The organism is Chitinophaga chungangae (assembly GCF_017742215.1).
Classification (GTDB): Bacteria; Bacteroidota; Bacteroidia; order Chitinophagales; family Chitinophagaceae; genus Chitinophaga; species Chitinophaga chungangae.
This window is the reverse complement of sequence record NZ_JAGHKP010000001.1, coordinates 1267797-1325467: the sequence shown is the minus strand read 5'-3', so window position 1 is coordinate 1325467 and position 57671 is coordinate 1267797. Positions and strand designations below refer to the sequence as shown.

Sequence of the window (57671 nt, the reverse complement as noted above, 5' to 3'; positions counted from 1 at the left end):
TTCCATCACGATGATCCGGCCGCGTTGCTGCGGATCATTTTCCGCAAGCCCGTGCGCCGCTTCCAGCATGGCTTCCAGCTGTACGGGGCATTCCAGCGCGCGCGGCGGCTGTACCGTCAGCGACTTTAACGGGCTGAAACCCGCCACGCCGAATTTATCCGGCTCATAACGATACCCTTTTTTCAATTTACCTTCCGGCACAGGGTTGCTGCCGGTGAGCTTTGCCAGCCGGTTCACCGCCGCCGCTTCCTGTTGCGACGGCAGGTTCAGCACACATTCCCTGCTGCGGAGAATATTTTCCGTGGTTTTGGACAACGACGACAAGCCGATCATACAACGCCAGCCCAGCCAGAAAACGGACGACATCGGCGCGAGATTGGCCGTGCCATTGGCGTTCATGGAGCTGATGAGCGCTACCGGCGTGCCGAAATACAGGATGGCGGGCTCGGAAACCTGGTGCATACGCGATTTTTCGTCAAAACTATCCCCTGCCGCCTGTCCCTAAAACCCGGAACTTGCTGTTTTTGTGCATTACATTAGAAGTATGAAAAAGCTGTTTGTCATAATACTCGGCGGCTCCCTTTTCTCCGGGGCCGCGGCCGCGCAGGACCTCAAAGGCTGGAAGCTGGTCTGGCAGGAAGAATTTAACTACAACGGCCTGCCCGACACCTCGAAATGGAGTTATGAAGTAGGCCACATCCGCAACCGGGAGCAGCAATATTACACGCATGCCCGCCCGGAAAATATCCGCGTGGAAAACGGGCATCTTGCGATACGCGGGCGGAAGGAAAATTATCCCAACGCCGCTTACCGCGCCGGCAGCGAACGCTGGAGCGAGAAAGACAGCCGGGCCGGCTACACCAGCGCCAGCATCAACACGCAAAACAAATTCGCCGCGCGGTACGGCCGCATCGAGGCGCGCGCCAAACTTCCCGCCGGGGCCGGCATCTGGCCCGCCATCTGGATGCTGGGCATAAACCGCGGCGACATCGGCTGGCCGCGTTGCGGGGAGATCGATATCATGGAATTTATCGGCAAAGAACCGAACAACGTACACGGTACCATTCATTACGCCAAAGAAGGCGCGGGCCATGCTTCCAGCGGCAGCCACCTCGCGGTGGAAAACCTGCACGACGGGTATCACATTTACGCGGTGGAATGGGATGAGGAAAAGATCGACGTATATTTCGATACCACGCGCTACCACCGCTTTATGCTCAGCGCGGCGGACAATAAAACCGGCAATCCTTTCCGGAAACCGTTCTACCTGTTGCTAAACCTCGCCATGGGCGGCGACTGGCCAGGGCCGGTGGACGATAAAATTTTACCGCAGGAATTCCTGGTGGATTATGTAAGACTGTACGAAGCGGAATAATTTATTTCAGGTACCACATCAGTGTGGTAAGCCTGTCTTCCCCGAATTGCAGCAATGCTTGCAGATATTGTTCTTCGTTGTAAGCCCGTTCCGTATCCGGGAATATGAACCGTTTTGGTATTTCGGGCAACGTTGCTAACGGCCCCGGCGTGAATTGCGGGAAACCCGTGCGGCGGTGGTCGAACCAGCCTTCGGCGCCTTTCAGGAACAGCGCGATCCATTTTTGGGTGATGAGTTGTTTGGGCGAACCGTCGTACAAAACGCCGGGCTGATCGTAATAATCCATCGCATCGGCTTCGGCTTCCACGCCGTAATACCGCATGCTGGAACGGATGCCCTCATAATAAAGGCTTTCTGCCGTTTCCCCCGGCACCGTTATTTTGCCCGCCTGCACCGCTTCCGCCAGTATAAAACACAGCTCGGTGTACGTCATCAGCGAGGCTTTCACCCGCGGGTGGCTGTTGCTGTTGAACATCGCCGACAGCCGCGAGATATGCTCCGCGCCGCCGTTGTAATCGTAGGGCGCAGGGATGGCGTTGGGCACGCCGACATACTCGGAATTATTGATCCTGCTGCCGGAAGGATCGTCCACCGGCGCGATCCATACTTTCAGGCGCGGATCGTCGCGAACCGAGAGGGCATCGACGATCTCCTGGCTGGCCTTGCGTTTGTCGAACTCGGAAAATGCGTTCGCCAGCGGCCCGCCCGGCCAGCTGTTGATGCCGATATCGCCGAGGTAACGGATCTCCGCGTTGTCTTCATTCCCTTCAAAAACCGGGTATTGCTGCGGGTCGTCTATTATTTCCTGCATTTCCGCGAACGCGGAAGGATAGTGTTTTGAAATACGCAGCAGCATGCGAAGGCGCAGCGAATTGGCCAGTTTCCGCCATTTGCGGCTCACTCCGCCGTACATCGGGTCTGCTTTGGGTACCATGCTTTGAGCGAGTGCGGCCAGTTCGTCATTCGCGTCTTTGAGCGTATTGAGCAGCGCCGGGTAAATGTCCTGCTGGCGGTCGTATTTCGGGTGCGAAATATTTTCGTTCCTCAACCGCAGCGCTTCGCTGTATGGCGCATCGCCGTAGAGGTCGGTGATGTAAGCGAAATTGAACGCTTCCAGCACTTTGCCGGCAGCGACATACTGCGGCTGCTCCATCGCCTGGGCCAGTTCCATCATTTCGCGGTTGGCGGATAAACGTTCGTAATAATTGTCCCAGCTGCGCGGGCCCCAGCTGAAGCGATCATTATCCTCGTTGCGCACCAGCGTGATATAACGCGCCGCGGAAGCAGGCTCTTCCCAATAAGCCTCGCGTTGGTAATCGTACGCGGTATTGATCAGCACGCTGCTGAAAAGGAATTCGGGACTGACCGATTCCGACGCGTTCGGGTTTTCGTTGATCGTTTCCAGATCTTTATCGCAGGCTGAAAGCGCCATCCCGAGCGGCAATACAAAATATTTAATGGATATGCGCGGCATAACCGTATGTTGATATTTTTTTAAAAGTTAAACCCTGCCCTCGCCCCGAACGACCGGGTGTACGGCAGCGACCAGCTGGCGACGCCCGGTGAAAAGCTGCCGTTGGCGATGGTCATCGCCGTTTCCGGATCGAAGCCTTTGTCTGCGGCCGTCCATGTTAAAAGATTGCGCGCAATGAGCGACACGTTGAGGTTCCGGATGAATTTCCCCAGTGTTTTCCGCGGGAAACTGTACGTCAGCGAAGCTTCGCGCAGCTTCACATAAGTGGCGCTGTACGTGGAGCGGCTGTTGAAGCTCCAGTAATATTCGCCGTAATAATTTTCCGGGTCGGTGATACGGTCGTTCAGCACATAATTGCCCGGTGTTTCTTCGATGTACCCGTGCAGCACCATTCCATCCGTGCGGTGATTGCCCACCGCGTCCGTCCAGGAAAGGCCGCCGGTGGCGGGGTCGCGGCCCTGCAAAGTGTTCACGGTGCGGCCGTCGCTGAGCAGGTTTTTCGCGACATAAGAAAAGAACTCGCCGCCCTGCCGCCAGTCCAGCAGTAGGTTGAGCGTAAGATTTTTGTAAGCGAACGTGTTGGAAAAACCGAGCATGAAATCGGGATTGTAATTCCCGATCCTGACATAACCGTTCACCTGCCGGTAACTGCCGTCCTGGTTAAGCAGCGGCTCGCCTTTATGCGGCCCATCCGGAACGGTGGCCCATCCCAGCGCGTAAAAATCGCCCATCTCCGTTCCTTCCCGCACTTCAAAACGCACGCCCTCCGCTCCGCCCAGCAAAAAGCTCGTCAGTCCTTCAGTAAGCTGCAGCACCTTATTGCGGTTGCGCGTGAAATTCGCCTGAACTTCCCAGCGGAAGCCCGCCGCAAGCGGCGTTGCGTTCAACGTTATTTCCACCCCGCGGTTTCGGATGCGCCCTGCGTTGATGAGCTTGCGACCGTAACCGGCAGCCATGGTGGTAGGCACATTGAGTATCTGGTTGCGGTTGACAGTGTTGTAGTATGTAAAATCCAGCCCCAGCCTGCCGTTCAGGAAACGTACATCGGCGCCCAGTTCGTAAGACGTGGCGATGAGCGGCTTGAGCCGGCTGTTTTTCAGTACTTCGTCGAGGTACGCTCTTTTCACGTCGCCCCAATCCTGTCCGAAAGTGTAGGTGTTGTACAGTTCGTACGGCCCGGTGTCTCCACCCACCTGCGCCCAGCTGGCGCGCAGTTTTGCGTAGGAAACTGCACCGGGCTTCAGTTTCAGCAGATCGGACACTACCAGGCTGCCGGAAACCGAAGGATAAAAATAGGAATTGTTCGCAGCGGGAAGCGTGCTGCTCCAGTCGTTACGCGCGGTGATGTCGAGGAAGGCGTAGTGCCGGAAAACCAGCTGCGCCATGCCGTACAGGCTGTTGATGCGTTTGCGGAAGCGGTAGGTATTGTTGTACACCGTTCCTGCGCGCGCGTTGTTGATGTTGTAAACGCCGGGCGAGATCAGGCTTTCCGTGCTTAGCAGCGTACTGCGGCCCTGCTGGTCCATGCGGTTGCCGCCGCCGGAAACGGACACAAAAAAATCCGGCGACAATGATCTTTTATACGTCAGCAGGAAATCGGTATTCTGTTCCCGGAAATATTCGGTCTCTAACGCGTACGCACCAACGGGATTACGAATGGAACTGAAAGGGCGTTTGTTTTCACGTGTTTCGTTGAACATATCCATCGCGGTGCGGCCCATCAGGCCCAGGTCTTTCGTGAGCTGCACGTTCAGCTCAACATTGCCGGTGAGACGGTTGCGGTCGTAGCTGTTGATGAATTCGTACGCCACGAAATACGGGTTGTCCATCGAGCCGGGCACATGCGAAAATTGCTGCCGGCCTTCGCCGCCGGGCGCCCAGTAATCGCGCAGCTGCTTCACGTCTACGTTCGGCGTGGTGGTATACACGATGTTGCTCACGCTGCCCCGGTTGTAAGTGGGGCGGTTGGCGCTGCGGTTTTTCGTATAGCCGATATTGGCGGCCAGTTTTATTTTGGGATGAAGGGCATAATTCACGGCAAGGTTCAGCGTATTCCTGTCCAGGCCGGTATTGGGCACGATGCCGTTGTTGAGAAGGTTGGTGTACGAGAGCCTGAAATTCCCGTCGCTGTTGCCGCCCGTTACGGCCACGTTGTTGGTGAGCGTGTGGCCGGTGTTGAAAAAGTCTTTATGCCGGTGAGGATAAGCCACCCAATCGGTGGGCACCGGGTTGCCGGAAGCGTCTTTGGGGCTGTTCCATTGCACGTGTTTGGTGCCTGCGTTGATGCGCGGGCCCCAGGAGGCTTCAGACACGGTTTCTTCCGTGCCCGGCCTGTCTCCCGCGCCAAATTCGTTTTGAAACTGCGGGAAAAGCCATGGCTGGTCGAACATCAGGCTGGAATTCACGGAAACGCCGGGCCTTTTTTTGACGCCGGGGCCGGCTTTGGTGGTGATGAGGATCACGCCGTTAATGGCCCGGCTACCGTACAGCGCCGAAGCGCTGGCGCCTTTCAGCACGGTAATGGTCGCAACATCGTCCGGGTTGATATCTGAAATCGTGCTGCCGTAATCCACCGCCGATTCGCCCACCGGCTGCACGGGCATGCGGATGGCCGAAGCGAGCGGAATGCCGTCTACCACGTACAACGGCTGGTTATATCCCTGGAAACTGCCCTGCCCGCGGATCGTAACAAGCGTGGTAGCCCCCGGGTCCGCGCTGGCGCTGCGCACACTTACGCCGGCTACCTTGGCAGACAGCGCGTTGGTAATATTCACTTCCTTGACGGTATTCACCTGGTCGCCGCCCAGCGTAGCGATGGAATAACCCAGCGCTTTTTCTTCCCGCCTTATGCCCAGTGCGGTTACCACCACGCTGTTAAGACTGGTAACGTCCTGCTCCAGCTGCACCTGCAACACGCCGCTGCCCGCAGCTATTTCTTTTGTTTGGAAACCGATGGACCTGAATATCAATATGGAAGAGCTGCCGGCCACCGTGAGGGTGAAGCGGCCATAGGCGTCGGTTACAGTGCCGTTAGCCGATCCTTTTTCGCTGACGCTTACCCCGGGAAGGGCTTCCTGGCGGGCATTGGTAACGGTTCCCCGTACCTGGTAATTTGCTTCGCGGGCCAATGCGCAGGGAGGCAGCAAAAAGAAGACCGCCACCGTCAACGACGCAAAAAGCTTCGTAAAGCACTCATGCATAAGTATAATTTTAACCCGGTATATTTTATTAATGATGTGTACCGCCCGATATGGTAAGCCGATAGTTCACTCTCTGCCTGGAATAAGGATCAGGTGCGAAGCTACGGATTGCTTTGTTTCTTCCATAATCCCGGCCGGAAAATAATTGAGAATTAATAAAATACCGCGTCATATTACGGGAAGGCACGCATTATGAATATAATTCACATTCTCTCCAATAAAAAACGGCCGCCAAAACTGACGGCCGTTTCCTATTGAACGCATTTCCGGACATTACTTTCCATACCCGGGATTCTGCTCGAGGTTGTTGTTCCCTGAAATCGCCCGTGTTGGCACAGGGAAGCGGCTTCTGAAGGATTCCGACGCCTGGTGGTCCCACCAGGTATCCGTCGTGAATTTTTTGAAGCGGATCAGGTCCGTTCTGCGGCGGCCTTCACCGAGGAACTCGATGCCCCATTCGTCCAGCATACGGTAATCGTCGAGATTGGCCGCCGTAACCGGGTCCGGATCGGCGCCGCCAACAAAATTACGTTTACGGACGTCGTTGATGAGCGTGGCCGCGCCGCCGGGGTCGCTTGCGCGCATTTTGCATTCGGCCAGCATCAGGTAGATCTCAGACAACCGGATGGCGGGATTGTCCGCACCCCAGCGCAAATTGTTGTCCGTTCTGTTGGGAATGGGCACTTTCACGAGGCGCACGCCTGTATTTTCTTCCCCCTCAGACATGCGGCTGGGCAATTCCGCAACGCTCGCATATTTTTTACCGGGGCCCACTTCGGAAAAACGGCCTACCTGGTCTACAAAAATGAGCGCCTGGTTATTGTACTCCTCGCCCCCCCTGATGATATCGCCTTCGGGCGTGAGATGCGGGCCGATGATGAACATTCCTTCATAATTGCCGCCGCCGGTGTATTTGTAAGGATGTTTACGAAGGTCCGCATCGTTGAATTTTTCGTAAGGCGAGCCCAGTTTGAAACTTGTTTTATACAGTGCGCCGGCAGGCGTGCGGGAAGGCTGAAGATGCGCGCCGTTATTGGCGCCGCCGTCCACATTGAAATACTGGCGCGTGTTGTAATGATAAAAATCCGCGTAGAACCAGTCGTATTGCAGTTTGTTGAACTCGGAAGGAATGTTCCAGATAATCTCGGGCGACAGGTTGTTTTTAAAACCATGTACGCCGTTCCAAACAGGGTCCAGCGAATAGGGACCGTATACGCCGGCAATGATGTCTTCACAGAGTTTTTGCGCTTCGGCGAATTTCTTCGTGCCGATGTAAGCCTCCGCGTTGAAATAAAGCCTTGCCAGCAATGCGGCGGCGCCCGCAGCGCGGAAGGCGCCTTCTTCTTCCTTATCGGCGGCCTGTTTTTTCGGCAGCTTCGTGATCGCTTCTTTCAGCAGTTTTTCGATGTGGTTGAAGGTTTCCTGGTCTGTATTCCTGGGCAGCGAAGAACCTTCCAGCGCCTCAAAAATCGGCAGCCCGCCGAAATAATCCAGGCCATAGAGATAAAACAAAGCGATGAGCGTGTTGAGCTGGTTCACATGATCGTCTTTATCCGCCTGGGTAAGCGCGAACTTGGAATAGTCCAGCTTGCTGAGGTCCGACTTGGCGTCAAGCGCGAGGGCTACGCCCATGAGGGTACCGCGCCAGGTTTCCCAGATCCAGTTGTCTTCGGCCGTCCAGCGGTGGTAATGATACCGTTCGTTTTCGCCGCCGTTGTACCAGTGACGGCCTTTGGTGGTGATAGCAAACTGGTCCGCGGTATATTCCTGGAGCTTCCAGCGGTCGCCCCCCAGGTACCAGCGGGCATGGGTGAAAGGCCGGTACAGCGCCGCTTTAATATCTTTTTCGCTTTTGAAGAAAGTTTCCGGCGTTACCCGGTCGTAAAACTTCTGGTCCAGGTTCGTACATCCCGCCAGTAACACAATCATCAAAGCTGTAATGATCTTTATTTTCATATCGATGAACTTGTAAATGAAAAATAACCTTCTTAGAAATTAACCTGCGCGCCGAGCATGAAAGTGCGCGTTCTCGGGTAAACGTTCCTTTCCTCGAAGCCGGGTTCCAGCCCGTTGATATTCACTTCGGGGTCAAGACCGGTGTATTTGGTGATCACGAACAGGTCGCGTGCGGTGGCATACAGGCGAAGCCCCTCGAAAGGTTTTACCGTGCCGGGTTTGAAGGTATACCCGACAGACAAAGCGTCCAGCTTCACGAAATCGCCTTTTTCCAGCCAGTAATCGCTCAGTTCTTTTTCTTTTTTGATCTGGCTGTTTTTCCCATAAGCGCTGCGAAGCACGTTGCGCTTGCTTCCCTGGGCCACGCCGTAATACATATCGATCATGTTGAACACGTCGTAACCCAGCCAGCTGCGGAAATACACGCCCGCATCGAATTGTTTCCAGCTGATGGTATGGTTCCAGCTGAGAATAAGGCGCGGAATGGCGTTGCCGACGAAATATTTGTCTTCCTGTTTTTTCTGCTGGGTCGCTACGTCGAACGGTTTGCCGTCTTTGTCGTACAGCAGCCAGGAGCCTTCAGGAGAGAACCCGGCGGACTTCCAGATAAAAAACCGGCCGATATCCTCGCCGGGGTAGAGCCTCACGGCGGTGCCGGGGCTTCCGGGCGCGGGGAAACTTTTCCGGTCGATGAACGTGCTTCCGCCGTTGAGCGTGATCAACCTGCTGCGGTTCGAAGCGGCAATAAGGCCCGTCGTATAATTGAAGTTCTCTTTACGCACGACATCCATGTTCAGTTCTATCTCGTAACCCCTGTTCTCCATACTGCCCACGTTCACGGTAGTGGTATTGTGGATGGCGGGGGGCTGCGAAACTTCCACGTTGTAGATCATATCGTCTACCTTGCGTTTGTAAAGGTCGAAGCGGCCGGTAAGACGGTTGTCGAAGAAGGCGAAATCCAGCCCGACGTTGTATTCTTTTTTCACTTCCCAGCGGATGTCTTTATTCTGGTTGTGCAGCACGCCATACGTCTTGATCCAGTCGCCGCCGGTTCTCCACCAGGTATCCGGGCCGTACATGCGGGTAGCCACATTGGCGTCGAAGCCTTCGTTGCCGGTAGCGCCGTAGCCGCCGCGCAGTTTGAGGTTATTGATCACGTTGTTGCCTTTCAGGAACGGCTCTTCGGTGATCCTCCAGGCTGCGGACACACCGGGGAAGGTGCCCCATTGGTTGCCCGGCGCAAATTTGCCTGAACCTTCATGACGGAGCGAACCGGTGAAGATGTATTTATCGCGGTAGGAATAATTCACGCGGCCGAAGAAAGCGATCAGTTTGATGGAAGCGTTTTTCCAGGAACCGATGCCCGCGCGGCCGTCGGACAAGTAAGTGCCTGTGCCCATATCGTTGTCGCGGATGCCATCTACCGGGAAATCGGAGTTGTTCGCGTTAAAACCCTGGCCGTTGAAGTCCTGGTAAGTATAACCGCCCACGGCGTTGATGCTGTGATTGCCGAAAACCTTGTTATAGTTAAGGGTAAGCTCAAGCGTGCGGTCGTCCCAGCGGCTGTAGCTTTGCGATGCATAGCCGTCGTAGCCCTCGGCGCGGGAAATGCGGTGCTGGGAGGAACGGTAGAAATTATTATGCTCCGTATTGTTCTTGATGGCCACCATGCCGGAGGCGAAAAGGTCTTTAGTCAGGTGAAGTTTCAGCGTGGAGCTGGCCAGCAGATATTTGTACTGCGTCTGGTTGCTGCGGAGCCTTACCTCCGCCACGGGGTTGAAGTAGTCGTAACTGGCGTGGGGCACGTTCAGGCCGGTCACGTCGTTGGGGTCGTAGGGCGATTCGGTGGGGTTGAGCAACAGGGCCATGTTAAAAATTTCGTTGTCGCTGAAGTCCGCTTTCGCCTGGGAATAGCTGATGTTGGTGGACAATTCCGCGAAACCGTCGAAGAACCTGAAATTGGTGTTCAGCCTTCCGCTTATTTCTTTCCTCCTCGATTCGATGGCCATGCCTTTTGCGTCGCGGGCCATGAAAGTGGCGTACACCTGTGCATTTTCCGTGCCGCCGTTTACGTTCAGCACATAACGCTGGCTGAGCGGGTTTTTATTGGTCACTTCATCGTACCAATCCGTTCTGGCGCCCTTGTCGGCGTCGATCTTGTGTTCGAGGAATTCTTCGGCGGAAAGGCTTTCCGGCCTTCTGCGCACGGTTTCCATAAACAGTTCGCTGGTGAGGGTGACCCTCGTTTGCCCTGCTTTCGCTTTTTTGGTGGTGATGAGGATTACGCCGCCGGAAGCCCTGGTACCGTAAATAGCAGCGGCCGACGCGTCGCGCAGCACGTTGATCGATTCAATGTCTTCGCGCACCACCGAGTTGATGCTGCCGCCCGGAATGCCGTCTATCACGATCAGCGGTCCCTGCGCGGCATTGATGGAGTTCACCCCGCGCAGCTGGATGGTAACGCCCGCGTTGGGATCGGTGCCGTTGTTGCCGGTGGAAATGGTAAGCCCCGGTACTTTGCCCTGGATGGCCAGCAACGGCGATACCGCGCCCGCGATCAGGTCTTTCTGGCGCAAGTTGGTCACGGCGCTGGTCAGGTCGCGTTTGTTCACGGAGCCGTAACCTACCACCACAATTTCACCCAGCTCTTTGTCCGTGCTTTCCACGAGAACGATGTTGATGGTAGCGCGTTTGTCCACCTTCACAGTTTGCGTGGTATAACCGATGAAACTGAAAGAGAGGCTGCCATCTTCGTCTACCTGGATGGTATATTCGCCATCGGCGTTACAAACGGTACCTTTATTGGGCCCGGCCATCACAGTTACGCCGGGAAGCGGCACGCCCTTGCTGTCCGTCACTTTTCCTTTAACGGTGATAACGCCGGCGGGCAGTTCGGCTTTTTTAATGACCACGAGATCGTTGTCCAGCATGCTGTAGGTAAGCCCGGTGCCGGTAAGCAGCTGCCGCAGCAGGTCGGTCACGGGCATGTTCTTCGCTTCCAGCGTCACTTTCAGTTGCTCGTCCAGCACGAGGTTGCTGAATACGAAGCGGTAAGCGGAACGTTTTTCCACTTCTTTCAGCGCGCGGGTGAGGCGGGTTTCCCTGAAATCCACGCTCACCCTGTCTTGCGAATTGCCTTCGTAGGCCATTACCTGCAAGGTGGTGGTGAGCAGCAATGCAATTGTCAGTTTCATAAGTAGAATCTTTTTAAACGCCCGGCTGCGGGGCAGTTTAATACAGGTGTTTTTCATACCTTAGTGATGCTTTATGTTAGAAATAGGGCGCGGCAATCCGTACCCGTTTTTAGCCGGGGATAGAACAGGTACCAGCTGTTGTATCCCCTTTTTTATCGGGAAAGGTCTTTTGGTTGTTATCAATCTGTTACCGGCTGATCCTGATGCTTCTGCCTTCCTTCTCGAAGGTGAAGCCGTAAGAGGCTTGCAGCGCTTTCATTACCTGGATGATGTTTTCTTTTTCAAATGTGGCTGTGAACCTGTAGGTTTCTATGGTCTTGTCGTCGAATTGGATAGACACGTCGAACCAGCGTTCCAGCTTTTCGCGGATGTCTCCGAAGGTTTCGTTTTCTATCACCAACCTGTTTTCCGACCATGCGGTCTCTACATTCAGTTGGCTGCGGTTGTATACCAGCGGGCGGATGGCGGTTTTAGGCGCCGCGGTCTTCAGGTTGTCTGCCGGTTCGGAAATATCCGCGGGCGCCAGCGGCTCTACGGATTTTACGATCACGAACTTTTCCTTCGGGCGCAGCACTTTAAAACCGCTGGCCTGGTTAGCCAGCTGGATCTCTACTTTACCGCTCAGCAGCGACGTTTCACTGTTTTTATCTCCGGGGTATGATTTTACGTTGAATACCGTGCCCAGTACTTTTACATCGTAGCCGTCCACTTTTACGATGAAGGGATTGGCAGCGTCCGGCTCCACGTCGAACAAGGCTTCGCCTTTGAGGCGCACGCAGCGGTGTTTGGCGCCGAACCCGCTATCCAGCCGCAGTTCCGAGCCTGCGTTGAGGATCACGGTGGAGCTGTCCGGCAAACGGACGGTTTTCTTTTCGGCCAGCAGGGTAATAAAAACATCGGGCATCGCGGCATCGGCCACCAGTGCGGTGGAAGCGGGTTTCAGCAGCCACCAGGCCGCCAAGGCGATCACTGCCACGGAAGCGGCGGCCGCGAGGGCGCGGCGCCACGGGAATACTTTTGTGACGATATCGGTCTGCTGGTTCTCCCAGAGCATTACGGAAATGCCCAGCACCATTTCCCGGGCTTCGGCGATGGTGGCGGCTTCTTCCGGGTATTGGCGCAGATAGGCTTCCCAGCGGACAACATCGGCTTCCTGCCGCCGGAAACAATAGTTAACAAAAGAATCGTCTATGACCAGTTCTTCCAATTCATAACGTTCGGACATACGCTGCCTGTTTCCAATATTGACGGGAATTGAGAGCGTTTTTACCAACTTTTCTTGAAAAAAACCCAAAAAAAGAGGGAAAGCCTTGATAACAAACTATTTAAGGTAAGGGAGAAGCTGAAAAACATGCGCAAACGGCGTTGCAACATGCGCAGCGATACGGTTACAGGATGGGGAGGATGGAGAACACGGCGGCGAACTTGAGCCTGGGATCGGTGCGGTTAAGCTCCGCCCGAAGCGCTTTGATGCCTTCGTAGAGGTTGTTGTAGACGGTGCGGGTATTCCAGCCGGTGCGTTCGGCGATCTGTTCGGTGGTAAGGCCTTCGTAATATTTGAGTTGAATAACCTTGCGGCAGCGTGCCGGCAGGGTGTTGTAGGCATTTTTTATTTTGGCGATCAGTTCTTCGTTGGCCTGGATCTCTACGATATTTTCGAGGATGGAAGGCTCGTAGGTTTTAAGATCGATGAGCCCGGCGGCTTTCTGCTGCTGTTTTTCCCGCCGGTAGTTATCCACCAGCTTGCGGCTGAACGCGCGGGACAGGTAAGCCTGGGGATGTAAAACGCCTTTGTACTCCAGGTCTTTCTGCATGAGATCAAGGAAGAACTGTTGTACAAGGTCACGGCTTTCTTCTTCGCCATACCCCCATCGGAGCGCGATTTTTACCAGGTGGACGTGGAACGAAGCATACCAATGATGAATATGCTCAGTTAATGGTGAACTCATATCACTAATTCGCAACTTTTCTTGTGCGAAAAAGTAGTAAAAATCCGTGGAATAAAAAAAGAGGGCTTTTTTGCCCTCCTTTTTAGGAGAATTTCTCATGGGTACCCGAAGGATGCTCTCAGGGCGGCCCGTTCTTCTTCTTTCTGTTTCAACTCACCGGCATAAATATTCCTGATATGCTCCATGAAGGCTTTTGCGCGTTCTTCGGTTTCCGTCACCTCCTGGATCAGGAACACATCCTCCCAGCTCAGGAATTTGAAATGCCAGGACCCGGTTGATTTGGCAGGTGGCGGTTTCCAGGCATCGCGAGACTTATTGCGGACCCTGGTACCGCGTATTCCGTATAATTCGTGTAAATGTTTTCGAACCTTTTCCGGTTCTGCATTGATGTTCTCCATATCATTTTATTTTTTGGATACGATAAAATAATTGTACATAACATTTTTGTCTGGAGCACCGGATCTCCCAATCAAATATTTGTTGTGCTCCACATCTTCAAAATCAAATGGATCATCCAGTTGATTCTTTCCTGTTCGTAGTATCCTCACATAAAATTTCACTCCCTCCATTTGCATGTAAGCATTCAGGTAAACAAAATGCCGCTGCCATCCCCGGTAATACAGTTCCGCCCTCGAATTGCTCGATCCGTCAATTCCCAGCTTGCAACCGGGGTAAGCACGCAGGTAATTTTCCATGAATAATAATACCGTCGAAAAAACCTTCATCCGGTACCTGTAACGCATTCGCGCATGCGTATTAATTTTTCCCCATCCATCCACCGGCCCGAAAGCGAGGTTGTAAACATTGGGCAATATCTCATGCGGTTCTTCACTTACTTCAAGTTTCATCAATCCCCAACTCCCATCCTCCAATTCCGCCTCAAACTCCCCTACCCGCTTGCCTTCCAGGTGCTCGACGTTATACACGTCCATAAAATTCACTGTCATAAAAATCAGCAGTTAATCAAACAATGGTTTTCAATTTACCGCATTTCAAAACACCGCAACGTTTTTCACCGCCCTATTTTTTCCACAAAAAAAGCCGGCCCAAAAGGCCGGCTTTCATACTGAAAATAATTTTATCAGAACTTGTACCCTATGCTCAAACGCATGTTCCTGCCGGGCTCCGCCTGCCAGTAATAATACGTTTCATAGGAAGAACCGCTGTAAAGATATTTGTCGAGAATGTTGAATACGTTCGCATTGATGCTGATCCTGTCTTTCTGCCAGAACAGGCCGCCGTCCAGCTTGAAATAATCCGGCATCTGCTGCTGGCCCACACCGCCCCAGCTCCAGGTGCTCCTGTCTGCCAGGTATGTAAAGCCGCCTGAAATACCGAAACCTTTCAACGCACCGTTCGCCAGTTTGTAATGCAGCCAGGCATTGGCCGTGTGTTTGGCAAAACCCGGCACCGCGGCGCCTACTTCAGAACCGTGGGGAGGATTTTTATCGGAAGTACGGGTGATCACGGAATTCGTGAACGCATAGTTCGCAACAAGGCTCAGGCCGCTCACGATCTCGCCGCGCACATCGAACTCCACACCTTCGGCTTTTGTTTGCCCCAGCTGCAGCGAGAAGTTTTCGTTGCCCTGGTTGGCCGGGTCGGGCGTCAGTTCGTTGTTTTTGATGATGCGGTAGGCAGACAAAGTGGTGTTCCATTTGCCGTCGAACCAGTCTTTTTTAACGCCGGCTTCCAGGTTGTTGCCCACGATGGGCTTGGGTTTTTCCTGGTTGCGCAGCAGGCCGGTCTGCGGCACGAACGTTTGGTCGTACAACGCATATACGGAAGTGGATTTATCGATGGAATAACTCAGGCCGAAACGCGGCGTAAAACGGTTGTCGTCCACCTTCGTGCCGTAGGAATTTTCTTTCACGTAAGTATAACGACCAGCAAGCGTTACGCGCAATGCGTCGTTGAAGAAGCCCAGCTCGTCCTGCACGTAAACGCCGGTATAAGACTGGTCGATGATCGTTGAGCCTGCTCGTTCGCTGAGGCTTTTGCTACGGTCGAACACCGGCAGGCCGTTTACGGGGGCGCCATACACGGGGTTGTTCACGTCAAACTCAGCGTTGTTGGAATCCAGCGCGTGCGCCTGGCTCCAGTCTGCCATGTAATGTTTGGTACCGAGGTCCAGCCCCGCGAGGATGCGGTGACGGACGCCGCCGGTATGCACTTCGCCGTTGAGGTATACCTGACCGAACCTGGATTCGTTCGCGGCGTCCCAGATCCCTACCGAACGGATCATTTTGCCATCGGGCCTTACTTCGTTCGGCCACAGCGTAGTGCCTTCCTGCCGGTAATTGAAATACGCCGCCTGGGCAGTCAGTTTCCAACTGGGGCTGAAGTTGTGCTGCAGGTTCACCTGCACGCTGTGATCGGTGATCTTGGTGGGGTCGAGGCCAGGTTCCGCCGTGGTGAACTCACGCGGTAGTTTGGCGTAACCATCGGGATGAAATACGTAATAAGAGCCCGCGTCGAACATGTTCACGTGCTGCAGCACGTATTCGAGCGTGAGCGTGGTTTGATCGTCTATTTTATAGCTCACCACCGGCGCGATGCTGAAACGTTTGTTGAACTCGTAATCGCGGAAGGAGTTTTTGCTTTGCCCCATGAGGTTAAAACGATACAGGAGGCTGCCTTCTTTGTTCAGCTTGCCGTCCAGGTCGAGGGTGGCGCGGTACATGTCGTAGCTTCCGAGCGTAAGTACGGCTTCGCCTTTGGTGATGCCGGTAGGTTTTTTGGTCACCACGTTGTAAATGCCGCTGGGCTCGCCGTTGGACATCATAAAACCGGCGGGGCCTTTCACAAATTCCACCTGTTCAACAAAACTCATGTCTTCCGTAAGCGGACCCCAGGTGCTGGTGATGTTCATGCCGTTGCGGAAAGCGGATGCCCTTGCGCCGCGCATGTTGATGCGGGCGTAAAGGTCGCCCCAGTGCTCGAGTTTCGTTACGCCGCTCACGTTGCGGATAATGCCGTCGCTCATGCTGGTGATCTGCTGATCGGCCAGCACTTTGCCGGTAACCACCTGGATGTTCTGAGGCTGCTCGATGAGCAGGCCGTTGAGCCGGAGGCTGCTGGAATTAGCTGCCGTTTTATAAGGATTGCGCACGTCCGTTACGGTGTACTCTTTCAGGTTCACGCTGGATACGTTCAGCGTAACGCTTACTTCCGCGGTTTCGTTGGCGGTCACCGTTACTGCCTGCACCTGGCGGTCGTAGCCGAGGAAAGACACTTCCAGCTCGTAACTGCCCGGCTTGATATGTTTGAGGGAAAATCCGCCGTTTTCCTGCGTAACGCTCATTTTGCGCGTGCCTTTCAGCGATACGCTTACGCCCGCTACGGGCTTGCCGTCTGTCGTCTTTACTTTCCCGGCGATATGGCCGTAATCCGCTTCATCGTCCGTAGCAAACACACCGGCGGAAAGAAAAAGCGCCGTTACGAGCAATAATAAAGTTCTGTATAGCATAAATCATCTATTTCGGCTGCGAAGGTACTGCCGCCCCATTCCCCCTGCCGCTCGGATGCGGAAAACGATTTACGCGATGCGGAAAAACCCGTTTCCCGCGTTTGGCTTATATTCGCGGATATGCTGACCCTTCCAGTCATCCGGCGGCTTTTCCACCCGCGCCAGCCCTCGCTGCGCAATGCAGACAATGGCGTTCGTTACACCGAGCTGCCGCCGCATCCCGCGTTGTCTGCTTTTATTTATTGTTACTGGGAATTGCATACCACCCGCCCGCTGAACGGGCCGTTTTCTTACCGTGTGGTGGCAGACGGCTGCATGGATATTTTCATCAATGTATTTAACCCAGAAGAATCCTGGCTGGCGGGGTTTTCGGCTTCTTATTCCGAGTTCGCGCTGGAAACGGAATTTCATTATACCGGCGTGCGTTTTCTTCCTGCCGCTTTCCCTTTGCTGTTCGGCATTCCCGCGTCTGACATGACGGACCGCGTGGAACCGCTACAGCTCCTGCTGCCCGAAGTAGCCAGGGAACTGGCTTTGCTGCCAGCACCCGAACATTTTGATAATTATTTCCTGCGCGTGCTGGCTAATTCGCAGTTCCGGGTAGATACCCGTTTTTTCGACGCCATGGACCGCATCCTGCAATCGAAAGGCGCCATGCAGGCGGAACAGCTTGCCGAAGGCATCAGCGCCAGACAGCTCCGCCGGCTGTTTGACCGGTACGTTGGCGAAAGCCCGAAAACGTTCAGCAAAGTGGTACGCTTCCAGCAGGTATTACAGGCAAAACCTTCGGCCGAAAGCCTGCGCAAAAACAAGATCTTCTACGATGCCGGGTATTACGACCAGGCGCATTTTATCCGCGAATTCCGCGCGATGTACGGCCTTTCACCCCATGCCGCACTGAAGTGATAATGTCCGATCTGTACAATCCCCGCCCACGCAAAATCCTGAATTTTGTGTCATAAAACATTTAACTTATGAAACTGAACGCAGGTGTCCTCACCGCCAAACTGGCCGAATCCAGAACATTCTACACGGACATACTCGATTTTGGCGTCACTTTCGAAAATGAATTTTACCTGCTGATGCATACGCCCGGCCGCACCGCCGAGCTGAGTTTCCTGCTGCCGGGCCACCCGAGCCAGCAACCGCTCTTCCAGCCCGCATTTGCAGGAAAAGGCATGTACCTCACCATTGAAGTGGAGAATGTGGACGAATGGTACCAAAAGGTCCGGAATAAAGGCGTAAAGATCGAGATCGAAATGAGGGAAGAACCCTGGGGCGACAGGCATTTCGCCATACAGGACCCCAACGGCGTGGGCATCGACATTGTTACTTATGCGCCGGGGGAATCAGCTTAGATCGAGTACATCCCAATCGAATGCGTCTTCATCGATCGCCGCCAGCTCGCCCCTGTGCGCGGTTACGAACCGCTGCAGGCACTCGTTGTGCGTTTTACTGCTGTGAAAACGGAGGTTGTTCAGATTGATAAAGATCGACTGCGGCGTTCTGAGCAGCCCCCAGGGTATGCCCCACCATCCCAGCACAAACGATTTGCCCAATGCGCCGAAAACCGCTTTATTCAGGCAGGACTTGCAACCCACGACCAGCTTGCGTTTGAAACTTGTAAACAAAAGAAAGCTCATTGTTTCGGCACTTTCCGTTCCGTTTAAGCGGCTGTCGTTTTTTCCGCAATGCGGGCAGGATTGTTTGCTGATCAGATCACAATAAGCGGCAATATCGTCTTCCGTCCATTCCCGGTTCTGTACGGCCACTGCCTCCGCCAGCCTGGGGTTCAGGCCTCTCGCCACAATTTCCTTCCTGGCGATCTCGATGGCTTCCGGCGTCATGCCGGCCGCGTTGAGGGTAACCTGGCCGATCAGTTCTTCGTTGCTCATGCGGGCGTAACGTTCAGCCACCATCGTGGTCTCGATACCTGATTTCATAGTAAGGGATTATGGCGGACAATATAAGCGAAATACCGTATTTTAGTCCCGCAATTTTCTCCTCACGCACAAAAAAGGAGGTGTACCATGACAGTTACCAGGCATACAGGCGGCATCGCCGTTTAACCTGCAGCCGCGCCTTCCGCCGCCTTTACCCGGACATTCACACGCATTTTCTCATGTAATCATTCATGATGCATCAACATGTCATCAGGCTGTTTCGTCGCGTACGCCCCTTCGGTTTGGCCCGGACGCACCCGTTGCGGGCCCGGGATTTGCAGTAACTTGAAGTATGGAAAATGTAATTCGGCAACTCGGTGTTTTCGAAGGCGCCTGGCGCACGAAAGGCACCGGCAGGCAGGAACCGGTGATCACGGCGGAAGGCATCGACACTTACCAATGGTTTCCCGGCGGGCATTTCATGGAACACCGGGTAGATGTGAAGATGGATGGAGAACGCATGCAGGCGCTCGAAATGATCGGCTACGATGCGGGGAAACAATTGTTTTTCCTGCAGTTCTGGAACAATACCGGGCAAATGAGCAGCATGCACGGGAAAATGGAAAACGGCAGCTGGACGTTCTTCAGCGATACGGAACGCGGCACATTCACGTTCAGCGAAGACGGCAAACAGCTCACCGGCACCTGGGAAACCAGCAGGGACGGCGGAAAAACCTGGCAACCGTGGATGGATATGGTGCTGACGAAGGAAGAAAACACACCCTGACTATTGCAGGTATTCCAGCAGCTCTATCCTGTTGCCGAACACGTCGCGGAAAAAGAAACGCTCACGGCCGGTGATCACGGACGAATATGCGATCTCGACGCCTTTGTTCTGAAGATAGGTTTTGGCGGCTTCCAGGTCTATGACCTCGAATGCGGGATGACGGCCGGAGATATGGTCGGGCAGACCGTCTTCTTCCACCAGGTGCAGCTGCACGCCGCCCACTTCGAACCAGGTGGCGTTGCGCGGATGCTGCCCCGGGATTTCCTTCAATTGTAAAACTCCCCCGTAAAATGCCCTGGCTTCGGCGGTTTTGCCTCTCGGGATCATTACCGCCACGTGATCCAACCTTTTAAAACTGATCATCTGATTCTGATTTCACGGGGCAAATATCCGCAGATTCGGGGAAATAATTGCTAAACAGTTTTAGCAAAATGACAAACGGGTTACATCAGGTTTTCGTTTATACCTTTCGCAATTCGAAATAAAAAAGACGTGATAAATATCATAGGCCACGACCGCCCGCTTTCCTATTTTTAATAAGTTAAACCTCTTACCTATGACACACGCTGAAATCACCCGCAAAGTAACCTGGCAGGACCTCCGCAAGCTGTCCCTGAAAGAGCTGCTCATCGAGAACAACGTCACGCTTCCCTGGTTATTTGCCTCCTGGGCGCTGGCTTACTTCGGATATTACTGGTTTGCGCTGCCCTTTTCCGCTTTCTTTTTCCTCACCGCACTGCGGCAGGTGCACAACGGGTTTCACAATTCGCTGGGCATTAACAGGTTCTTTACCTGGTTTACCTTGTATGGAAACAGCGTTCTCATGATGGCGTCGATCCACGCCGTAAAGTTCAACCACCTCCGGCATCACAAATATTGCCTGTCTGAAGACGATTACGAAGGCAAATCCGCCGGCATGAGCTGGTACGGAGCCATTCTGTACGGCCCCGTGCACATGTTCCTGATACACAAAGTAACCCTGCAGGCAGGCAATAAAAAGTACAGGAAAAATGTGCTGGCTGAACTGATTTCTATCGCGTTATTCGCGTTCATCGTTTTTTATTTCAACGTTCATTTCCTGGTGTACCATGTGATCGTGATGCTCACCGGCGAGTTCCTGATGGCGTTCTTCGCGGTGTGGACGGTCCATCACGGCACGGAAGACGCCCCCCATCTCGCCAGAACGCAGCGCAGCGGCTGGAAAAACAAGATCACCTTCAGTATGTTCTATCACCTGGAACATCATCTTTTCCCCGCAGTGCCCACCATCAAGCTGCCCGAGCTGGCAAAAAGGATCGACGAAGCGATGCCGGAATTGCAAAAGAAGAATACGTTTTAAATCCCTCCCGGCAAAACAAAAGGCAGCCTCCCTTTCGGGAGAACCGCCCTTGTTTCCACGTTTCCAGTTTATTTACTCAAAACTGTTACAAAAACATACTTCTGTAAAATGTTGCTCCTTCGGCAGCCAGCTCGTCTGCACTGTTAGCCAGCGGCCGCCAGATGCAGGCCGCGCGGGCCAGCTCTTTCGACGGCGCGCCGAACGTTTCCAGCACGATGGCGCCGTTGTAGCCGATCTCCCGCAGTGCGTCGCGGATGCCCGGCCAGTCGAGATGGCCGGTGCCGGGGGTGCCGCGGTCGCTTTCGTTGCCTTGCACGTGGCAGAGCAGTTCCCCGCCGATCCTGCGGATGGCTGCGGGAATGTTCTTTTCCTCGATATTGGCGTGAAAGGTGTCCAGCGAAATACGGAGGCTGGGGTGACCGGCTTCTTTCACCAGGTCCAGCGCCTGGTCTACCGTGTTGATCATATCCGTTTCAAAGCGGTTCAGCGGCTCCACGCCCAGCAGTACGCCATGGTTCGCGGCGACTTTCGCCGCTTCGCGAAGGCCCTGCAGGCACCAGTTCCGCTCCTGTGTTTTTTGTTCCGAACTTACGATGCGCGTTTTCCCGACGGCCGCATACAGCGGACCGGTAAACACCGGGCTGCCCATTTGCTCTGCAATACGGGTACAGCTGATGATGTAATCCAGCGCCTGTTTGCGGATGCGCGTGTCTTCCGAGGAAAGATCGCGGTCTGGCCCGAAAGCCCCGCTGATGGTAATTTTCAGCCCCGCATCCTGCGCCATGGAACGCAATTGCGGCCAGTCTATCAGTCCCGCGTCTTCCACCGCCACTTCGATAATATCGTACCCGGCCGCTTTAATTTTCTGCACGAGGTGAAACGATGCGGTGGAAAAGGGAGACACCCAAACGAATGTACTTACGCCTGTCTCCATCGGTTACAATTCAAATTGAGGGATCTGTACGCGTTTGCCGTTGTTCATCGCCGATTCGTGCGCGCAAATGCCCGCACAGGTGTAATTCGCGGCGAGATGCGCGTCTACCGCGGAAGGGCGGCCTTCCACGATCGCGGCAAGAAATTCCTGTACCAGGTGCGGGTGCGAGCCGCCATGGCCTGCGCCCTGGAGGAAAGACACGTGATTGGGATCGTCGATCTTTTCCCTTTTGGTGAAATGCGCGATCTCCGGGATCAGCAGCGCATCCGTATCGGGCACGTTCACGCGTTTCGCGTTCTCCCCGCCGTCGAACACTACGTGTTCTTCATCCTGCAACTGTTCCCATTCGAAAGACATTTTAGTGCCATATACGTCGTAGCTCTCACGGTACTGGCGCACCACGTCGAACAGCGAACGTGTGGCCTCTGCTACCACATCCGAGTTTTTCAGCGTAAACGTGGCCGTTTCCACCGCGAAAGGAGAATTGTAACGTTTGGCGAGATCGTCGCCCAGACGGCCGGAACCGTGGCATACAACGGTATCCGCTACCGTGTTATTGATGCGCAGCAGCGGCGAGATCGCGTGGGTGCCGTTGAGCATCGGCGGATAACCTTTCCAGTATTCGTCCCAGCCCGGCATGCTCATATCCTGGATATGCGAGCCGCGCACGAACTGGATGCGGCCCAGCTGGCCGGTTTCCGCGAGATGCAGTCCGTAAAGGAACTCGCGGGTGTACAATGCGGTTTCCATCATCATATACACCTTTCCCGATTTTTTCCTTGCTTCCACGATGGCCTTGCAGTCTTCCACGGTCATTGCCATGGGAATGGTGCAGGCCGTGTGTTTGCCGGCGTTAAGCGAAGCCAGGGTCATTTTAGCATGCTCGGGCACCGGCGTCACGATGTGGATGGCGTCTACATCCGCGCGTTTGGGCACGTCTTCGTAATTGGTGAAAATAAGGTCGTCGTCGAGATTAAATTTTTCTTTCAGCTCTTTCAGCGTGGCCGGGTTGCGGGTGCAGATGCCCACCCTTTTGATGGCGGGATGGTTCTGATAGATGGGTATAAACTCTTTGCCGAAGCCCATTCCAACGATTACTACCGTGATCTGTTTCATTGTGTATACTGATTTGTTATTTGTAATGAAGTTTATTTGCGGGCCGCCCATTTCACGGCGTTCCGCAGCATGGTCTGGTATGCTTCCAGCTCGTGGGAAGCCGCGTCGTGCCCTAATGCAATGCCTACGATGCGGGCTTTCGGGTGTTTCACCACGAAAAGCGCGGGATGCGAAACGCCTGCTTCGTTTTTGCTCGTTGCCAGCACGCGGATGCCCGGCCCGGCGGGATCTGCGTTGTAGTGATACAACTCATCGTCGAGCGTGAACGATTTGGGAACGTTTTTAGTGACAGGGTGTTTGGTGTCGTTGAGGGTGACGGTGAAGGGACCGTATTTCTCATGCGAACGGCTGCCGCCGCTTACCAGCTTGAAGTTATACGTCGGCCAGTCGCGCCAGTTGTACCAGATGGAAGCATGCGCCAGCACCAGTCCTTTCCCGGCGTCCGCAAAGGCGAATATGGCTTTTCGCGTCATGGAATCCTTGATGGGCTGGTTGTTGGACAACATCAGCACGTCTGTATTTTCCAACTGGCTGAGGATCGTGGAAGGATCGTCTGTGTAGGTAACGGTGGCCAGCCCGCCTTTTTCGAGCGTGGCCGCGTCTTCCTGTTTGTACCAGCGGTTAAAATCGTGCGATCCGCCGCCGCCGACGATGAGCACGCGGATCTGTGCAGACAGCGGGTTTGCCGCCAGCAGAAAGGCCAGTAAAAGGCCGGTGGTGAATCTGGAAATGTGGTGTTTCATCCGTTAATATTTATTTTTCGGTTACGTATCGTCTAATTGATGACCTGCATAATGCCGTTCATGCCGCGCCAGTGGCCGGGAAAAGTGCATACGAAAGGATATTCGCCGGCTTTGGAAGGCGCGGTGAACCTCAGGCTTACCGTTTCGCCGGGATTAACCAGTTTCGTCGCCCACAATACTTCCGGCACTTTTGGCACGTATTGCATTTTGGAAGCCTGCGGGTCGCGCACCATGGCATCGGCCGCGGCGCCTACTTTCGGCAGGGTGCCCGGTTTGAGGATGAGCAGGTTGTGCTGCATGCCGTCCGGGTTTTCGAGCCGGATGGTCACCTTTTGACCGGCTTTTACGGTGATGCGTTTTTTGTCGTATTGCATGATATCTTTCACAACCTTCAGGTCTATCACAATGCCGGGCGTTTCCACGGCAGCCGCCACAGCAGCTTTTTTCACGGGTTTATCGAGCTGCAGGCTGGTGTTCTGCAAATGTCCGTTGAAATTAAAACGGCCGGTGTAATCCGCTATTTTCTGATCGGGCAATTGTTCCTCGCCCGCGCGCAGCAGCGTGGTGAACGGTGTGGTGAAAAGCCCGGGGGCTTTGCCTTTCGCGGCTTCCTTGCCGTCTACCAGGATGCGCATATCGCCTGTTTTGAGCAGTTTCGCTTCGATGTCCATTTTATCGGGCAGCGGTTGGGTGGTGGCGGCTTCGTAGCTTTTGCCCTGCTGGTTCACCGTCATCACCAGTTTGCCGTCGCGGATGAACAAACCGTAACCATTCTGCTGGTTGCCATGCGCCACGATGAGCCCTTCCGGCGCCCGGTCCCTGCGTTTGCCCACGCTTGCTTTGATCGCGATCTCTTTGCCCGTCACGTCGGGCGTGGCCTGCATGATCGAGCGGGGATCGAAGCTGTAAACGGACTGCTCCAGGCTTTTGATCACATTTTTCGCGAAAGCGTTGGGCGCGCCCTTGGCCGCCGCAGCCAGAAAGCCGTCTTCATGCACCACCGCCGCCGCGAACAACGCACGGCTCAGCCAGGCGTCTTTAGCATTCTGAGCATTGAGCGCAGCCTTGAAAAGCTGCGCACCAGTTTGTGTCGAAGCAGGGTATTGTGCCAGACTTTTCAGCACCGCCAGCCGCACCTGGAGGTTGCGGTCGCTGATCATATTATTCTGGAGAATGGCGCTGAGCCCTTTCTTTTCTTCCGCCAGCACTTCCACCGCGGCCTTGCGAACGCCTGCCGCGGGATGTTTCAGCGCGCGTGCCATCACCGCCAGCGAAGCGGCATCATAGGCGCCGAGGCCCTGCAATGTCCATAAAGCGTGCACGGCGGGACTATTCAGCCCCACTGCGTCCACCTTCACGTCCTGCACGATCTTGTACAGCGCGGGAATCGCTTCTTTGTTTTGCCCTTCCACCAGCAGCCGCTGCGCGGTCATGCGCCAGAACATGTTATCGTTCTTCAGCGCCGCCACCAGGCCCGGCACGTCGCCGGCTTTCAGCTGCATGGGCTGGTAAGTTTTGCCTTTTTTATATACCACGCGGTAAATGCGGCCATGCGCCACGTCGCGGAGCTTGCTTTCGAACGCGTTGCCTTTGCCGTGCGGCTGGTCTGTGAAAGGAAGCACCATTTCGCGCGGCGCCTGTTCTTTCACGAACACGTTGTGCTGGATAATGAAGTTGTACCAGTCCGAGACCCACACCGCGCCATCGGGGCCGGTTTCCGCCTGCACGGGGCCAAACCATTCGTCGGAGCTGGCCATTAAATTCCAGCCGTCTTTTTCTTTGAAACCCGCGCCGTCCGTCTCTATCACGGCGTTATGCACCAGGCGTACCGTGGGCTCGTTCACAAACGCCACACGGTTCCAGTAACTTTTCGGGAAGCTGCGCGCGGTGTAAAAATGATGCCCGGTGGCGGAGGTGAAACCGCCCATTACGTCCACCTGGCGAAGGTTCGGCGTCATCGCGTGTACGTCGTAGTGACCGTCGATCTTCTGCACCGCATTCAATTCCTGCGCGCCGCTGAGCGTACGCTGCAGGAAACTCGCAGGCATGGAATAATAGGCGCTGTGGGTATTGTTGGCGGTGGAAATAAATACATGGTTGTCTTCCGTGAAACCCAGGCCCCAGGTGTTGTTAGAGGTTTTGGCGAGAAAGTTGAAATCTTCGCCGTTGGGTTTGAAGCTGTAAACGCCCATCGGGAAACGCAGCGGTTTGCCGTTGATAACACCGTCGAAACCGGAGAAACCCACCACGCCCCAGATCTTGTTATTGAAGCCGTAAGTGAGGTTCGATGGACCGGCATGCGTGTCCTGCTTGCCCCAGCCCGTGAACAGCACTTCACGAACGTCTGCTTTGTCGTCGCCATCGGTGTCTTTCAGGAAAAGGAAATCCGGCGCCATGGAAACGATCACGCCGCCATTGGCCATTACGATGCTGGTGGGAATGTTGAGGCTGTCCGCAAAAATGGTGAATTTATCCGCCTTGCCGTCGCCGTCCGTATCCTCGCAGATCTTGATGCGGTCGTTGGCGGCGCTGTCTATTTCGGTGAAAGCGTTGGGATAGTCCACCGATTCCACGATCCAGAGACGGCCTTTTTCGTCCCATGTCATGGCGATAGGTTTGGTGATGTCCGGCTCGGAGGCGAACAGTTCGATCTCAAAACCGGCCGGCACCTGCGTGAGCTTGTTCGATTCCGCGGGGCTCAGCGCTCCCTGCATTTTGGGCACCAGGTAACGTTTGGTGTAGTCCGCAATGGTGTCGGAATTATAAATGTCCACATCGGGAATATCTGCCGCGATGATCAGTTGTTTGACGTTGTCGCCGAGCGCCCAGGAAATGCTGTCGCGCATTTTGTCGAGGAACTCGCGGTGTTTCCATTCGTCGTCGTTCACGCCTTCTTTGGTATAAAAAATGCGGCCGGCGCCTTGCGTGCCCGATTTGGCGGCCCATGGAGAATTTTTAAAAGCACCGGCGCCTTTGTTGAGGATCACCAGTCCTTTCCCGGAGGCGACATACTGCCGCAACACCGCGTCCCTGGCGGGTTGCGCGGGCAGTACCGCATTCACGATCAGGCCGTCGTAAGCTGAAAGGTTCGCGACGTTGAGGTCCGCGGCGTTTTCGGTATAGGTGAGGTTGATGCCGCTTTTAAAAAGTTTGGTGGCGAGCCAGGAAGCCTGTATCGTGCCCTTCTGCCCCAGGAACAACACTTCCGCCCTCCTTCCCTCCTGCCTGCCGGCAGCAAGGGTGAACGCGCACAATGCTCCTGTGATCATCAATACAATTAATCGGTTCATGCTATCATTCTTTGAAAAAAGTTATGTGTTAACAGGGGTGCAATGGATGAACGGGCCCTTACGCTTCGGTTTTCGCGGGAGGCAGCAATACCGGTTTATACCCGCCCCGCGAGCGGAACCAGAGGATCATTCCCGCATAACCGATCAACATGATCACGGGGAAGATGGAAACGGTGCGCAATGCGTCTTTTTTTGCATGCTCCCGCACGTTCCGGATCGTAGCCAGCGTTTCAGGCGCGGCGGAGGAAAGTTTCGATGCGTCGAGCACTTTATAGGGACCGAAGAGGCTTTGCCTTTCTTCGGTAACGTAGGTGCTGTGCAGCGCGGTTTGATTGGCGGCGTCGTAAGCGGCGAGGTTCGCGTCCAATTTTTTGTCCTGCACAAAACCCAATATCACCGCTCCTATCACACCAACGCCCACCTGGCCTACCGCGCCCGTGAAATTGAGCGCCAGCACGCCTCCGCGGGGAAACTGCTCAGCCACAACCCCAAGCATGGTGCCCCAGAGGAAGGTTTTCCCCAGCGCATACACGGTAGCGGCGAGAATGATCAGGATGCCGGTGGAAAATGAAAGGAATTGCAGGCCCGCGAATGCGATCAGCGCGCTGACGGCCAGCAGTCCAAGGGGGGAAAACTTATGCACGAAAGGCCCGGAATAAAACCGCAGGATCGCCATGATGATAGACGTGTAGATCAGCACCCATCCGCCCCTGAACCCGATCTTCGCCATCTCCGGCGTCATCAGGTCGGTGATCCAGCTGTCTGTGCCCAATTCCGTGGTGGCCAGCAATATCATGATGAGCAGCAAAAGGATAAACATCGGCCTGCCCCAGCTGCGCACCATCAGGCCCACGGCGCCGGTAATGGCCAGCGTCACCACGATCTTGCCCGTCAGCGACCAGTCCAGCAAACTGCCGATCTGGAACGTGCACAGGCTTACAATGATAAAAATGCCGCCGATGCCAACTTCCTTCACCATGTCCAGGTAAGAAACGCCTGCCTGCACGCGCTCGCTCACGGGGAAAGTACGGTTGAAGATCATCAGCCCGTACACCAGCACCGGCACCAGGATGAACCCCATCATATAGGTCCATTTCACGCCGATATGCATGAGGCCGATGCCGAGCAAGCCCGCCAGCACCATACCTGCGGGCCATCCGGCATGCAGTATGTTGAGCCATTTTGTTTTTTCTTTCGGGTACAGGCTTGCCACCACGGGGTTCACCACCGCTTCCGCCGCGCCGTTGCCGAGCGCGAACAGCAGCGTGCCGTAGTACAGCATCCAATAACCGTCTGCCAGTACCGTCAGCAGCACGGAGCCGCAATGGCAGAGGAAAGCGAACACCATCGCGCTTTTGTAGCCCACTTTGTCGATAATGAGGCTGAACAGCACGATGCTGATGCCGAAAGGCCAGAAACTGACGCCGAAAATTTCGCCCTGCTGTGTTTTGCTAAGCCCGAACTGGATGCCCCAGCCGTCCATCAGGAACGAACGGAACACGAAACCGAAGGCAGACGCGACCAGCACGGTAAAACAACCCCAGAACAGCAGCCTGTCGCCGCTTTGCCGGCGGGATACCCCGGCCTGTACATGCTGCGCGGAGGCAGATGAGATCATATCCATACGAATAAATTATGCGGTTAGCGTTTTCCGGTCAGTGTGCTGATAAGGGCTGTTTCGGCCGGGTCGTACGGCGTGCCGTTCTGCCGGAAAATATCGTGGAACCATATTTTGGGCTCGCTGCCGTCTTTTATCGGCGTGTCCCAGGCATAGATCGTATTGCTTTTTCCAGCCACCAGCCCCCAGTTGATCGCGATGATCTTCCTTTCTTTCAGGCCGGGCAGGATGTTTTTGAAATAACTGCCTCTCGTGCGCGCCATGTATTCGGTGCAGATCAGCGGTTTGCCCGTTACCCGCGCCAGCGAATCGGCCACGCGGAAATGACTTTCGTTGCTGGTGTAATCGTGGTAAGTGATCACGTCGGAATTTTCCAGCTGGTACTGCGTCAGCTCTTTCAGCCGGAAGTTCCACACGCCTGCGCTCAGCGGCTGGCTTGGGTTTACGGTACGGCCCCAGCTGAATACTTTTTGCAGCAATGGCATGCTTTTGTTGCCATACCCTGAATTGCCCGGCTCGTTGTACACGTCCCAGAGCAAAATGCGTTTGTCGTTTTTGAAGGCGGTGAGCACGGCTTTCACGTAAGCCTCGAGCGTGGAGATCAGCGCGGGCGTTGTATGCAGCGCCTTCCCGGGGTCCTGCAGCCAGCCGGAGTTGTGAATGCCGGGCTTGGGAGCGGGCTGGCGGCCTGATTTATAAGTATCGTTCCAGCAATCGTCGAAGATCACGAAAACGGTTTTGATCTTGTATTTGTCCGCGATCGACAGGTATTGTTTCATGCGGTCGATAAAACCTTCCTTGTCTGTTTCCCAGGCAACGTGATGCAGGTATACGCGCATCACCGTCATGCCGATGCCCGCGGCATAACCGAGGTCGCGGTCGATGGTTTTCGGGTCGAAGGTTTCTTTCTGCCACATTTCCAGCTGGTTGATGGCGTTGGCCGGGTAAAAGTTGGCGCCAGCCATCCAGGGAATTTTCTGGTACCATTCGTTGGCCTTTTCTTTTGACCATACAGCTCTTTCCTGCTGCGCCCGCGTTTGCAGGCATATGCCAAGCAGCATTAGCAGGACCACACTTTTCACTAGAGGATGTTTCATTCGTATTGCCGGTTTTTTGTTGACTTGTTTTGAAAGGCGGCCGCCCCTGGCAGGAACAGCCGCCTTGTTCATGTTGTGTTAAATATCAAGTTTTATTACGGGGCTGAAGATCATATCTTCCACACCCTGCACTTTCAGCCCGATGCGGGCGTAGATGTAACTCTGGGCCGGTGACAGCGACGGAATAGTCACACTGAGCGCCACGTTGCCCGGGTCCGTGATGCTGCCGCCCGACAGCGAAACGTTGGCGACGTTGTAGTTGCCCGCGCCAGACACGAATGCCGTTCTGTTGAGATACAGGTTCACCCGCTCCACATTTCTCGCGTTAGCGTCGGTAATGATCTTTTCGATGCTGAAAGTGCCGTTCACTTTACCCGCCGCCACGTTGAACTGCGGGTTGCGGATCATGTAAAACGGCGTTACTTCCAGGTCGAGGCTCCTGCTGCCGCGCATCTGTACCACCACGGTATCCGGACTGCCGCCCGCGGTTTTTTTCCAGAGGAAAGGCCCCTGCCCGTTGGGAATGATGAGCTTGTATTCCCCGTCGAACAGCAGCACGGAATAAGTACCGTCCTGGTCGAAGGTGGTGTTGCTGATGGGACCGAGTTTCCCGAAGCCGTACTGGTACAGCTGGTAAGGCACCTGGTTGTATTCCACGTGTATTTCATCGCCCTGGTACAACAACCTGCCGCTGAGCGAGGAAGCGGGCGGATCGTAGTTGTCTTTTTTACAACCGGTGGCCGCGATACCGGCGAGAAGCGATGCGATGATATAGTTCGATAATTTCATGATCGGTGTTTTTGCGTTAATCCTGGTTCGGTTGTTTTACGATCTTGGGATTGTTGGAACGGATGTTGTCGTCGATGAAAGAATAATAATTCCCCATGCGGAACCGGTTGGAGCCGGTCACCAGCGGGCTTTTCACTATCTTGAACAGCCATTTCCCATGGTTCGGGTTGCCGGGGTCGTGCAGTTTGTAGCTCCACAGGCCAAAGGGCTGCGTGTTCCTTTTGTTCGCCCCCCCGATGTTCGACAGCAGGTCTGCTTCGTTCATGGAAGCCCCGTCCCAGATCACGTGCGCATTGCGCCAGCGTTTCTGGTCGAACACGATATGCCCTTCAAACGACAGTTCCGCCCTTCTTTCATGCATGATGCGGGCAAGGGTGATATCTCCCCCGTCCAGCGGCGTCACCAGCCCCGCGCGCGCCCTTACCTGGTTCATATAACCCGCAGCAACGCCGGGCTGCCCCAGTTCGAAAGCCGCTTCCGCCGCGTTCAGCAGTACTTCAGCGTAACGGTAACGGATAAACGGCAGATCGCTGCCGGTACCACGGGAGCCTGAGCCCGGTTTGGGATCGAGGTATTTCCTGAGATAAAAACCGGTTTGCGCCGTATGCTCCTTGCCATTGATCGGCCCGTCGAAGCCCACTACCTGTACGGGCGCCGCGCCGCCGGGAAGCGTCTTTTGCTGCCCGCGCTCGTCGCCGGAAATGATGGAGCCGTTTGCCAGTTGGTAACCCGCCCAGATGTCTACCGTGCGTTCTTTGAACGAAGTGCCGGGAAGCATCACGGTGCCGGCGAGGCGCGCATCGCGGCCCGCGAATATGTCCGTCTGGTTGTCGTAGAAAATGGGATTGCCGCTTCCGTCTTTAACAGGCAGCGGGGCAAAGGTATTGTCCAGCAGTTCGAAGCTTTGCACGAGGTTCAGCGAGGGATTCAGCCTTCCCCCTTCTTCTTCTTCCGCGCCGAAACGGGGCTGGTTAGCGATCGAAAACCCATGCACTTTCCCGCTTTTTAACCTGAAATCTTCCACGAAGATGGTTTCGGGGTTCAGGTCCTTATCGTAGAAAACGGACGCGAAATTATCCGCAAGGTCGGGTTTTTTGGTATAAAGCGCATATGCGCCGGCGCTCCCGTTCATGATCTCTTCCGCGGCGGCGAGCGCTTTGGTGTAATAATCGTTGGCTTTGGAAGCGGGAATGCCTACTTCGCCGCCCTGCAATGATACCTGCGGGGTAACACCGCCGTATTTCGCGATAGAGCCTGCATATAATGCCGCACGGCATTTCATGGCGAGCACGGAACCGCGGCTGGCGCGGGATTTATTGTTCACATCTGCTTTAAGGTCGTTTTTGATGGCGTCCGCCTCGCTGATCACAAAATCGTACACATCGGATTCTTTCGCTCTCGCATGCTGCAGGTAAGTAGGGTCGCCCTTAAAATCGTACACCATTGGTTCGAGGATCAAAGGCACGCCGCCCATACGTTTCACCATCTCGAAATAATAGTTGGCCCGCAGGAAACGGCCTTCGGCCATGTACTTTTTCTTTGCTCCTTCAGGCAGCTGCGGCGCCGCTTCGCAGCGCTGCAGGAAAAGGTTCAGCTCGCGGATGTAGGTATAATCCCAGGTGCTCCACATGCCGTACCCCCAGTCGTTGCGTTTTACAAGGTCCTGTATGGTACCGTTCTGCGAAGGAAAGGTCTCGGAAAAGTCGGCCATGGTTTCCCAATTCTTCACCGTCGAAAAATCCAGCTGGCGGTTGTAAAGATTGGCCAGTACCGATACCACCAGGTTGGTGTCCGAAAACGCCTGTTCGTTCGAGAAAACGTTGGTGGGGCCGATGTCCAGGAAGTCGCTTTCGCTTTTGCAACTGTAAGCGGCGACAATGATGGTCATTATGCTGAATGTTACTATTCTGAGTTTCATGGTTCTTTGCTTGAATGGGTTTAGAATGAAATGCTCGCACCTACATTAAACACTTTGCTTTGCGGGTACTGAAGACCGTTCCTGTCCGTGATCTCAGGATCAAGATCGTATTCCTTCAGGTTGTCGAACATAAAGAGGTTGTAAGCATTTACATACACTCTCGCCCGTTGCGCTTTCACCCTGTTCGTCCAGGAGCCGGGCAGCGTATATCCCAGCTCGATCGTTCTTGCACGGAAATAATTCACGTTTTTCATCCAGAAAGTAGACCATTGGTTATTGCTGTGGTTGTGGTCGTTGTAACGCAGGGGCGGGAATTTGCCGGGGATCCATTTGCTGTTGCGGTCCCAGATGTCTTCCCTGTGCCAGCGGTCGGTAAAGATCTTGTTCAGGTTACCGTCGTTGGTGAAAGGGATCTTTGTTTCGTGTTCTTGAATCCAGGTGTAGCCGCTTGCGCCGGAGAAGTCCATTACAAAATCGAAATTGCCGTATTGCAGGCCGATAGACAGACCGAAGTTCATGTTCGGCTGCGAGCCGGAAGCCCATCCCAGCGGGCGACGGTCGTTGTTGGTGATCTTTCCGTCGCCGTCGAGGTCGGCGTATTTCAGGTCGCCCGGCAGCAGCGTGCGGTTGCCCTGTCCGTCGATGTCCACGGGATAATTATTGATCTCTTCCTGGCTCTGGAACTGCCCGATATATTCGAGTATCCATTCAAACCCTTGCCAGCGGCCTTCGTTGGAGGCGAAGTATTGATCGAGCGAGTTGAAGAACACGGGGTTGTAGCTGGAAATGAACTTGCCGCGGGAATAGCTGACATTGCCGCCCACGCGGTATTTCAGCTTGCCGCCCAATTCGCCGTTGTATTGCAGGTCGAAATCGAAACCGGTGCGCGCGTCTTTGTTGATATTCTCGTCGGGCAGCGCATAACCGATCTCCGAGGGGATCAGCACGTCCGTTCTTTTACCGCGCAGGCCGTCGCGTTTGCGGTAGTAATAATCGAGCGCGCCGGTGAGCCGCTGGTCAAAAAATCCAAAATCCACGCCCAGGTCGAGGTGAGAGCTTTTCAGCCAGGTAACGTTGCGTACCGGGGCTCCCCTGTCCCTTGAGCCGACAACCGGTTTGCCGTCGAGAATGGCCACGCCGTCGTTGTAGTTATAGCCCTCCACGTATGCAAATTCCGCGAGGCCCAGGGCCGTGCCGTCGTCGCCCAGAATACCGTAGGAAGCCCTCAGTTTCAGGTCGGACAGGATGCGGTTGTTGCCCAGCAGGTTTTTCATGAAACCTTCTTCGGTGAGGCGCCATGCTACGGACACGCTAGGGAAATAACCCACCCGCTGGTCCGGCGCGAAGAGATACGAAGCATCGCGGCGCATCAGCCCTTCGATGAAATATTTATTGGCGTAGTTGTAGTTCACGCGGCCCGCGATACCGGTCCTTGCCTGCCGGAAATCCTCGTCCGTATACGTATCCGCCGTGCTGAAATAGATCAGCGGCAGCACGTTGGTGATGGGAACGGCATGTATCCAGTTGCGGAGGCGCTGGTTCTTGATGCGTTCAGACACCACCATCGCCGACACGGTATGTTTGCCGAAAGACTTGTCGTAAGAAAGCCTGACCTGCGTGGTCTGGTTGATCACCTTCTCCTGGTTCCTTTCCCGCCAGGGGTTGGTGCTGCCGCCCGTGCGGGTGTAGGTATCGTTGGAAGGATTATAAGTATAAGTATCGTAGGTGTATTCGTGGTTGTTGAGCATGTTATCCGCCAGGTAATACGAATACAGCCCTGAAAGTTTCAGGCCTTCAACGCCGGGTATCTCCCACTCGCCGTCGAGGTTCATCTGCAGCTGGCGCCATTCGTTCTTGTATTTGCCGGCGTATTTGGTATTGAGGTATCCCCAGTTGGTTTCGTTGTGTTTGATATCGTTGAGATAATCGGGGTTGTCGTTGGCGAAAGGCCGTTCCATCGGCGTGTTGCGCAGGATGGCGAAACGCGCCTGCCAGTAGTCGTCCGCCTGCGGCACGCCCGGGTTTTCCCTGGTTTCCACCCTTCCGTTGATAGACATGCCTACTTTGAGGCCGTTGGCCACGCGGGCGGAAACGTTGCTCTGGATGTTGGTGCGCTCGAATTTGTATTCGCGGCCCAGCACGGAGTTCTGGAACAGGTTGGTGGCGGAAAGATAATACGTCACTTTTTCGGTACCGCCGGTGAAGTTGAGGTTGTAAGTGTTCATCGGCGTATTGCCTTTCACGATGTAATCGCGCCAGTTGAAGCTTTTGTAGCCATATTCGGTGCCCTGTTTATATTTTTCCAGCTCTTCTTTGGTGATGTTGGTCGTGATGGGATTGCCACCCGCCGGCACCACGCGGTTCATTTCCGCTTCCGCCTTCATGCTCATATAATCGTAGGAATTATCGAGCACGTCAATAAAACGGGTCCAGTTCTGGATGCCCCAGTTGGCGGAAAGATTGATGGAGCTGCGCTGGCCGAGCCTTCCTCTTTTTGTTTGCACCACTACCACGCCATTGGCGGCACGTACGCCGTAAATGGCCGCGGACGCGTCTTTCAGGAAAGAGATACTTTCTATATCGTTAGGCGAAATGTTATTAAATTGTCCCTGGTCCTGCTGCACGCCGTCTATTACAAACAGCGGCGTGCCCATGTTGCGGATCTGGATGTTGGCGGAAGCGCCGGGGCGGCCGTCTGCCATCCTGAAAGAAACGCCCGGTACCTTGCCGGCCAGCGTGGTGCTTACGGTGGAACCACCGCGCACATTGCCGATCTCGTCTGCCGTAACGCTGGAAATAGCGCTGGTGAGGGATTGTTTGCGGGTAGAGCCGTAACCTACCACCACTACGTCTGTAAGTTCGGTGGCGGAACTGCCGAGCACTATATTAATATTGTTCCTTCCTCCAACGGGCACCTCCTGCGTTTTGAAGCCCACCATGGTGAACACCAGCACGGCGTTGGGTTTTACGCTGATCGTGTAATTACCTTCCATAGTGGTGAGCGTACCGTTGCGGGTGCCTTTTTCGTAAACGGTTACCTGTGGAAGAACGGCGCCCGTACTGTCTTTTACGGTGCCTGTTATTTTCTGCGCATCGGTTTGGGCAAACGCGGGCAAACATAAAGAGCCCAGCAGCATCAGCAGCAATAAACGCAGCCGTGTGCTTTTTCCGGAAGTGAAGCGTGTGTGTGTGGATACCTTCATAAGTGAAATTGATTTTGGCTTTTAGGAAACATAGTTCTCCCATCAGGGCGCATGCATAATTTTTAACGCCTTGCAATCTTGTGTGCGGAATATATTGGAAAAAGGGTTTTCCGCAGAACGTGGACCTGTCAGTTATATCAGCCGGATTTACACAATAGAAGCACGCTCCAGCCGATCCTCCGGCCGGGGGAAGCTGGTCTGCCTGCTCCTAACATCAGTTTCATTAACGCAATCCAAAGAAAGAGAAATGATTTTTAAACCGTTCGCCGATTTATTTCATTTTTTCGCAAAAACGTACCAATTTCCCGCACGCTTATTTACAGCAGTAAAAGAAAGATCAGCTTATTAATATTATATTTGATCAGCGCACAAACTCACCACGTTGAAAAAAAGAATATTCATACTGCTCCTTTTTGCGCTCTACGCAGGGCACGCCGCCAACGCCCAGAAACATTATTTCAGGCATTACCAGGTAGAGAACGGACTGTCTCACAACACGGTATTTTGTGTTCAGCAGGACCAACAGGGTTTCCTGTGGCTGGGCACCAAAGACGGCCTCAACCGTTTCGACGGGCACGCGTTCAAGGTGTTCAGGCACATCCCCGGAGACAGCACCAGCCTTATCACCAATTTCGTCTATTCGCTGGACGTGGATAAGAACGGGCAGCTGTGGGTAGGCGCCGGCAGGGGTTTGTACCGTTATCATCCCGTTACGGAAAGTTTCGAGCTGATAAAAGGTACCGAACGAAAAGGCATCGGGTCGGTGAAGTGCGACCTGAAAGGACTGGTGTGGTTCGTCGAAGGATACTCCCTGTTCAGTTACGACCCGATAAAAGACACGATCGTGCATCACCTGAAACCGGCGGGAGACGAAGCCGTGACGGACATCAACGTCGATGAGGACGGCAACATGTGGCTCGGCTCGTGGAAAGGCACCGTACGGCAGTTTAACAACGGTAAAACGTACGATGTGTTCAGTCATTCCCCGAAAGCGCTCTACAAGCTTGTGACCGTAGTAACGCCCGTGCGCGGCGGCAAGCTGCTGGTGGGCACTTCCAACCAGGGGCTTAAATTGCTGGACCCGGCAAAAAATACGTATGAAGACCTGCTTACCACTACAGACAACGACATCGCCGTGTACGTCCGTCACATCCTGCATCACGAAGGAGACGAATACTGGATCGCCACGGAATCCGGCATTTACATCTACAACCTCGCCACGCGCCAGTACATCAACCTGAAAAAAGAATACAACAATCCCTGGTCGCTGACGGACAACGCCATTTATTACCTGCATAAAGACAAGGAAGGCGGCATGTGGGCGGGCACGTTTTTTGGCGGCGCCAATTATTACCCGCGGCAATACACTTATTTCGAGAAATGGTTCCCGAACAACAGCAATAACACCCTCAGCGGCAATGCCGTGCGCGAGATCTGTGAAGACCGTTTCGGCAACCTGTGGGCAGGCACGGAAGACAACGGGATCAATAAAATAGATGTAAAAACGGGGAAGATCACCCAATACCCGGCCTGCCGCAACGGCATTTCGCATACCAATATCCACGGGCTGTACGCCGAAGGGAATAATCTCTGGATCGGCACGCTGGATAATGGTCTCGACAAAATGGACATCCGTACCGGGAAAGTAGTACGGCATTATTCCGCCGGGCAGGGCTCCTTTTCCAACAACTTCATCCTCTGGATCTACAAGGCCCGCAACGGTTCGCTGTTTATCGGCACCGGTGCGGAGTTGGCGAAATACGACAGCGCGAAAGACGCGTTCCTTCCCATCAGCCTGATGCCGCGCAGCAACCAGCGCAGCATCGACGAAGCGGCGGATGGCACCATCTGGGCCGCCACGGCGGGCGAAGGGCTTTTCTGGTTCAACGAGGCCACCGGCCAAAAAGGCAATTACAGCCACATCCAAGGAGACACCTGCAGCATCAGCTCCGGCCAGCTCAACACCGTGTTTATCGACAGCAGGCAACAGGTTTGGGCCGGCACGGAAGGTTTCGGGCTGAACCGGCTGACGCCTTCCACGGGATGTTTTAAACGATATACGACGCAGGACGGCCTCCCCAGCGATTATATTTTCAAAGTATTGGAAGACGACCGCGGCAACATGTGGGTGACCACTTCCCGCGGCCTCGCCTGCCTGAACCCGCAAACCGGCGCCATCCAGGTGTTTACGAGCATCAACGGGCTGCTCAACGACCAGTTCAATTACAATTCCGGCTACAAAGACAAAAACGGCCGCATGTATCTCGGCAGCGTGAAAGGCATGATCAGCTTCAATCCCGACCAGTTTTTGCCAGACACGTTCGTGGCGCCGGTGTACATCACCGGTTTTAATGTGAAGAACAAACCGACCTCCCAGGAAGACAAACGCGATCTTTTTTTCACGAAAAAGATCGTGCTGCCGTATGATCAGTCTTCCTTCAGCATCGACTTCGCGGCCCTCAGCTTCACCGCGCCGGATATGATCTCCTATGCGTACCAGATGGAAGGGCTCGACAAAGAATGGACCTATCTCAAAACCAACCGCATCGTATATTTCACCGATCTGAAACCGGGTCATTATACCTTCAAGGTGACCACTACAGACAACAACGGCAAACTCGGCGACCATCCCGCATGGCTGGAGATCGAGATCAGGCCGCCGTACTGGGCTACCTCCTGGGCGTATGTGCTGTACGCGGTGATCGTGGCGAGCGCGGCTTATTATTTCATCCGGCGATACCACATACGGCAAACGTTGAAGCATAAACGAAAACTGGAAGAGCTGCAGCTGAAAAAAGAAAAAGAACTGTACCAGGCGAAAGTAGATTTCCTGACCAACGTGGCGCATGAGATCAATACGCCGCTGACGCTTATCAAAGGGCCGCTGGAACAGGTGATCGAAAACCCGGAGCGGTTGCAGGCCAACCGGAACCACCTGCAGATCATGGAGCGGAACACGAACCGGCTGGTGCAGCTCACCAACCAGCTGCTGGATTTCCGGCAGACCGAAGCTACCGGTTTCCGGCTCGATTTTAAAAAACTCAACATCTCGTCTATCTTGCAGGACACATTCGACAATTTCCGGTTGCCCGCCGCGCAGAAGAAACTCGATTTCAGGATGAGAAAAACGCAGGAAGATATTTATGCCTATGCAGACGAAGAGGGCATCAACAAAATATTCAGCAACCTGTTCAGCAACGCCATCAAATATGCCGACAAAAAAGTGAAGGTAGTGCTGCGGGAAAACGGGCAGCACGTGATACTCGAAGTAACCAACGACGGGCCGCTGATACCCGAAGAAATGCGGGAGAAAATATTCGCGCCGTTCGTACGCCTGAAAGAAAATGAAAAACAAAAAGGCACGGGCATCGGGCTGAGCATCTGCCGCAGCCTTACCGTACTGCACAAAGGCGAGCTGTATGTAGCATCAAAGGAAGACGGCCTGAACACCCTTGTGTTCACCTTGCCGATCGGGCAGGCCATATCAACCGAAATATAAACCCAGTTTATGCAACCTGTTATTCTGCTTGTTGACGATAACGAAGAGATCCTCGATTTTGTAAGCTCAATTCTCGAAGGCGAATATGCCATCCTCCGCGCTGAAAACGGCGAAGAAGCCATTCGTGTGCTACATGCGGAAAGCGTGGACCTTGTGATCAGCGACATCATGATGCCGGGAATAGACGGGCTGGAACTTTGCAAACGTATCAAAACCACCTTCGAGATCAGCCACATCCCCGTGATATTGCTCACCGCGAAAAACACGCTGCGCTCGAAGATCGAAGGGCTCGAAACCGGCGCGGACGCGTACATCGAAAAACCCTTCTCCCCCGCCCATCTCAAAGTACAGATCGCCAACCTGCTGAGCAACCGCATAAAGATCCGCAAATACTTCGCAAGCACGCCCCAGGCGGCCATCAACACGATGGCCCATACGCGGGAAGACGAATCTTTCCTCAACAGCATCTACGACTTCATCCTCCGTGAAATAGAAAATACCGAGCTGGACGTAGACCACCTCTCCCGTTTCGTCAACATGAGCCGGATCAGCCTGTACAGGAAGATCAAGGCGATATCGGACCTTACGCCGCACGAGCTGATCAACATCACCCGGCTGAAAAAAGCCGCGGAGCTGCTGGAAGAAAAAAACTACAAGATCTATGAAGTGGCGATGATGGTGGGGTATAAATCACAAACGCATTTCGGGAAAAATTTCATCAAACAGTTCGGGGTAAGCCCCAGCCAGTACGTGATGCAGAAGAAATAAGCCGGAGCCGGTACCGGAACAGCGCACTTGTAAAGGGATAAACAGGTCCTTTTCCGCTGATATTTCTACCGGTTGTAATTTGGTAGCAGGTGTATTCGGTTGCGGAGGAGCCCTATTAACGCCTGTGGCTGTTCCTGGTACGGTTCCGGGTATGCGCATTCCTACCGGCGCGATATTGTCATATGCACTTGTCGGTTCATTCGTTTAATATACAGGGAAAAAATCACCGGCCAGTGCATGAAAAACAGCGCTGATGCCTTATGTACGAATAAGATCGGTCATTTCCGGCGAATGGATACAATTCTTCATAGGTGGTTACGGTTTACGTTTTTTTTACTGGTTTATGGATAGAATATGGGTATGCTCATCAAAAAACGGTGTATAGATCGCAATTCTCTATTCCTAAATTAATTAAAAAGACGATACCAGGGTATAGAGTGAGTTCGGAATATTTGTAGTAATAATACTACATTTGTCAAAACCTCCGCCCTGCAGGTGCAGGGTATGTAAAAATGTTTACTTTTATGGGGTTAAAGTCTATTGAACCGTTTCCTATGAAAGCTATTCTTGTTGCGGACGACCATTCGATCGTAAGATTAGGGGTTTCGCATATTATTTCCACACTTGCCACGCCCTCCGCCGTCGAGGAAGCATCCACATTCGACGAGGTGATCACTTACCTCGAAGCCAAACGATTCGACCTGCTGATCCTGGACATCAATATTCCCGGGGGGAACAACCTGCAGATGATCGACGCCGTAAAACTCCGGCAACCCAACATCCGCATCCTGATGTTCAGCGGGTACGACGAGCAGCTGTTCGCCATCAACTACATGCAGGCGGGGGCAGACGGCTACCTGGTGAAATATTCCCCGGAAGACGAGATCCGGTCGGCCATCAGCACCGTGCTCAACCAGCAGAAATACATGAGCGCCGGCACGAAAGAGCAGCTGCTGAGCATGCTCAATTCCCAACGCGAGCCCGTCATGAACCCGCTTTCGACCCTTTCGGGCCGCGAGGTGGAAGTAATGTACCTGCTCACGAAAGGCATTCCCGTGGCGCGGATTGCAGACATGCTGAACCTGCAGGTAACCACGGTAAGCACCTACAAAACCCGCATCTTCGAAAAGCTGCAGATCAGTAACATCGTTGAGTTGCTGGAAAAAGTAAAAATGTACAGTACGGCTAACTGACGAGGTGCAGCACCACGCTCACCCTTGTGCCGCCGCCTTCGTTCGGCTGGATCTTTAACCTGCCGTTGATCAGCTGCAGCAGCTCTATCACGATCAGCAGGCCCAGGCCGCGATGTTCGTCCGGCCAGTGATTGTCCCCTATCAGATATTTGCCCGGCATATGCGAATTGATCCGTTCCTGCAGGCGCGGATGCATGCCGATGCCGGTATCTATGATCCGGATCACAGCCATATCGCCGATACGCTCCGTTTCGAGTGTGATGGTGCCGGAAGTGGTGTATTTCACCGCATTGTCCAGCAGGTTATGCACCACTACGCCCAGCAGCTGCCTGTTTACCATGGCCGGCTCCGAGCCGTTGGCCGGGCGGAGGATGATCTCCACGTTGCGCATCTGCGCGATGGGCCTGAAAATGCCGGCCTTTTCCTCCAGCAGCTGGTCGAGATGCAGCATTTCGGAAGAGGAGCCGTTGGCGGAGAACTGCATTTTCATGTACTGGATCAGATTCTCGATGAGATGGTACATGCGGTAATGCGTTTCGTACAGCGCCGCGTGTTGTTTGTCGTTCCCTTTCATGGCGCCGGTCATGAGCAGGAGGAATTTCATCGGGGTCTTGATGTCGTGCGTAATGGCCGCGATCAACCTTTGCTGCATCAACGCCTGCTGGTGCAGCTGCCGTTCAGACGACTGGAGGAACTCCAGCGTTTCTTCCAGCCTGCGTGTTCTTTCAGACACATGCATTTCCAGCATCCGGTTCTTATACTGGCTTCTCGCCAGCCGGATACGCATGAAAACGAACACCAGCAGGCCCAGGAAACCGGCCACCAGCACCCGGAACCACATCTTTTCGTACCAGGCCGTCTGCACGGCGATGTACAACACGCGGTCTACATAATTATGCCTGCCAAACCCGCTCACTTTCCGGATGCGCAGGCGGTAATTGCCGGAATGCAGGCGGGAAAAGGAAATGGAACGGTCCCGCTCAACGGGCAGCCAGATGTCTTCCCCCTCTCCTTCCAGCGTATAAAATATCTGCAGGTTGTAAGGATCTCCGAAATACGGGGTGGTTACTTCCAGGCGGAGCTGCTGGTAATTGTTCGGCAGCACGATGGTATCCGCGCCGGCGATGCGCCGCGTGTCCATCTGCAGGTTGTCGATAAACAACCCTTTGTCCGGCACTTCGGCTTTGATGGACGAAGGCCGGAACACGACCAGCCCGTCCAGCGAAGGCAGGGAAAGCTTGCCGTTGGCCAGTTTCAGCGCACAGGGCTGGCAGCCACCGTTAAATTCGTTCGTATAAAACCCGCGGGATTTGCCGTAATACAAGTAAAAAACAAACGAGCTTTCCCCGCTTGCGTATGCCAGCAGATCTTTCCGCGCCACCTGGAAAAGGCCTTTATTGGTGGTGATCCAGAAATAACCGCTGTCGTCCGGCACAATGCAATGCGCCGTGGCGAGATATTGCATCTTGTCCATGGGCATCTGGAAAAGGCGGCCTCCTTTCAGCAGGAAAAATCCCTTGTCGTAGGTGGTCACCCACACTTCGTCTTTCGCCGCGGGATATATGCTGCGGATATAATACCCGCTAAGCCCCGGGATCGTGTCCACTTTGACGTTACCGAGCCTGATCCTGAAGAGCCCTCTCCCCGAACCGACCCACAAAATATCGGGTTGCTGGTACGCGAAATAAGAAATATCCGGCACGGCGGCGGTAAATAGCAGTGGCACGGGATTGGGCCGGTCCGTATTCAAAAAATACAACCCCGACGCCCTGGTGCCGATCCATAATCGGTCGTCGTCCCCTATATATATCTGCGTGATCTCGTCGTGTAGCCGCCGTTCCCACAGCATCCTGGTGAAATCGTGATTGTATTGCAACAGCCGGTTGCCGGTCTTATACCAATGATTGCCCTGCCGGTCGGTTTGAATGCTGTATTTGTCGCCGGTGAAATAATTGCGCAGCAAAGGCAATGTTTTCGTATTCCCTTTTTCGTCAAATTCAAATCCCTGTGGCGTGATCACGCCACCGGTGCCGCTGGGTACCTGCGAATAATACACTTCGTCGCTGCCCTGCCCTGAACGCATCGGCTTGAACTGCTTTTGCGTGATCACGTACATGCCTTTGGTAAAGCTGCCGAGAAAAAGACGGTGGTGCGCTTCGTCGTGGTAAATGGAAATAATGTCCTGCCGGTGAAGATCAAAATTATGCAGCACCAGTTGTGTATAAAGTACATGATCTTCTCCTTCCCGAAGGCTGTAGAGTTTGCCGTCGAGATAAACAAAAAGCTGCTGGGCCACGTAGTTCCAGTACAGCTCCATATTGTTTTTATCCGTGCCGTAGGCGGGGCTTTGCAGGATATCCCCGCAAACGTTCACCGGTATGCTGCCGTGTTTGTCCAGCAACAGGAACTGCCCGTCCGGTTTGAGATAATACAGGTGAGTGCCGACGGCAAAAAAATTCCAGGCATTGTTGTGCGCGAAATCGCAGCTGAATTTTTGTACCCCGTTATCGATATAGGCGTAGGAATTGTAGGTAATGACGTAATACGAGCGGGCGCCGGTGGGAATGAGGTACTGGTCTACGGCGATCTGGTTTTTCAAAGTATTGGGGAGACCAACGACCGGGTAAGTGCCCGTGGTATCGTTGTACACGAAATATTCGTAATCGTGCGTAACGGGAAGGTGTTTGTGCCAGAAAACCGCCTTGCCATTGACTATGCGCACGATCTCCTTTTCAGCGGTGCGGGCGAAAAGCATTTTCCTTCCCGCATCGGGATAGATGTAGGCCATCCGGCTGCTGCGCAACGGAAGGTCGGCGCCATTGAAATTGCGGAACTTCTGCCCGTCGAAACGCACCAACCCGTTTTCGGTGGCCAGCCACAGGAAACCGGCGTTATCCGGCGCAATGCTTTTTACGCTGTTTTGAGGCAAGCCGTTCTCATCCGTGAAATGTTCAACGGTATATGGCAATGTGTCTATTTCCTCCGCATGGGCAAAAAAATGGCTGCCCGCCAGAAGCAATACTAATACGAACGATCTCATGGCCTATTAAAAGAATCCCGGTTGGCGTGCTATATAAGTGCGTTGTTAAAGATATGGACGCGCTTCGTAAATGGGGGTTTCCGACGTTTCATATACAGAAAAACATATTTATATAGAGATGGATTTTATCCGCTCCATCCGGCGAAAAAACCTGACCATACAAATATAGAGATGAATTATTCGGATTCCTAAGCGAACAGGCGTTTTTTTTGAAATATCGTATTGCTGCTTGCCGGTAAGTATCTAAAACCGAAGTCCCGGTGTTGCAAATGCCCCGCTGGAAGTTTTAAGTTAAAATCACACAAAAAGAGGATGAAGAACGATGCATAACTATACCTTACGGCTATACGAAAATTATAATGTCGTGCCATCCGGTAATGATCTGCATGCTTCGCCCGGCCAGACCGCCAAACAAAGAGCAGGAACGTCATGATAACCCGGCAGACCCATCGTATCTTGTCCGTGGAAAAACATGATAAAAAGAAGAATATTTACGGGCAGGAAATGAAACTTTAAGACGGGAGCTGCGTCCTTATGATAGTAAACCCGACCGCCATGAAAAGAACCTTTTCCTTCTTTTGCCTGCTGCTTTCATTTTGCGGGCTGCAAGCGCAAGACGCGGCCGTTTCCCGGCTGGAAAACGACGTGCCCGCGCTGATGAAAGGCGCCAACATTCCCGGCATGGCCGTCGCCCTGATCCGCGACGGCAAACTTATATGGACGCACAGCTTCGGCGTGAGCCATTCCGGCACCGGGCAGCCCGTAACGCCCTCCACCATTTTCGAAGCCGCTTCCCTCAGCAAAGTGGTAGCCGCTTACGCCGTGCTTAAACTGGCGGACGAAGGCAAGCTGAACCTCGATGCGCCGCTCGTGCAATACCTCGGCAACAATTACGGCGTTGAAAACGACGAACGGGTGAAACGCATCACCGCCCGCATGGTGCTCAGCCATTGCACCGGCTTCCCCAACTGGCGGCCGGACGGCGGCAAACTCGTTATCCAGTTCAGTCCCGGCGAAAAATTCCAGTATTCGGGAGAAGGTTTCGTAATGTTGTCTAAAGCGCTGGAAATGATCACCGGCACCGAATTCAACGCATACGTCAAAAGATCGGTGTTTGAGCCGCTGGGCATGACCAGCAGCAGTTTCACCAAAGAAACCATGTTCGATTCGCTGCAGGCATTCCGGCACAACCTGCTGGGCCAGCCTTCCGGCCGCTGGGGCGGTTACGGTGTAAACGCCGCCGCCAGCCTGCGCACCACGATCGGCGACTACGCCGCTTTTTTGGTCGCGCTGCTGAATGGCAAAGGCCTGCGGCCCGCCACTTTGCAGGCGATGTTCAGCCCGCAGATAGGCGTGGGCGAAAAGGCGCCGCAAGTGGCCTGGGGACTGGGCGTTGGGCTTGAAAACACGCCTTCTGGAAAATATGCCTGGCATTGGGGCGACCAGGGAGACAGCAAATGTTATTTCACGGCGGACCTTGAGAAGAAAAACGCCATCCTTTATTTCACCAACAGCCACAACGGCCTCGCCATCATCACCGAAATGCTTGGCGACGGCATCGGCGGGCAACACCCGGCCGTAGCCTGGCTCGACTACGAACGTTATGACCCCGCCGCGCCGGCGCTGTATGCAGACATCCGGACCAGAGGCGCCGCCACCGCGCTGCAAACCTACCGCACCAGCGGCAAACGTTTATCTGAATCGCATATCAACACCATCGGCTACCTGCTGCTGCGCGATAAAAAATTAGACGACGCCATCGCAGTTTTCGAACAGAACACGGTCGATTTCCCGCAATCCGGCAATGTGTGGGACAGCCTGGCCGAAGCTTTTATGCTCAACGGCAACAAACCCCGCGCAATCGAATATTACCAGAAGTCCCTCACGCTCGACCCAAAGAACAGCAATGCCGTAGCACAGCTGAAAACGCTGCAGGGAAAATAAAAGAGGGTTATTCCATAAAATGATCGAGGAACGCTTTGGCGAATTTCGATGCCTGCACCTTGTTCTTGAGATTGCGGTGAAAGGGGTTGTGCATCCCGAAAAATCCCGGGATCGGCTGTACGATGTGATAAAACGGCCGGCTCACGTCCTGCGAATTGGCGAGAATGATAAATGTGATGTCTTTTTCCGGCACTTTGAGGAATAACGCGGAATAACCCATCCACCAGCCGGTATGCCAGATCATTTTCACGCCTTTATAACGCGTTACGAACCAGCCGAGGCCGTACTGGACCTTTTTGCCTCTTTCGGTTACGAAGGGCGTCCAGGCCTGTTCCCAGGTTTCCGGCCGCAGGAAACGTTTTTCGTCGATGGCGGCGGAATACACGGCCAGATCGGCCACGGTGCTCATCAGTCCCGCCGCGGGGCCGAAACCATACCTGAAATTTTTAACGGTGTCCAGTCGTTTTTTCTTTTTGTTCCAGTCGTAGGGTTTGGCCGTCCAGGAAAGATAAGTGTCCCGGTCGAAGCCGCTCAACGCGAAACTCGCGCTGTCGCCGGTACTTGGCGCGGTGCGCATAAGCCCCAGCGGCCTGATGATGGTGTCCGTCACCAGCTGCCCGAAGGTGCTGCCGGAAGCTTTGCGGATCACGGCGTCCAGCTGGTGGTACCAGCTGCCGTTGTACCGGAATGCGTAGCCGGGTTTGTAAGCGTTCCACACATTGCCCATCGCGGTATGGGTGAAGAGATGTTTTATTTTGATGCGCGGGTCGCTGCCCCAGCGGGCGCCGAGATTGATGCCGTATTTCGAAATAGGATCACCAAGCTGCGCTTTACCGGCTTCGATCTGTTGCAGGAGAATAATGGAGCCAAAGGTTTTGGTGATGGACGCTACCTGGTACACGGTGTTTTCGTCCGGCACGACCTTGTTTTCCAGGTCTGCATACCCGAACCCTTTTGCCCAAACGAGGGTTTTGCCGTGCATCACGCCCACGGATATACCGGGAATGTGGTATTTTTCACGGAGCGATTCCAGTTTTGTTTCGAAGGAACGGAAGTTGGCGCTGTCCCACCGGCTACTCTGCGCGCGGAGGGTACTAACGGAAAGAAGAAACAATGCGAAAAGGGCGGATGATCTGTAAAACATGCTGTTGTCCTGTTTTTTTACAAATCTGTCAAAATGCTTTCCCATGGCCTATTCAATTCCGGATTTGAGCAGTGCCCAGGCGGGAAATAAAAGGTTTTCCGCGCGATTGTTTATCTTGAACGCTCAATTATTTCCCTATGCTGCTGCCCGTTATTTTTGGGAGAAAACAAATGCCGGTGCATACCGAATATCTTCATACAGACTGCCCCGTCTGCAAATCCGGTCAACACGCCGAAATAATGATGTACTCGGAATACGTCCATTTTTATTACATCCCTTTTTTTCCTGTCGGGAAAGACGCCTTTACGATCTGCACCCGCTGCGGGTTCAAAAAAACGCTGCGGCTTACGCGGGAGTTCTGCACCTCGCATTCGCTGGATTACGGGAAATACCGCCACCCGCTGCGCACCTTTTCCGGACTGCTCTTCATTGCAGGCATTATCCTCTTCACGATCGTGGCCGGTAAATTCGGTGATTAAAATATTATTAATATTTATACTATATTTGAGGCGTCATCCTGTAAACCAGTACAGTCATGAAATACACCCTATGCCTTCTTCCCGCGCTTTTCCTGTTCGCCACGGCGGGCGCTCAAACCGCTGAGTATGAATTGTATAAACCATCGCCGGATTCTTGCGGCCACGTGATGCTGTACCGGGACGGTACCTTTTATCTCGGCGGAGACTGCACCAGCTCGCCACTGAGCACGGCCGGCAGCTGGCGGCAGGTGCGGGACACGGTATTTTTCCTCCCTCAAAATCCCGCCGGCATCAGGGCAGTACAGTCCACCACGGCATTTTTTACGCCGGGAGACACCCTGGCCGTGGAAGTGCTGACCAGCAGCGGCAGGAATATCTCGAACCGGGTGCAACTTTGCTGGCGGCTACCCGATGGCGGCGGCGACATCCCGCTTACCTCCCCCGGAAATAAAGCCTATATTGCCAGTCCGCCCGCCGACGGCCGCCTGTTGCTGAGGGTATTGGGCCAGGACGTGGAGCTGCCCGGCGGATTTGCGAATAATTTTATCGTGAAGCTCAACATACCCGAAGAATGGGCCACCGCATCGGGATGGTGCCGGCAAAGCCGTTTTTATTTGTTGAAAAAAGACGGCAAGCTGCTCCCTCCTGCCGAGCCCGCCCCGGTGGCGCACCGATAACGCCCTTGACATGATGAATAGTCCCGCTGGAAAAAGATCAATGTTTTTCCACCAGTTCCCTCAGTTTTAATGCGTTGAAGGCGGCATACGCTTCCTGGTCGTTATCGAAATACACGTATACGTCTTTTCCTTTTTTTCGCCATTTTTTGCAGAACGCTGCCCATTTGCGAAGCCCGTTATCCGAATAGTTGCCCTGGTATTTTCCGCCCGGGCCGTGCAGGCGGATGTAGATAAAACCAGCCGTCACTTCCAGCGGAGACACATGATGTTCCAGCTCATAGATACAAAATGCGGCCTCATGTTTTCTCAGCAGGGCGTAAATTTCATCTGTATACCAGCTGTGATCGCGGAACTCGAACGTATAACGAAGCCCTTCGGGCAATGCTTCCAGGAATTTCTCCAGCCTTTCCGCGTTCACGCCGAAAGAAGGCGGCAGCTGGAACAGCACGGGACCGAGCTTTTCTTCGAGATGGAATGCGCGGCGGAAAAATTTCGTTATGCTGCTTTTATCGACGATCAGTTTTTTCATGTGCGTCATAAAACGGCTGGCCTTTACGGCATAGATGAAACCCTCCGGCACGGCATCTCTCCAGGCGTTAAACGTTTTAATGTCCGGCAGCCGGTAAAATGAATTGTTGATCTCCACCGTACCGAACCGCTCCGTAAAATAACCGAACCAGTCTTTTGTTTTCAATTCTTCCGGATAAAAACGGTCTTTCCAGTGTTTGTACACCCAGCCTGACGTGCCGATGTAAACTTTGCCCTGTTTCATACTGGCAAGCGGCCCAATTACTATGCCATGCGAAGCTGTGGAAACCCTTACCCAGCCTACATACAAGCTGTTTAACGCATTGCCGCGGCTGTTGCAAAAAACGGGGTTTGGATAATATTATTGCGGCATTGGCGCTGCTTTTGAACGTATGCCCTAAAAATATTTCATCATGCTTATTCCGTTAATATCGCTGGCTTTTGTACTGTTGTTGGTGTTTGTCTACATTTTTGCGCAGGGAAACCGCAAAACAAAGGATGAAGGCAACAAACGCGTGCGTTAATCATTCAGCAAAACCAGAACCGGGATCAACTCAGCCCGGGTTTGCCGGCGTGATCATCGTGAGCACGCAAACCCAGCGCCCGTCTGCTTTCCGGCATACTGGTGGACCATTCAAAAAAACTGAAGGGCATTCCTTTCCACGTTCCGGCGCTGGTGCCTTTGCTCGTGATCACCGCGGAATCGCCATAGATCTTTATCCTGAACATGCCCGAATCCATACGCATATGCACCAGCTCGCCGGAGATCACCAACTACGTCCCTATCAACCTGCAAACTTGGAAAAAACCGGCGTTTTAAGGTTTATTCCAGATGGCCTTTACGGTTTCTTCCACGTTTATGCCCATCGGGCAGGCGGCCGATCTTGTATTGCCGCGGTTGCGGACGACAGGCTTGCCCCTGCCCGGCGAAACGATGCGGCACACCGGCATTTGCAGGAAACCGTTTTTGTCCGTGCGCGCCAGCCAGTCGTGCGCATACCAGAGCCATTTGTTGCGATATTCCTCGGGCTGCAGGTAAAACCAGGTGATCTCGTCGTAGCCCCAGATAAAATGAGAGGCCGTATCTGCCACGCCGGGATTGTGGCTTACCCCGAAATTGTCCAGCTCAACAAGATAGGGCAGCGATGCGCATTCCCAGCCGCTGGGCGTAATGCAGCCCTGGCTTCTGCCAAAAAACGCGTCGAGGTAACCGGTCTGCAAAATGCCTTCCTGCGGTTTTTCGACCACTTCTTTGATGCGAAGCGGGAAGGAATTGAAGTCGAGCAGGCTTTTACCGTCCACCACCATTCCGCCGGAAGGCGTGTGCGCATCGAGCAGCACCCATTTACGGCGCGTGTGGTCTTTGGCGTAAGCGCGCACTTTGGCGAGGAATTGCGCCCAGTGCCGCAGCCCTTTGTCTTCCATGCCGATCAGCGCGATCTGCCCCATATGCAGGGCTTCGCAGCCGAGGTCCATATACGATCCGGAAAGGAACATCAGCCAGAGCTGCGCTTCGGTGCGCGTGATATCCGGCACGCTGCGGCCTTTGCCCCAATGGTCCACGAGTTTCCCGTTGCGGTTCAGCATGCTGTCGTACCGGAAATTTCGCCGTTCCATCGGCAGGCCCAGCGCTTTGAACGCCCATGCGGGAACGGCCACGCTGTCTGCCTTTCTCCCCACCGCCTCGAAAACGGCCGCCTGGAAAATCACTTCCGGATCGCGGGCATGCACCTGGTTGATGAGTTTACGCGCTTCTGTCCAGAAATCGGGATTATTGAGCGTGGTTTCTTTGCCCCAGCGGTAGATCGCGCGGCCGATAAACTTCGCGCCGATGTTTTCGATCATGCGCACATCGTCTGCCTTGAAGGGATAATCGCCGTCGTTGCAATACGGGTCAACGGCCAGGAACTCCGCCATCGTGACGGAACGGCTGAGATAATATTCGAGCGTTTGCCGGGAAATGCCTTTTTCATCAAAATGCGCGACGGAATGCTGGCCCCGTGCGGTCAGCGAAGAAAGCAGCAGTACGCAGGGCATGGCGTACCGGCGCAGACAGGCGAAGGATAGTTGCATAGACGTGGTTTTCTGTAATGATATGGTCAAGATACGGAGAAGAAAGGGCACTGTCAATAGACATTGTCCACCACGTCTTTGTTGTATTTGTTGCGGTACGCCTGCGGCGAAAGACCGGTGATCCTGCGGAAAAGATCGCGGAACGCTTTTACGTCGGAATAACCGGTTTCGTACATTACTTCGTTCACGGTTTTGCGGCCGGTTTCGAGGGATTTTTTCGCCATTTCCACCTTTACCCTTTGCTGGTATTCAACGGGCGTGTTGCCGGTGGCTTTGAGAAAACGCCGGTCGAAGTTGCGCCGGCTCACGGAAAGATTTCCGGCCAGCTCGTCCATGTTCACTTTTGCGTCGAGGTGTTTTTCAAGGAAAGCCTGGGCTTGCAGTACCACATCGTCTGAATGGTTTTTCTGCCCGTTGAAGATCGTGAAAGGGCTTTGGCTGTTGCGGTCGATGTCTACCTGGAACACTTTTGCGCAAACGATCGCCGTGCTCCTGTCGTAATATTTTTCGATGAGGTACAACATCAGGTTGAGGAAAGAAAACGCGCCGCCGTTCGTATAAATGCCATATTCGTCGGTAATGAGGCGGTCTGTTTGCAGGTTCACGCCGGGGAACATTTCCCTGAACTTCGCCGCCGCGTTCCAGTGGGTAGAGCAGCTTCTTCCTTCCAGCAAGCCGGTGGCGGCGAGCAGGAACGCGCCGGTGCAGATGCTGGCCACTTCCGCGCCTTTGCGGTATTGCCCCAGCACCCAGTTTACCGCTTCTTCGTTCTGCTTCACCACTTCTTCGAGGTTTTCATGCGCCAATGCGGGGATGATCAGCACGTCCGTTCGCGCGATGTCGCGGATGGAAGCGTGCGGGTGAATGGAAAACAAGCCGCCGTACAGCTCGCTATCCCCTGAAACGCCCGCTACCTGCACCCGGAAAATTTCTTCCTTGCCGAGGCTCCGGTAATGTTTGTTGGCTTTGAGAAAAAACTTGTACGGGCCGATCACGCTGCTCAGGTTGTTTTGCCCTTCCGGGATAAGAATGGTGAGTGTTTTCATACACACATTTTGAGATCTTCCAAATTTATGTAACCGAACGGTATCTTTACAAAAATAAACAATCCTGGCCTAACAGCCGCCACAGGCTCAAATCCGCGCTACTGCTGTTTTCACGTAACATTTTCGGGCAAGGGGCAGGTATTTTGGACTGATCATTGTATGATTTGTTAAGAACAAAACCATTCGTTATGAGAAACAAACATTTCCTGGGCATTTCAGCCCTGCTGGTGGCCGGCTTTACCTCCTTTTCTTCCTGTCATAACGACGACGATCCCGTAAACGACCCGATATTATTGTTCGAGATCCCGCTCAGCACCAAAATGGAGAACCCGGCTCCTCCCGGAAGGTCTGAAACCGGCCTGCTCACCATGCAGCTTTACCGCGACAATACGTTGCGTTACAATTTTAAGGTAGACAATCTCGCCTCCGGCGACGGGCTTACCATGGCGCATTTTCACGCCGGCGACCCGGTGACCAACGGCCCCATCATCCTCCCTTTCCCGGCATGGACGGGCACTACCAGCAGCGGAACGCTTACCCTTCGCCAGTCGCTGGTAGACAGCCTGAAAAACAGCAGTAACGATATTTATTTCAACGTTCACTCCACCCAATACCCCGGCGGCCTTGTGCGCGGCACCGTGAACAGCGATCTGGTGCTCGCAGAAACCATCAACATGAGCGGCGTGAACGAAGTGCCGCCGGTGGTGACCACCGCAACCGGCGTAGCGCTGCTGCGCCTGACCGTTGACAGGAAATTGTATTCCAAAGTAACGGTCACCAACCTGCCTCCCGGCGACGCGCTTACCATGGCGCATATCCACCGCGGGGCCACCGGTGTGAACGGCGCCGTGCTTGTGCCGCTGGCAGCCACCGCCGCCGATTTCAACATTTCAAAAATGACGCAGCTGGACGAAGCCACCGCGGCTGCCGTGCGCAACGAAGCATTGTATGTAAACGCCCATTCCACCACCTGGCCGAATGGCGTGATACGCGGACAGATCCGTTAACGGTCTGCATATTGACTGCAAAAAGGGATAAATACGTTTATCCCTTTTTAAATTTATCTTAACCTTATGGAAGAGATATACGGGGAAACCTTCACCCAAAAGGATTTCACGCAAAAGCCGCTCCCGAAGGGAGAATACGGGAACTGCACTTTTGAATCCTGCAATTTTCGAAAACCGATCTTTCCGGCTGCGTGTTCCCGGAATGTATATTTGCCGGCTGCAATCTTAGCCTGGTGAAGCCGGGCAACACGGCTTTCAGGGAGCAGACCTGCGCACTTCATTCAACTATTCGCTCGACCCCGGACAGAACCGCATCAAACACACGAAATTCTCACAGACAGGGCTTCCCGGGCTGCTCGGCAGGCACCAGATCGAGATCGGTTGAGGTTATTTTTTGTGAATTTCTTTCAGCATCAGGTAAAACGCGCCGCGCGGCATATCGCCGTGATTGTAGCCGTCCAGCTCGTAAAGCAGCGTGTGTTTATGACCCGTGAGTTTCATCATGCGCGCGAAATAGGCATTTTCCTCGTAACGCCCCGTCATTTCCATTTCGCGGTTGCCGGTGTAGAGATACAGCGGCGGAGCGTCTGCCCGTACATGGTACAGCGGCGCATACTCGTCGATGACGGGCTGCAGTTCACGGATACCGCGTTCATTCCTTACCGTAAAATGCGTGATGGCCTGCGAGCTGAAAGAAAACAGCGCCGCAATGCGGTTGGCGTCGATGTTGTGTTTGCCCATCCATTTTTTATCGAGGCCGGTCATGCACGTTAAATACGCGCCCGCGGAATGGCCGGAAACGTAGATCTTACTGGTATCTCCACCCAGGGAAGCAGCATGTTCAAAGGCCCAGGCCACGGCAGCGGCGGCGTCTTCAATATAAGCAGGCGCTTTCACTTTCGGGCTGAGGCGGTAATTCGCGGCGATCACGATCAGGTGCTGCTTTTTTAATTCAGCCGGGATGGACTTATTGCCGCCGGTGATGCCGCCACCGTGGAACCACACTACCACCGGCGCATTGGACGGTTTTGCCGGGTAATACACATCCAGGCGGCAGCGTTCTTTCATATAATCGTCCTGCTCACCGGTGCGGTACTGCAGGTCTTTCTTTTCGATATATGTCGTTGTATCCTGCGCAAAAGCGGGAATAAGCCTGAACAACAGGCAGAGAAGCACGATTTGTTTCACGGGATGGTATTTCCCGTAAAGAAAATAAAAGTTTTTTACGATCCGCTTCTTTTCTCAAACTTCGTTACCTGGTGGCTGATCGGTTTCAGCGTGCGCAGAAATTCATAGATCGCGCCGAGGTCCTGCTCCGTCATTTTTGCGTACATCACCCAGGGCATGGGGGTATTGAAGTCTGTGGGCGCAACTTTCAGGGATTGATAGGTGGAATCGGCATACAGCTTGAAGCGCCTGATGAACTGCTCTTTCGACCAGGAGCCGATACCTGTGGCATCGGGCGTAAGATTGGCGGAGCGCACAACGCCGCCGGGAAACAGGAATTCCCCGCCGCCGCCGAACTCCGTGCCTGCAATCACCGTTCCTTTATCGCTTTTACTGTGGCATTCCACGCAACTTGCCGCCGTGATCAGGTATTTGCCATAGGCTTTAACATCGCTGGTGTCGGGCCTTGGGGTGAATTGTGACTTCTGCGGAATGGTATTGACGATGAGATTCACGGGGAAGTCCAGCGATCTTGCGGCGATGTCGTTTTTAACCGGCGATAAGCTCCTGAGATAACTGATGATGCAATAAATATCTTCCCTGTCCAGCTTCCCGTAATTCCTGTAAGGCATTAGCGGGAAAAGCGCGGAGCCGTCCTTGCTGACGCCGGATGTAATGGCCCGGAACAATTCCCCGTCAGTCCATCCGGAAATACCGTGCGGCGTAATGTTGCGGCTATAAATCGTTCCCGGCAACCCCATTTCGGGCCCAAACCGTTCGCCGCCTCCGCCAAAACTTTCCGATACAAGCGGGCCGGCAAACTGGCTCCAGTCGCGGACGCTGTGGCAATCCATACATACGGCCACGTTATTGGCGAGATATTTTCCGCGCTCAATCCGTTCCGGCGTTTTTTCGATGGTAATAACTTCAGCCGGGCCTACGTCGGGCAGGGCGCTTTTTACGTAAGTAGCTACGGCGGCCACGCCTACGATAAGAATGAGTACGATCACGACCGTGATCTTCAGGAATTTTTTCATGGTACAGGAATTTGAGAAAATGGGGTGAATTCGAAAGATACTCATTTTTAGCGGTTTGCACGTTATCTTTCAATGGCTTTCCTTTTCGGCGGGCGTCGCCTGTATTAAAATGCATCAGTACATGAACCGTTTGCGTAAGTGCTTTTTCAGCGCCGTTTCTTTTTCCCGCAGGCGCGCATCGTTACCCGGCGCTCTTTCATGCTGGTGCAGTTGCCCCTGTGTGCCGGGACGTTGAAGGTACTGCAGGGCTGCCGCAGGCAAATATGTTTAATTTGATGCAAAACGGATTTGCTTAACCCTGATTCATTTATGAGAAAATTCACCCTGTTTTTTCCCCGTATTTATGCCGCTTCGTTTCCCGTCACAAACTGATCCGGGAATAACTTCGCGTTTGCGTCGTCTCCCGTTAAAGAGCTGTCCGGCCGGGCAGCTCTTTTTTTAGCGCTGCGTGCAACAGGAATGAAAGATTTTTTAACCTGAATTAAAGATTTCGTAACATTATTTATTATAAAGTGTAAATATTATTTTAGACGTTTATACCCTATAATCTTCCCGAATGAAAAAGACCTTACTGGCTATTTTTTCGCTGTTTTGCGTGCAGACCGTTACAAGCGGGCAAGACCGGCATGTTATCCTGATCAGCATCGACGGCCTGCGGCCGGAATTTTACAAAGACCCTTCCTGGAACATGGTGAACCTGCGCCAGGCCATGCGGGAAGGCGTGTATGCAGACGGGGTGGACGGTGTTTTCCCGACCGTTACCTACCCTTCCCACACCACCATGATCACCGGCGTAAAACCACTTAAACACGGCGTGTATTACAATACGCCGTCGGAGCCGCTGGGCATTACCGCCAAATGGATCTGGGATTATAACACCATTAAAACGCCTACCATTTTCAGCGCGGCGAAAGACAAAGGATTAAAGACGGCATCCGTGTATTGGCCGGTTTCCTTTAATTCTCCCGCTACTTATAATTTCCCGGAATACTGGTACCTGTCTGATAAAAAGACCCGCGTCACGCTTAAAGCATTAAAAGAAAACACCACGCCGGCGGGGCTTTACGAAGAACTGGAAAACAATGCCTTTGGCAAACTCGAAGACGTGGACTTCAGCGGCGATTATCTTGGTCTTGACGAAAACCTCGCCCGTGCAGGCTGTTACCTCATCCGCAAATACAAACCTTCGTTCGTTGCGATACATCTTGTGATGGTAGACCATTTCGAACATGAAGAAGGCCGCGACGGCGACAAAGTGAGAGCCGCCATCGCCAGTGTGGACCATGCGGTGAAAAGCATCCGCGAAGCGGTAGACATTGCGGGCATCACAAAAAATACCACCATTATCGTAACGGGCGATCATGGTTTCGTGGATATACACGCCACAGTGGCGCCCAATGTGCTGCTGGCGAAAGCCGGTTTGTACGACCCGCAGCAACCCGCTAACTGGAAGGCCTATTTCCATACGGCCGGCGGCGGATGTTTCCTGCAGCTGAAAGATAAAAACGACAAACCGACCCGCGACAAGGTATTGCAACTGTTAAAAGATCTTCCGGCGGCGCAGCGGCAGACCTTCCTCATCAAAACCCGCGAAGAGCTGGACGAAATCGGCGCGGACCCCACCGCGGCCTTCGGTCTTGCCGGCCGCCAGGGCTACGCCTTTACGCCCGCCGCCACCGGCGAGTTCATTCGTCCGGCTAAAGGCGGCACGCACGGTTTTTATCCCGATTTTAAAGAAATACAAACGGGTTTCGTGGCCTTTGGCAGCGGCATCCGTAAGGGCGGCGTGATACCGCAAATGGGATTGGTGGACATTGCGCCGCTGATCAGCCAGCTGCTCGGGCTGGATATGCCCGCGGGAGACGGTTTGCTGCTGAACGGGGTGTTGACGAAATAAATAATGAATATGCGATCCCTACCGTTATGGTGCAATACCGTTTTACCGGCAAATTTTTTGTTGAAGCAGGCCCGCAGGTCGCTGCGCTGGTAAACCCGAAAAAAAGGGACTATCCTGATCTGAACGGCCCGGGTTTTACGAGCCGTCATGAAAACATCGGCGACTTTCTCCTGGCCGCCGGTGCGGGATACCAGTTCAACCAGAACGTTGGCGTGTATGCCCGTTACAACCAGGGACTGGTTTCCATCAGGAGCTCTTCCTCCATGCCCGACCGGTACAACCAGGTAGCCCAGGCGGGCGTGATGCTGAAATTTTAAGCGGGACGGTCTTTTTCACCGCGCCATTCATGCGCGATGTTGGTCATCAGCAAAGCGTTATCAAAACGGAGACCGCTGTTCCGGAATGTTTCCTGTTCAAAAAAAGTGGAACGCACCTGTGATACTTCCAGCGGCTGTACATCCCAGTGAAAGGTGTGCAGCCGCAAACCTTCGTAGCCGGTTCCTTTAGGCGAATAACCCACGCAGCCTTTTTCGAAAAAAGCGGAGGCTTCGGCAAGACTGCCGAAAATGGAATCTTCCGGGAAACGGTCCGTCGTTTTTGCTTTTATGGAAATGCCGGTATGGTCGCCGCTTTGGAAGGAAACGTTGTAATGGCCGTCTTTTTCCTGCACATCGAAATCCGCCAGCTGATGCACACCGGGGAAGAACCTGCCGCCCAGGAAAACGTTCAGCTTCGAAGAAGTGTCCCGCCGCGGCACGTACACACCTTCCCTCGTTTCCCCATTTTCTTCCCACTCCACCGCGATGCGGTGTGCGCCGTTTTCGGAAGAAATGCCCAC

Annotated in this window: 44 protein-coding genes (2 of these 44 cut by a window edge); 14 read left to right on the top strand and 30 right to left on the bottom strand. The window is 53.9% G+C overall.

All coding sequences use genetic code 11. The features are described from left to right. A protein-coding gene (locus J7I43_RS05620; RefSeq protein ID WP_209144105.1) for a flavin reductase family protein crosses the window boundary here: on the bottom strand, window positions 1-462 show its 5' portion. The gene continues 204 nt to the left of window position 1, outside the view; only the first 462 of its 666 coding nucleotides appear in the window; its start codon is at window positions 460-462; the stop codon falls past the left edge of the window. A gap of 82 nt (window positions 463-544) precedes the next feature. Here J7I43_RS05620 and J7I43_RS05615 point away from each other — a divergent pair, with 82 nt between their 5' ends. Further along, on the top strand, window positions 545-1375 hold the full coding sequence (locus tag J7I43_RS05615; protein WP_209144104.1) for a glycoside hydrolase family 16 protein: 831 nt from the start codon (window positions 545-547) through the stop codon (window positions 1373-1375). Window position 1376: 1 nt separating this feature from the next. Here J7I43_RS05615 and J7I43_RS05610 read toward each other — a convergent pair whose 3' ends face one another. The 9 genes from J7I43_RS05610 to J7I43_RS05570 all read right to left on the bottom strand — a co-directional run bounded on the left by J7I43_RS05610 (window position 1377) and on the right by J7I43_RS05570 (window position 16617). Next, window positions 1377-2849 (bottom strand): SusD/RagB family nutrient-binding outer membrane lipoprotein, encoded by a 1473-nt coding sequence (locus J7I43_RS05610; protein ID WP_209144102.1) that lies wholly within the window; start codon window positions 2847-2849, stop codon window positions 1377-1379. Window positions 2850-2869: 20 nt separating this feature from the next. Then, a complete protein-coding gene (locus tag J7I43_RS05605) occupies window positions 2870-6049 on the bottom strand; it encodes a SusC/RagA family TonB-linked outer membrane protein (RefSeq protein WP_209144100.1) in 3180 nt (1059 codons plus the stop codon). A gap of 273 nt (window positions 6050-6322) precedes the next feature. Then, window positions 6323-8005 (bottom strand): RagB/SusD family nutrient uptake outer membrane protein, encoded by a 1683-nt coding sequence (locus J7I43_RS05600; RefSeq protein WP_209144098.1) that lies wholly within the window; start codon window positions 8003-8005, stop codon window positions 6323-6325. A 32-nt stretch (window positions 8006-8037) separates the two neighbouring features. Further along, window positions 8038-11199: a SusC/RagA family TonB-linked outer membrane protein gene (locus J7I43_RS05595; RefSeq protein WP_209144096.1), complete on the bottom strand. Its 3162-nt coding sequence runs from the start codon at window positions 11197-11199 to the stop codon at window positions 8038-8040. A 187-nt stretch (window positions 11200-11386) separates the two neighbouring features. Beyond that, window positions 11387-12424: a FecR family protein gene (locus J7I43_RS05590; protein ID WP_209144094.1), complete on the bottom strand. Its 1038-nt coding sequence runs from the start codon at window positions 12422-12424 to the stop codon at window positions 11387-11389. Window positions 12425-12587: 163 nt separating this feature from the next. Then, window positions 12588-13148 (bottom strand): RNA polymerase sigma factor, encoded by a 561-nt coding sequence (locus J7I43_RS05585; RefSeq protein ID WP_209144092.1) that lies wholly within the window; start codon window positions 13146-13148, stop codon window positions 12588-12590. Window positions 13149-13243: 95 nt separating this feature from the next. Then, on the bottom strand, window positions 13244-13546 hold the full coding sequence (locus tag J7I43_RS05580; RefSeq protein WP_209144090.1) for a hypothetical protein: 303 nt from the start codon (window positions 13544-13546) through the stop codon (window positions 13244-13246). 6 nt (window positions 13547-13552) lie between these two features. Next, window positions 13553-14095 (bottom strand): DUF6934 family protein, encoded by a 543-nt coding sequence (locus J7I43_RS05575; protein WP_209144088.1) that lies wholly within the window; start codon window positions 14093-14095, stop codon window positions 13553-13555. Between the two features lie 134 nt (window positions 14096-14229). Continuing rightward, window positions 14230-16617 (bottom strand): TonB-dependent receptor, encoded by a 2388-nt coding sequence (locus J7I43_RS05570; protein ID WP_209144086.1) that lies wholly within the window; start codon window positions 16615-16617, stop codon window positions 14230-14232. Between the two features lie 120 nt (window positions 16618-16737). Between J7I43_RS05570 and J7I43_RS05565 the strand changes: the two genes are divergently transcribed. Next, window positions 16738-17523: a helix-turn-helix domain-containing protein gene (locus J7I43_RS05565; protein ID WP_209144084.1), complete on the top strand. Its 786-nt coding sequence runs from the start codon at window positions 16738-16740 to the stop codon at window positions 17521-17523. 68 nt (window positions 17524-17591) lie between these two features. Further along, window positions 17592-17975 carry a VOC family protein gene (locus tag J7I43_RS05560; protein WP_209144082.1) on the top strand — a complete coding sequence of 128 codons (384 nt, stop codon included), beginning with the start codon at window positions 17592-17594 and terminating at the stop codon, window positions 17973-17975. Here the strand turns inward: J7I43_RS05560 and J7I43_RS05555 are convergent. Next, window positions 17967-18560 (bottom strand): hypothetical protein, encoded by a 594-nt coding sequence (locus J7I43_RS05555; protein ID WP_209144080.1) that lies wholly within the window; start codon window positions 18558-18560, stop codon window positions 17967-17969. The two genes, J7I43_RS05560 and J7I43_RS05555, sit on opposite strands and share 9 nt — an antisense overlap. Before the next feature lie 292 nt (window positions 18561-18852). Between J7I43_RS05555 and J7I43_RS05550 the strand changes: the two genes are divergently transcribed. Continuing rightward, window positions 18853-19287 carry a DUF1579 family protein gene (locus J7I43_RS05550; RefSeq protein WP_209144078.1) on the top strand — a complete coding sequence of 145 codons (435 nt, stop codon included), beginning with the start codon at window positions 18853-18855 and terminating at the stop codon, window positions 19285-19287. Here the strand turns inward: J7I43_RS05550 and J7I43_RS05545 are convergent, their stop codons facing one another. Further along, entirely contained in the window at window positions 19288-19650 is a 363-nt protein-coding gene (locus tag J7I43_RS05545) for a VOC family protein (protein WP_209144076.1), read from the bottom strand. A 193-nt stretch (window positions 19651-19843) separates the two neighbouring features. On the opposite strand from J7I43_RS05545, the gene J7I43_RS05540 reads away from it, so the two are divergent. Then, the gene (locus J7I43_RS05540) at window positions 19844-20626 is read left to right on the top strand and encodes a fatty acid desaturase family protein (RefSeq protein ID WP_209144074.1); all 783 of its coding nucleotides are present in this window, start codon (window positions 19844-19846) and stop codon (window positions 20624-20626) included. A gap of 85 nt (window positions 20627-20711) precedes the next feature. Here J7I43_RS05540 and J7I43_RS05535 read toward each other — a convergent pair whose 3' ends face one another. From J7I43_RS05535 to J7I43_RS05495, 9 genes are all read right to left on the bottom strand, one after another. After that, window positions 20712-21560, bottom strand: coding sequence for a sugar phosphate isomerase/epimerase family protein (locus J7I43_RS05535; RefSeq protein ID WP_209144072.1), 849 nt, complete (start codon window positions 21558-21560; stop codon window positions 20712-20714). Window positions 21561-21563: 3 nt separating this feature from the next. Further along, entirely contained in the window at window positions 21564-22676 is a 1113-nt protein-coding gene (locus tag J7I43_RS05530; protein WP_209144070.1) for a Gfo/Idh/MocA family protein, read from the bottom strand. Between the two features lie 32 nt (window positions 22677-22708). Then, window positions 22709-23419, bottom strand: coding sequence for a ThuA domain-containing protein (locus tag J7I43_RS05525; protein ID WP_209144068.1), 711 nt, complete (start codon window positions 23417-23419; stop codon window positions 22709-22711). A gap of 32 nt (window positions 23420-23451) precedes the next feature. Next, the gene (locus J7I43_RS05520; protein WP_209144066.1) at window positions 23452-26709 is read right to left on the bottom strand and encodes a PVC-type heme-binding CxxCH protein; all 3258 of its coding nucleotides are present in this window, start codon (window positions 26707-26709) and stop codon (window positions 23452-23454) included. Between the two features lie 58 nt (window positions 26710-26767). Continuing rightward, the gene (locus tag J7I43_RS05515; protein ID WP_209144064.1) at window positions 26768-28333 is read right to left on the bottom strand and encodes an MFS transporter; all 1566 of its coding nucleotides are present in this window, start codon (window positions 28331-28333) and stop codon (window positions 26768-26770) included. A gap of 17 nt (window positions 28334-28350) precedes the next feature. Next, complete coding sequence (locus tag J7I43_RS05510) at window positions 28351-29424, bottom strand: glycoside hydrolase 5 family protein (protein ID WP_209144062.1); 1074 nt, start codon at window positions 29422-29424, stop codon at window positions 28351-28353. A 78-nt stretch (window positions 29425-29502) separates the two neighbouring features. Continuing rightward, complete coding sequence (locus J7I43_RS05505; RefSeq protein WP_209144060.1) at window positions 29503-30213, bottom strand: DUF3823 domain-containing protein; 711 nt, start codon at window positions 30211-30213, stop codon at window positions 29503-29505. Window positions 30214-30229: 16 nt separating this feature from the next. Further along, on the bottom strand, window positions 30230-32131 hold the full coding sequence (locus tag J7I43_RS05500) for a RagB/SusD family nutrient uptake outer membrane protein (RefSeq protein WP_209144058.1): 1902 nt from the start codon (window positions 32129-32131) through the stop codon (window positions 30230-30232). A gap of 20 nt (window positions 32132-32151) precedes the next feature. Continuing rightward, window positions 32152-35334, bottom strand: coding sequence for a SusC/RagA family TonB-linked outer membrane protein (locus J7I43_RS05495; protein ID WP_209144055.1), 3183 nt, complete (start codon window positions 35332-35334; stop codon window positions 32152-32154). Between the two features lie 382 nt (window positions 35335-35716). Here J7I43_RS05495 and J7I43_RS05490 point away from each other — a divergent pair, with 382 nt between their 5' ends. The 3 genes from J7I43_RS05490 (at window position 35717) to J7I43_RS05480 (ending at window position 40794) form a co-directional block, all read left to right on the top strand. Further along, complete coding sequence (locus J7I43_RS05490; RefSeq protein WP_209144053.1) at window positions 35717-38833, top strand: ligand-binding sensor domain-containing protein; 3117 nt, start codon at window positions 35717-35719, stop codon at window positions 38831-38833. Window positions 38834-38842: 9 nt separating this feature from the next. Beyond that, a complete protein-coding gene (locus J7I43_RS05485) occupies window positions 38843-39601 on the top strand; it encodes a response regulator transcription factor (protein WP_209144051.1) in 759 nt (252 codons plus the stop codon). Between the two features lie 554 nt (window positions 39602-40155). Continuing rightward, entirely contained in the window at window positions 40156-40794 is a 639-nt protein-coding gene (locus J7I43_RS05480) for a response regulator (RefSeq protein ID WP_209144049.1), read from the top strand. Here the strand turns inward: J7I43_RS05480 and J7I43_RS05475 are convergent. After that, window positions 40787-43834, bottom strand: a complete 3048-nt coding sequence (locus J7I43_RS05475) for a sensor histidine kinase (protein ID WP_209144047.1) — start codon at window positions 43832-43834, stop codon at window positions 40787-40789. The genes J7I43_RS05480 and J7I43_RS05475 overlap by 8 nt on opposite strands. A 555-nt stretch (window positions 43835-44389) precedes the next feature. Here J7I43_RS05475 and J7I43_RS05470 point away from each other — a divergent pair. Beyond that, the gene (locus J7I43_RS05470; RefSeq protein WP_209144045.1) at window positions 44390-45778 is read left to right on the top strand and encodes a serine hydrolase; all 1389 of its coding nucleotides are present in this window, start codon (window positions 44390-44392) and stop codon (window positions 45776-45778) included. Between the two features lie 7 nt (window positions 45779-45785). Here J7I43_RS05470 and J7I43_RS05465 read toward each other — a convergent pair whose 3' ends face one another. Next, complete coding sequence (locus tag J7I43_RS05465) at window positions 45786-46922, bottom strand: serine hydrolase domain-containing protein (protein WP_209144044.1); 1137 nt, start codon at window positions 46920-46922, stop codon at window positions 45786-45788. Between the two features lie 137 nt (window positions 46923-47059). Between J7I43_RS05465 and J7I43_RS05460 the strand changes: the two genes are divergently transcribed. After that, window positions 47060-47401 (top strand): zinc-ribbon domain-containing protein, encoded by a 342-nt coding sequence (locus J7I43_RS05460; protein WP_317197060.1) that lies wholly within the window; start codon window positions 47060-47062, stop codon window positions 47399-47401. A 56-nt stretch (window positions 47402-47457) separates the two neighbouring features. Continuing rightward, window positions 47458-48078: a hypothetical protein gene (locus tag J7I43_RS05455; protein ID WP_209144040.1), complete on the top strand. Its 621-nt coding sequence runs from the start codon at window positions 47458-47460 to the stop codon at window positions 48076-48078. Window positions 48079-48115: 37 nt separating this feature from the next. Here the strand turns inward: J7I43_RS05455 and J7I43_RS05450 are convergent, their stop codons facing one another. The 4 genes from J7I43_RS05450 to J7I43_RS05435 all read right to left on the bottom strand — a co-directional run bounded on the left by J7I43_RS05450 (window position 48116) and on the right by J7I43_RS05435 (window position 51725). Then, entirely contained in the window at window positions 48116-48850 is a 735-nt protein-coding gene (locus J7I43_RS05450; protein WP_209144038.1) for a DUF72 domain-containing protein, read from the bottom strand. Between the two features lie 305 nt (window positions 48851-49155). Beyond that, window positions 49156-49380 (bottom strand): hypothetical protein, encoded by a 225-nt coding sequence (locus tag J7I43_RS05445; protein WP_209144036.1) that lies wholly within the window; start codon window positions 49378-49380, stop codon window positions 49156-49158. A gap of 42 nt (window positions 49381-49422) precedes the next feature. Next, window positions 49423-50679, bottom strand: coding sequence for a hypothetical protein (locus J7I43_RS05440; RefSeq protein WP_209144034.1), 1257 nt, complete (start codon window positions 50677-50679; stop codon window positions 49423-49425). 53 nt (window positions 50680-50732) lie between these two features. After that, window positions 50733-51725 carry a GlxA family transcriptional regulator gene (locus J7I43_RS05435; RefSeq protein ID WP_209144032.1) on the bottom strand — a complete coding sequence of 331 codons (993 nt, stop codon included), beginning with the start codon at window positions 51723-51725 and terminating at the stop codon, window positions 50733-50735. 188 nt (window positions 51726-51913) lie between these two features. Here J7I43_RS05435 and J7I43_RS05430 point away from each other — a divergent pair, with 188 nt between their 5' ends. Next, window positions 51914-52732: a CHRD domain-containing protein gene (locus J7I43_RS05430; protein WP_209144030.1), complete on the top strand. Its 819-nt coding sequence runs from the start codon at window positions 51914-51916 to the stop codon at window positions 52730-52732. Between the two features lie 387 nt (window positions 52733-53119). Here the strand turns inward: J7I43_RS05430 and J7I43_RS05425 are convergent, their stop codons facing one another. Then, on the bottom strand, window positions 53120-53920 hold the full coding sequence (locus J7I43_RS05425) for an alpha/beta hydrolase (RefSeq protein WP_317197059.1): 801 nt from the start codon (window positions 53918-53920) through the stop codon (window positions 53120-53122). Between the two features lie 35 nt (window positions 53921-53955). After that, on the bottom strand, window positions 53956-54936 hold the full coding sequence (locus J7I43_RS05420) for a c-type cytochrome (protein ID WP_209144029.1): 981 nt from the start codon (window positions 54934-54936) through the stop codon (window positions 53956-53958). A gap of 556 nt (window positions 54937-55492) precedes the next feature. Between J7I43_RS05420 and J7I43_RS05415 the strand changes: the two genes are divergently transcribed. After that, complete coding sequence (locus tag J7I43_RS05415) at window positions 55493-56833, top strand: alkaline phosphatase family protein (protein WP_209144027.1); 1341 nt, start codon at window positions 55493-55495, stop codon at window positions 56831-56833. 26 nt (window positions 56834-56859) lie between these two features. Continuing rightward, complete coding sequence (locus J7I43_RS05410; RefSeq protein ID WP_209144025.1) at window positions 56860-57150, top strand: outer membrane beta-barrel protein; 291 nt, start codon at window positions 56860-56862, stop codon at window positions 57148-57150. Here the strand turns inward: J7I43_RS05410 and J7I43_RS05405 are convergent. Then, window positions 57147-57671, bottom strand: the 3' portion of a protein-coding gene (locus tag J7I43_RS05405) for a DUF2071 domain-containing protein (protein ID WP_209144023.1). 186 nt of this gene lie beyond the right edge of the window; 525 of the gene's 711 nt are visible here — the last part of the coding sequence; the start codon falls outside the window, past its right edge; it ends in the stop codon at window positions 57147-57149. The genes J7I43_RS05410 and J7I43_RS05405 overlap by 4 nt on opposite strands.

Excerpts from the sequence above, each read along its gene's own strand:
- J7I43_RS05575 (WP_209144088.1), bottom strand. The coding sequence starts at position 14,095 with ATGACAGTGAATTTTATGGACGTGTATAACGTCGAGCACCTGGAAGGC.
- J7I43_RS05605 (WP_209144100.1), bottom strand. The coding sequence starts at position 6,049 with ATGCATGAGTGCTTTACGAAGCTTTTTGCGTCGTTGACGGTGGCGGTC.
- J7I43_RS05585 (WP_209144092.1), bottom strand. The coding sequence starts at position 13,148 with ATGAGTTCACCATTAACTGAGCATATTCATCATTGGTATGCTTCGTTC.
- J7I43_RS05595 (WP_209144096.1), bottom strand. The coding sequence starts at position 11,199 with ATGAAACTGACAATTGCATTGCTGCTCACCACCACCTTGCAGGTAATG.
- J7I43_RS05610 (WP_209144102.1), bottom strand. The coding sequence starts at position 2,849 with ATGCCGCGCATATCCATTAAATATTTTGTATTGCCGCTCGGGATGGCG.
- J7I43_RS05525 (WP_209144068.1), bottom strand. The coding sequence starts at position 23,419 with ATGAAACACCACATTTCCAGATTCACCACCGGCCTTTTACTGGCCTTT.
- J7I43_RS05460 (WP_317197060.1), top strand. The coding sequence starts at position 47,060 with ATGCTGCTGCCCGTTATTTTTGGGAGAAAACAAATGCCGGTGCATACC.
- J7I43_RS05485 (WP_209144051.1), top strand. The coding sequence starts at position 38,843 with ATGCAACCTGTTATTCTGCTTGTTGACGATAACGAAGAGATCCTCGAT.
- J7I43_RS05450 (WP_209144038.1), bottom strand. The coding sequence starts at position 48,850 with ATGAAACAGGGCAAAGTTTACATCGGCACGTCAGGCTGGGTGTACAAA.
- J7I43_RS05600 (WP_209144098.1), bottom strand. The coding sequence starts at position 8,005 with ATGAAAATAAAGATCATTACAGCTTTGATGATTGTGTTACTGGCGGGA.
- J7I43_RS05415 (WP_209144027.1), top strand. The coding sequence starts at position 55,493 with ATGAAAAAGACCTTACTGGCTATTTTTTCGCTGTTTTGCGTGCAGACC.
- J7I43_RS05545 (WP_209144076.1), bottom strand. The coding sequence starts at position 19,650 with ATGATCAGTTTTAAAAGGTTGGATCACGTGGCGGTAATGATCCCGAGA.
- J7I43_RS05515 (WP_209144064.1), bottom strand. The coding sequence starts at position 28,333 with ATGGATATGATCTCATCTGCCTCCGCGCAGCATGTACAGGCCGGGGTA.
- J7I43_RS05420 (WP_209144029.1), bottom strand. The coding sequence starts at position 54,936 with ATGAAAAAATTCCTGAAGATCACGGTCGTGATCGTACTCATTCTTATC.
- J7I43_RS05570 (WP_209144086.1), bottom strand. The coding sequence starts at position 16,617 with ATGCTATACAGAACTTTATTATTGCTCGTAACGGCGCTTTTTCTTTCC.
- J7I43_RS05430 (WP_209144030.1), top strand. The coding sequence starts at position 51,914 with ATGAGAAACAAACATTTCCTGGGCATTTCAGCCCTGCTGGTGGCCGGC.
- J7I43_RS05535 (WP_209144072.1), bottom strand. The coding sequence starts at position 21,560 with ATGGAGACAGGCGTAAGTACATTCGTTTGGGTGTCTCCCTTTTCCACC.
- J7I43_RS05520 (WP_209144066.1), bottom strand. The coding sequence starts at position 26,709 with ATGAACCGATTAATTGTATTGATGATCACAGGAGCATTGTGCGCGTTC.
- J7I43_RS05550 (WP_209144078.1), top strand. The coding sequence starts at position 18,853 with ATGGAAAATGTAATTCGGCAACTCGGTGTTTTCGAAGGCGCCTGGCGC.
- J7I43_RS05580 (WP_209144090.1), bottom strand. The coding sequence starts at position 13,546 with ATGGAGAACATCAATGCAGAACCGGAAAAGGTTCGAAAACATTTACAC.
- J7I43_RS05540 (WP_209144074.1), top strand. The coding sequence starts at position 19,844 with ATGACACACGCTGAAATCACCCGCAAAGTAACCTGGCAGGACCTCCGC.
- J7I43_RS05590 (WP_209144094.1), bottom strand. The coding sequence starts at position 12,424 with ATGTCCGAACGTTATGAATTGGAAGAACTGGTCATAGACGATTCTTTT.
- J7I43_RS05500 (WP_209144058.1), bottom strand. The coding sequence starts at position 32,131 with ATGAAACTCAGAATAGTAACATTCAGCATAATGACCATCATTGTCGCC.
- J7I43_RS05440 (WP_209144034.1), bottom strand. The coding sequence starts at position 50,679 with ATGCAACTATCCTTCGCCTGTCTGCGCCGGTACGCCATGCCCTGCGTA.
- J7I43_RS05615 (WP_209144104.1), top strand. The coding sequence starts at position 545 with ATGAAAAAGCTGTTTGTCATAATACTCGGCGGCTCCCTTTTCTCCGGG.
- J7I43_RS05565 (WP_209144084.1), top strand. The coding sequence starts at position 16,738 with ATGCTGACCCTTCCAGTCATCCGGCGGCTTTTCCACCCGCGCCAGCCC.
- J7I43_RS05475 (WP_209144047.1), bottom strand. The coding sequence starts at position 43,834 with ATGAGATCGTTCGTATTAGTATTGCTTCTGGCGGGCAGCCATTTTTTT.
- J7I43_RS05465 (WP_209144044.1), bottom strand. The coding sequence starts at position 46,922 with ATGTTTTACAGATCATCCGCCCTTTTCGCATTGTTTCTTCTTTCCGTT.
- J7I43_RS05505 (WP_209144060.1), bottom strand. The coding sequence starts at position 30,213 with ATGAAATTATCGAACTATATCATCGCATCGCTTCTCGCCGGTATCGCG.
- J7I43_RS05470 (WP_209144045.1), top strand. The coding sequence starts at position 44,390 with ATGAAAAGAACCTTTTCCTTCTTTTGCCTGCTGCTTTCATTTTGCGGG.
- J7I43_RS05435 (WP_209144032.1), bottom strand. The coding sequence starts at position 51,725 with ATGAAAACACTCACCATTCTTATCCCGGAAGGGCAAAACAACCTGAGC.
- J7I43_RS05455 (WP_209144040.1), top strand. The coding sequence starts at position 47,458 with ATGAAATACACCCTATGCCTTCTTCCCGCGCTTTTCCTGTTCGCCACG.
- J7I43_RS05560 (WP_209144082.1), top strand. The coding sequence starts at position 17,592 with ATGAAACTGAACGCAGGTGTCCTCACCGCCAAACTGGCCGAATCCAGA.
- J7I43_RS05555 (WP_209144080.1), bottom strand. The coding sequence starts at position 18,560 with ATGAAATCAGGTATCGAGACCACGATGGTGGCTGAACGTTACGCCCGC.
- J7I43_RS05410 (WP_209144025.1), top strand. The coding sequence starts at position 56,860 with ATGGTGCAATACCGTTTTACCGGCAAATTTTTTGTTGAAGCAGGCCCG.
- J7I43_RS05480 (WP_209144049.1), top strand. The coding sequence starts at position 40,156 with ATGAAAGCTATTCTTGTTGCGGACGACCATTCGATCGTAAGATTAGGG.
- J7I43_RS05495 (WP_209144055.1), bottom strand. The coding sequence starts at position 35,334 with ATGAAGGTATCCACACACACACGCTTCACTTCCGGAAAAAGCACACGG.
- J7I43_RS05530 (WP_209144070.1), bottom strand. The coding sequence starts at position 22,676 with ATGAAACAGATCACGGTAGTAATCGTTGGAATGGGCTTCGGCAAAGAG.
- J7I43_RS05510 (WP_209144062.1), bottom strand. The coding sequence starts at position 29,424 with ATGAAACATCCTCTAGTGAAAAGTGTGGTCCTGCTAATGCTGCTTGGC.